Annotated in this window: 31 protein-coding genes; 12 read left to right on the forward strand and 19 right to left on the reverse strand. The window is 66.1% G+C overall.

The window, feature by feature from the left end; translation table 11 throughout:
- Positions 1 to 5: 5 nt before the first annotated feature.
- Positions 6 to 4,826, forward strand: coding sequence for a VCBS domain-containing protein (locus ACY0MJ_RS21040; protein WP_462640537.1), 4,821 nt, complete (start codon positions 6 to 8; stop codon positions 4,824 to 4,826).
- 10 nt (positions 4,827 to 4,836) lie between these two features.
- A complete protein-coding gene (locus ACY0MJ_RS21045) occupies positions 4,837 to 6,177 on the forward strand; it encodes an HlyD family type I secretion periplasmic adaptor subunit (RefSeq protein ID WP_462640509.1) in 1,341 nt (446 codons plus the stop codon).
- Between the two features lie 351 nt (positions 6,178 to 6,528).
- Here the strand turns inward: ACY0MJ_RS21045 and ACY0MJ_RS21050 are convergent, their stop codons facing one another.
- Positions 6,529 to 6,735 carry a hypothetical protein gene (locus ACY0MJ_RS21050; RefSeq protein WP_462640510.1) on the reverse strand — a complete coding sequence of 69 codons (207 nt, stop codon included), beginning with the start codon at positions 6,733 to 6,735 and terminating at the stop codon, positions 6,529 to 6,531.
- On the opposite strand from ACY0MJ_RS21050, the gene ACY0MJ_RS21055 reads away from it, so the two are divergent.
- On the forward strand, positions 6,722 to 7,207 hold the full coding sequence (locus ACY0MJ_RS21055; RefSeq protein WP_462640511.1) for a hypothetical protein: 486 nt from the start codon (positions 6,722 to 6,724) through the stop codon (positions 7,205 to 7,207). The genes ACY0MJ_RS21050 and ACY0MJ_RS21055 overlap by 14 nt on opposite strands.
- A 453-nt stretch (positions 7,208 to 7,660) precedes the next feature.
- Here ACY0MJ_RS21055 and ACY0MJ_RS21060 read toward each other — a convergent pair whose 3' ends face one another.
- Entirely contained in the window at positions 7,661 to 7,897 is a 237-nt protein-coding gene (locus ACY0MJ_RS21060; RefSeq protein WP_462640538.1) for a hypothetical protein, read from the reverse strand.
- Positions 7,898 to 8,286: 389 nt separating this feature from the next.
- On the opposite strand from ACY0MJ_RS21060, the gene ACY0MJ_RS21065 reads away from it, so the two are divergent.
- Together ACY0MJ_RS21065 and ACY0MJ_RS21070 are read left to right on the forward strand one after the other, a co-directional pair.
- On the forward strand, positions 8,287 to 8,412 hold the full coding sequence (locus ACY0MJ_RS21065) for a hypothetical protein (protein WP_462640512.1): 126 nt from the start codon (positions 8,287 to 8,289) through the stop codon (positions 8,410 to 8,412).
- Positions 8,413 to 8,558: 146 nt separating this feature from the next.
- Positions 8,559 to 9,038 carry a hypothetical protein gene (locus ACY0MJ_RS21070; RefSeq protein ID WP_462640513.1) on the forward strand — a complete coding sequence of 160 codons (480 nt, stop codon included), beginning with the start codon at positions 8,559 to 8,561 and terminating at the stop codon, positions 9,036 to 9,038.
- A gap of 1,183 nt (positions 9,039 to 10,221) precedes the next feature.
- Here ACY0MJ_RS21070 and ACY0MJ_RS21075 read toward each other — a convergent pair.
- From ACY0MJ_RS21075 to ACY0MJ_RS21130, 12 genes are all read right to left on the reverse strand, one after another.
- A complete protein-coding gene (locus tag ACY0MJ_RS21075; protein ID WP_462640514.1) occupies positions 10,222 to 11,799 on the reverse strand; it encodes a glycerol-3-phosphate dehydrogenase/oxidase in 1,578 nt (525 codons plus the stop codon).
- 32 nt (positions 11,800 to 11,831) lie between these two features.
- Entirely contained in the window at positions 11,832 to 12,743 is a 912-nt protein-coding gene (locus tag ACY0MJ_RS21080; protein WP_462640515.1) for a LysR substrate-binding domain-containing protein, read from the reverse strand.
- Positions 12,740 to 13,561 carry an alpha/beta hydrolase gene (locus ACY0MJ_RS21085; RefSeq protein ID WP_462640516.1) on the reverse strand — a complete coding sequence of 274 codons (822 nt, stop codon included), beginning with the start codon at positions 13,559 to 13,561 and terminating at the stop codon, positions 12,740 to 12,742. Before ACY0MJ_RS21085 ends, ACY0MJ_RS21080 begins: the two co-directional genes overlap by 4 nt.
- 37 nt (positions 13,562 to 13,598) lie before the next feature.
- Positions 13,599 to 14,705 (reverse strand): zinc-binding dehydrogenase, encoded by a 1,107-nt coding sequence (locus ACY0MJ_RS21090; RefSeq protein ID WP_462640539.1) that lies wholly within the window; start codon positions 14,703 to 14,705, stop codon positions 13,599 to 13,601.
- On the reverse strand, positions 14,705 to 15,955 hold the full coding sequence (locus ACY0MJ_RS21095) for an NAD(P)/FAD-dependent oxidoreductase (protein ID WP_462640517.1): 1,251 nt from the start codon (positions 15,953 to 15,955) through the stop codon (positions 14,705 to 14,707). Before ACY0MJ_RS21095 ends, ACY0MJ_RS21090 begins: the two co-directional genes overlap by 1 nt.
- Positions 15,955 to 16,932: a fatty acid desaturase gene (locus ACY0MJ_RS21100; RefSeq protein ID WP_462640518.1), complete on the reverse strand. Its 978-nt coding sequence runs from the start codon at positions 16,930 to 16,932 to the stop codon at positions 15,955 to 15,957. Before ACY0MJ_RS21100 ends, ACY0MJ_RS21095 begins: the two co-directional genes overlap by 1 nt.
- A gap of 140 nt (positions 16,933 to 17,072) precedes the next feature.
- The gene (locus ACY0MJ_RS21105) at positions 17,073 to 18,569 is read right to left on the reverse strand and encodes a sugar ABC transporter ATP-binding protein (RefSeq protein ID WP_462640519.1); all 1,497 of its coding nucleotides are present in this window, start codon (positions 18,567 to 18,569) and stop codon (positions 17,073 to 17,075) included.
- Positions 18,570 to 18,571: 2 nt separating this feature from the next.
- A complete protein-coding gene (locus ACY0MJ_RS21110) occupies positions 18,572 to 20,131 on the reverse strand; it encodes a xylulokinase (RefSeq protein ID WP_462640520.1) in 1,560 nt (519 codons plus the stop codon).
- Positions 20,132 to 20,162: 31 nt separating this feature from the next.
- A complete protein-coding gene (locus ACY0MJ_RS21115; protein WP_462640521.1) occupies positions 20,163 to 21,212 on the reverse strand; it encodes an ABC transporter permease in 1,050 nt (349 codons plus the stop codon).
- 11 nt (positions 21,213 to 21,223) lie between these two features.
- Positions 21,224 to 22,219 (reverse strand): ABC transporter permease, encoded by a 996-nt coding sequence (locus ACY0MJ_RS21120; protein WP_462640522.1) that lies wholly within the window; start codon positions 22,217 to 22,219, stop codon positions 21,224 to 21,226.
- A 60-nt stretch (positions 22,220 to 22,279) separates the two neighbouring features.
- Positions 22,280 to 23,575 carry a sugar ABC transporter substrate-binding protein gene (locus tag ACY0MJ_RS21125; protein WP_462640523.1) on the reverse strand — a complete coding sequence of 432 codons (1,296 nt, stop codon included), beginning with the start codon at positions 23,573 to 23,575 and terminating at the stop codon, positions 22,280 to 22,282.
- A gap of 62 nt (positions 23,576 to 23,637) precedes the next feature.
- Positions 23,638 to 23,982: a non-heme iron oxygenase ferredoxin subunit gene (locus ACY0MJ_RS21130; RefSeq protein WP_462640524.1), complete on the reverse strand. Its 345-nt coding sequence runs from the start codon at positions 23,980 to 23,982 to the stop codon at positions 23,638 to 23,640.
- Positions 23,983 to 24,966: 984 nt separating this feature from the next.
- Here ACY0MJ_RS21130 and ACY0MJ_RS21135 point away from each other — a divergent pair.
- Positions 24,967 to 25,404 carry a hypothetical protein gene (locus ACY0MJ_RS21135; protein ID WP_462640525.1) on the forward strand — a complete coding sequence of 146 codons (438 nt, stop codon included), beginning with the start codon at positions 24,967 to 24,969 and terminating at the stop codon, positions 25,402 to 25,404.
- Between the two features lie 37 nt (positions 25,405 to 25,441).
- On the opposite strand, the gene ACY0MJ_RS21140 is transcribed toward ACY0MJ_RS21135, so the two are convergent.
- Positions 25,442 to 26,083, reverse strand: coding sequence for a response regulator transcription factor (locus tag ACY0MJ_RS21140; protein WP_462640526.1), 642 nt, complete (start codon positions 26,081 to 26,083; stop codon positions 25,442 to 25,444).
- Between the two features lie 339 nt (positions 26,084 to 26,422).
- A complete protein-coding gene (locus ACY0MJ_RS21145) occupies positions 26,423 to 29,140 on the reverse strand; it encodes a hybrid sensor histidine kinase/response regulator (RefSeq protein WP_462640527.1) in 2,718 nt (905 codons plus the stop codon).
- A 532-nt stretch (positions 29,141 to 29,672) separates the two neighbouring features.
- On the opposite strand from ACY0MJ_RS21145, the gene ACY0MJ_RS21150 reads away from it, so the two are divergent.
- The 4 genes from ACY0MJ_RS21150 to ACY0MJ_RS21165 all read left to right on the forward strand — a co-directional run bounded on the left by ACY0MJ_RS21150 (position 29,673) and on the right by ACY0MJ_RS21165 (position 34,476).
- Positions 29,673 to 30,197 (forward strand): spore coat protein U domain-containing protein, encoded by a 525-nt coding sequence (locus ACY0MJ_RS21150; protein WP_462640528.1) that lies wholly within the window; start codon positions 29,673 to 29,675, stop codon positions 30,195 to 30,197.
- A gap of 117 nt (positions 30,198 to 30,314) precedes the next feature.
- On the forward strand, positions 30,315 to 30,995 hold the full coding sequence (locus tag ACY0MJ_RS21155) for a fimbrial biogenesis chaperone (RefSeq protein ID WP_462640529.1): 681 nt from the start codon (positions 30,315 to 30,317) through the stop codon (positions 30,993 to 30,995).
- Positions 30,996 to 31,111: 116 nt separating this feature from the next.
- Positions 31,112 to 33,970, forward strand: coding sequence for a fimbria/pilus outer membrane usher protein (locus tag ACY0MJ_RS21160; protein WP_462640530.1), 2,859 nt, complete (start codon positions 31,112 to 31,114; stop codon positions 33,968 to 33,970).
- 11 nt (positions 33,971 to 33,981) lie between these two features.
- Positions 33,982 to 34,476 (forward strand): Csu type fimbrial protein, encoded by a 495-nt coding sequence (locus ACY0MJ_RS21165; protein ID WP_462640531.1) that lies wholly within the window; start codon positions 33,982 to 33,984, stop codon positions 34,474 to 34,476.
- A gap of 30 nt (positions 34,477 to 34,506) precedes the next feature.
- Here ACY0MJ_RS21165 and ACY0MJ_RS21170 read toward each other — a convergent pair whose 3' ends face one another.
- The 3 genes from ACY0MJ_RS21170 to ACY0MJ_RS21180 all read right to left on the reverse strand — a co-directional run bounded on the left by ACY0MJ_RS21170 (position 34,507) and on the right by ACY0MJ_RS21180 (position 38,403).
- Positions 34,507 to 34,737 (reverse strand): hypothetical protein, encoded by a 231-nt coding sequence (locus ACY0MJ_RS21170; RefSeq protein WP_462640532.1) that lies wholly within the window; start codon positions 34,735 to 34,737, stop codon positions 34,507 to 34,509.
- A 289-nt stretch (positions 34,738 to 35,026) separates the two neighbouring features.
- Positions 35,027 to 36,529, reverse strand: a complete 1,503-nt coding sequence (locus ACY0MJ_RS21175) for a sensor histidine kinase (RefSeq protein WP_462640533.1) — start codon at positions 36,527 to 36,529, stop codon at positions 35,027 to 35,029.
- A 374-nt stretch (positions 36,530 to 36,903) separates the two neighbouring features.
- The gene (locus ACY0MJ_RS21180; RefSeq protein WP_462640534.1) at positions 36,904 to 38,403 is read right to left on the reverse strand and encodes a hypothetical protein; all 1,500 of its coding nucleotides are present in this window, start codon (positions 38,401 to 38,403) and stop codon (positions 36,904 to 36,906) included.
- 294 nt (positions 38,404 to 38,697) lie between these two features.
- Between ACY0MJ_RS21180 and ACY0MJ_RS21185 the strand changes: the two genes are divergently transcribed.
- Together ACY0MJ_RS21185 and ACY0MJ_RS21190 are read left to right on the forward strand one after the other, a co-directional pair.
- Entirely contained in the window at positions 38,698 to 39,126 is a 429-nt protein-coding gene (locus ACY0MJ_RS21185) for a hypothetical protein (protein WP_462640535.1), read from the forward strand.
- Positions 39,127 to 39,672: 546 nt separating this feature from the next.
- Positions 39,673 to 40,509 (forward strand): hypothetical protein, encoded by an 837-nt coding sequence (locus ACY0MJ_RS21190; RefSeq protein WP_462640536.1) that lies wholly within the window; start codon positions 39,673 to 39,675, stop codon positions 40,507 to 40,509.
- The last annotated feature ends 38 nt before the right edge of the window (positions 40,510 to 40,547 follow it).

A 40,547-nucleotide genomic window follows, 5' to 3' on the forward strand; every position in this document is an offset into this window, starting at 1 on the left:
ACACTATCTACGCCTCAGGTGGCAACGACACGGTCGATGGCGGCACGGGCAACGACCAGTTGTATGGCGAAGTCGGCAACGACGTGCTGGACGGCGGAGCCGGCGACGACCTGCTGCAGGGCGGCACGGGCAGCGACGTGTACCTGTTCGGCCGCGGTGACGGCTACGACACCGTGCGCAACGCGCCCTATGCCAACAGCAGCGACCCCGCGAACGGGGTGTACACGGACTGGTCTCATCGCGAGAGCGATTCGGACAACACCACGGACGTGCTTCGCTTCAAGGAAGGCATCAGCGCGTCGGACCTCTTGGTGAGCCGCAACGGTGCACACTTGGTCATCGGTCTGCGCAACAGCAGCGACGTGGTGACTGTAGAGGGCTTCTTCGGTCGCAACGACATCAACCATACCTATGGCGTGGACCGCATCGAGTTCGCCGATGGCAGCGTACTCACGGATGCGGCGTTGCGCGCCTTGCTCACAACCGGCGGAGACGGCGACGATACCCTGGTCGGGCTGGGGTCTGCCGATACGTTCGATGGCGGGGCCGGCGCGGACACGCTGATTGGGGACGCCGGCAACGACACCTATGTCTTCAACCGCCTGTCAGGCGCCGACCGGATCAGCGAATCCATCTATAGCAACGGCGGCACCGATGAAATCATGCTCGGAGCGGACATCGGGACCAGCGACATGGTGCTGTATCGCAACGGAAGCGATCTGGTGGTCGGCCTCACCAACGGCTCGGCCACGCTCGAAATCGACTCCTTTTTCAGCACTGCCTCCGGCGCCGTAGGGCCGATCGAGCAGATGCGGTTTGCCGATGGCACCGTGTGGAACCGCTCCGACATGCTGGCGCGGGTGCAGATTCCGGGCACCGGTAATGACATGCTCGTCGCGGGCGCTGGTGCGGACACGGTCGCCGCAGGGGCCGGCAATGACACGATCTCGGGTCAGTCCGGAAATGACCTCCTGCTCGGGGAGGCGGGCAACGATCGCCTGATTGGCGGTTTGGACAACGACACACTGGTGGGTGGGACGGGTTCGGACACTTATGTCTTGCAGGCTGGTGACGGGCGCGACACCATCGACAACTCCGCGACGGACGCACCAACAACCACCGACACAATCGAGTTTTTGGATGTCAACCGCCTCGAGCTTCGTTTCGTGCAGCGCCAGGGCGACGACCTGACCATCCACTACGCCGAGTCGGACTCCGTGACCATCACGGGCTGGTTCGCCGGCAACCGGATGGATCAGGTGCAGTTCGCTGACGGCAGCCGCATGACGGCGGCGGAAGTGGAGCTGAGCTTCCCCATCGAATTGTCGGACGGCGCGGACACGATGAGCTTTGGCTCGGGCGCCCAGCAGGTGGACGGCCGCGCCGGCAACGACGTGATCGACGCCGGCGACGGCGATGACGTCGTGCACGGCGGCGAGGGAGACGATCAACTCTTCGGCGGCGCAGGCAACGATGTGCTGGCTGGCGGCGATGACGTGAACTCGCTGCAGGGCGGCGCAGGGCACGATGTGCTGCTCAGCACGGGTGGCGAAGACGTCCTGCGCGGCAACACAGGCAGCGATACCTACCGCATTACCGGCTCCTTCTCCTCTGTCACCATCGACAACCTCGAAGCCGACAACGCCACGGCCCTTGACGTGGTGGATCTACAGGGCATTCTTCCAGAGGATGTGCTGGGCCTGGTGCGCCAGGGAGAGGACCTATCGATCCTGTACGGTGCTGGCGCGGCGATCACCGTCCGCGCCTTCTACCGCGACGGTGGCACCAACACCATCGACGAACTCCGTTTCGCGGATGGCACGGTGCTCACTCCACAGCAACTCGTGGCGCGTTTCCCGGTCGCTCTCACGACAGCCAGCGAGACCGTGCAGCTCTGGGACGTGGCGGAAACCGTCTACGCCGACGAAGGTGACGACCAACTCTCGGGGAATGGCGGCGACGACAGCCTGTGGGGCGAAGGCGGCAATGACCTCGTTCGAGGCGGTGATGGCAATGACATGGTGGACGGCTGCGTCGGAAACGATCTGCTGTTCGGAGATGCCGGCGCCGATACCGTGTACGGTCAAGAGGGCGACGACGTGCTCGACGGTGGTACGGGCGCCGATCTTCTTTTTGGGGGCATCGGCAGCGACAGCTACGTACTGACGTTTGGCGGCGGGATCGACGAAGTGGTGGACAGCGAGGGGGAGCTCGACGAAGTGCTCGCGACCGGCGTCGCAGCCGGCGACCTGCGTTTCGCCCGCAATGGCCAGGACCTCACTGTCAGCGTCGCCGGCACGCAGGATGCGCTGGTGCTGCGCGACTGGTTCGGTGCAGGCCGCATCGAGCGCATCGTGGTGGATGGCGGCGTCGTCGAGGCCGCCACGATCGAGGCGCTTTTCAGCAACCGAACTCCTGAAGCGCACGATGACGCAGGCACGGCGGCCGAAGACGGTCCGGCTGTCACCGGAAACGTGCTGGCCAACGACACGGATCCCGACGATGGCCAGACGCTGACGGTCTCGACGGCCGGCAGCTACACTGGTCTGTACGGCACTTTGGTGCTCGCGGCCGACGGTAGCTACAGCTATGTGCTCGATGGTTCGCTGCCCGAGGTCCAGGCGCTTGGTCGAAATGCCACGCTGTCCGAACAATTCTCCTACGAGGTTACGGACGACAGCCCAACGCCCAAGTCAGCTCAGGCTGTGCTGCGGCTGGTGATCCAGGGCACCAACGATGCGCCGATCATTTCTCCTGCCTTCGGGCTCGCCATCGAGGATGGCGCCGCGATCAGTGGTGACTTGCTGCAAGTCGTAAACGACATCGACGCCGGCGACGTGCTGGCGGTGTCCAGCATCGGCAGCTTCGAAGGCGCCTATGGCACGCTGCAGATTAATGCCGATGGGACCTACGGCTACGCCTTGCGCAAGGACGCTGTCGATGTACAGAAGCTGCGCGCCGGCGAAGTGGTGCAGGAGACGTTCAGCTTCATGGTCACGGACGGTGCGGAAAGCCGCCAGTCTGTGCTGACTGTGGACGTGGTCGGCACCAATGACGGCCCCCAGGCCGCAGCGGACAGCGCATCGGTCACCGAGGACATGCAGCCTGTCGTGATGGGCAACGTGCTGGCGAATGACAGCGACATCGACCACGATACCGTGCTGCGCGTCCTGCAGCCTGGCACCCTCACTGGCCGCTTCGGCACGCTGGAGATCGCTGCTGACGGCAATTACACCTACACTCTGTCCGGGGACCCTGCCATTCAGGCGTTGGGCCGGAACGCGAGCTTCACGGAGACCTTCTCGTACGCCGTGCAGGACGATGCGAGCGAGCCAGCGACGGCGACCAGCGAGCTCACCGTGACCGTGCAAGGCACCAACGATGGTCCTGTGGCGCAGAGCGACGCTGTCGGCGTGACGGCGAGCGACGCCAGCGTGTCCGGCAACGTGCTGGCCAATGACGGCGACGTGGATGAAGGCGACCAGCTCGCCGTGGCGAACGCAGGCGTGCAAACCGGACAGTATGGCCGGCTCGAGCTGGCGGCTGACGGCAGCTACCAATACGTGGTCGATACCGCCTCTGCCGCTGTGCGCGGATTGGCAGCGGGCCAGACTGGCTTGGACAACTTCACATACGTGGCAAGCGACGGTCTCGCGCAAGACCCATCCACCCTGGCCGTGGCGGTGATGGGGATCAACGATGCGCCGATCCTGGTGCAGCCGCTGGCGGGCCAAACTGCTCGTGAAACACAAGCGTTCGCCTTCACTCTGCCTAGCGACAGCTTTGTCGACGTGGACCAGGGCGACAGCCTGACGTACACAGCGTGGCTGGTGGACGAGAACGGTCAGACGCAGGCGCTGCCCAGCTGGATCACGTTTGATGCGGCCACACGCGGCTTCAGCGGCACGCCCAATTTCGTTCAGGGCGGTGATTACCGCTTGCGCGTGGTGGCTTCCGATGGCGGTGGTCTCTCCGCCTCGGGGGACTTCGTGCTGAGCATAGCGGACTCCGGGACCACCGCGTCAGGCGATATTGCTGGCACCAACGGTGCCGACATCATCAATGCAGGATCCAACGGGCAAACGCTCGCCGCTGGCAACGGCCTCGATCTGCTGTTCGGCGGCGGCGGGGCCGACCTGCTGGCCGGCGGCAACGGCTTCGATCTGCTGTATGGTGGCCGAGGCGAGGATGTCCTGTCTTCGGGCACGGCAGAGGACTGGCTGGCCGGCGGCAAGGGAAACGACGTGTACGACACCGGCAACGGTCGCGACCTCGTCGCATTCAATCGCGGGGACGGCAACGACGTCCTGAGCTCCTTGGGCAACGGTCGCGACACCATCAGCCTAGGCGCGGGGATCCGCTACCAAGACCTGACGCTTGCGCGCAGTGGCGCTGATCTGGTGCTCGGCGTTGGCGATGGCGAAAGCCTGACGCTGAAAGACTGGTACGCGGGGACTGCAAAGCCGGTGGATCGCCTCCAGGTCGTCACAGTCGGTGGCGACTACGACCCGACCTCGGCGGACCCGACCCGCAACTCACAGGTGGAAGTATTTGACTTCGCCAAACTGGTCCGAAGCTATGACGCGGCTGCTCGCATCGGCAATGCAGGCAGCTGGTCGCTGATGAACAGCTTGCTTGACGCCCACCTGCAGGGAGGCAACACCGCGGCTCTAGGCGGCGACCTGAGCTACCAATACGCAGTCACCGGCAGCTTGAGTGGCATCAGCCTGAGCGCAGCGCAATCCGCCCTGGCTTCTGGCAGTACTGAATGGCAGACACTGAAGCCGCGCAGTGAGCTGGAGCAAGGCGCGATCAGGCTGGTGTGAGGCCGTCGGCATGGGCATCCTTGCAACCCAGGCGGTAGACTTCGCTCCGGAGCTGCTGACGATCCAGGAACAGCCGCCCGCGCGGCTCCCGCGCACCGTTGGCTACGTCACGGGCGGCCTGTTTGTCGTTCTGCTTGCATGGGCAGCCTTCGGCAAGCTGGATATCGTCGCCGGCGCCGAAGGCCGACTGGTGCCGCGCAATTACAGCCGCGTCGTGCAGCCGGCGGAGGCCGGTGTGGTGCGTGAGGTGCTGGTGCGCGACGGCGATACGGTAAAGGCCGGTCAGGTGCTGCTGCGTATGGATGCCACGACGGCCAGCGCCGACATGCGAACGCTCAAGGCCGACGCCGCGCTCAAGGCGCTCAGCCTGCGCCGCATCGACGCGGAGCTGAACGGGCAGCCCTTCCTGGTGCAGTCCGGCGATCCTCCGGACTTGGCCTCCCAAGTGTTGGCGCAGTACCGGGCTCGGCACCAGAGTTACCTCGACGCGCTCGCGCAGGAGCAAGCTACGCTCAATCGCGCGCAGCACGATCTCGCGGCAGCGCGCCAGGAGTTGGCCAAGCTGCAGGCCACTGTGCCGCTCTATCAGCAGTCTGCCAGCTCTTACCAGAAGCTTGTAAAGGAGGGATTTGTGTCCGAGCTTGGCGCGAACGACAAGCTTCGCGAGAAAATCGAAAAGGAGCAGGAGCTCAAAGTTCAGAATGCAACCGTGGCTGCGCTTGCCGCGGCTGTGGAGCAGTCGCGCAAGAAGCTGGCGCAGTTTAAATCCGACTACGAGAGCCAATTGCTCAATGAGCGGCTGGAACTGCAGGGCCAGCAGCAGCGCACCGAAGGTGAGCTGCGCAAGCAGGTGTACCGATCCGGCCTGCTGGAGCTGCACGCAACCGAAGATGGCATCGTGAAGGACATGGTGACCTACACACCGGGCGCAGTGGTCCAGCCAGGTGCGGTGTTGATGAATCTGGTTCCGAAGAATGAGCCCCTATTCGCCGAAGTCGCGATCCACAACGAAGATGTTGGCTTCGTCGCACCAGGCCAAGACGTGAAGGTAAAGCTACAAGCCTATCCGTTCCAGAAGTACGGGATGCTGCAAGGCAAGGTCGAGCTGGTAAGTGCCGACTCGTTGGCGAACGATCCAGAGAAGGCGGCGGCACGGGGTCAGAATCCGCAAAGCTACAAGGCACTTGTACGTCTGGACAGCCAGGAGCTCAGGGCAGCTAACGGCGAGGTGCTGAAGCTAGCGCCGGGCATGGTGGTGCAGGCTGAGATTAACCAAGGCAGCCGCACGGTGCTGGAATACTTAATGTCACCTGTGCAAAAGGTGGCACAGGAGGCGGCGCGGGAGCGCTGAACTCGGCCTTGCCTACCCAGGCGAGGTCGGGATTGCCGACTAGCGGCCAGTTGACCCTAGCCGTCCGCCGCAAGCCGCTGCCAATGACGGGGGCGGCAGTCAAGTTGGACCACGTAAGCCAAGCGGCCCCTGTTGGCCAGCAGCTGCGGCTGGCGGGCAGCGCACAACTTGAAACGACACGGGCTCTCGCAGACATGGATGGTGAGACCCGGAATGCGCTCGCAGAGCTCTAACTGTGCGGTGGTCCCGTGTTGACCCGTACAGCCGGGATTGCGTTGGCGACGCTTCTGGCCTGAACTGCGCCTCGTCGGCTTGCCTAGAGGTCGGACTAAACTGCGGTGAAAGGAACTGCTACATCGACACTGGATTGAGCGCCACTTCAGCAATAACATTCAAGCGCAGACGACGATCGCGATCTGCGCGAGTTCGATTGAGTCTGTTGGAGTTGTTCTCTTCGCAATCGCAGTCTTCCTCCTTAAGCGCGGCGGCTGAGAGAATCTGTTGATCCCTTACATGGCGGTCATAAAAAAAACGGGGGATACGGATGGCAAGCGTCATTCCGGGCTCAAGCGGCAGGCAGGCAGCGCTGTCGGACGCGGTACGCGCGCCAGGTGCGCATCTCGATCCGGCCGGGGCCCTGACCGCCTCGGCTTTAGCAGGCCTACTGCAGGTCTCCGAAGAGACGGTGCGCGAGCGCGAACAGGCCGGCGAACTGTTTTCCATACTTCGGCGTCCCGATCAGGAGCGCAGGCGCGAGTACCCGGCATTCCAAACGTGGGAGGGGATCGTCGGCGAGCCGCTAAGGCAGGTTTCGATTGCACTAGAACGGCCGGGTGGACCCGTCTTGTATGGCTTCTTCACGTCGGCTCTTGACATGCTCGAAGGCCTGAGCCCGACCGAGGTCCTGGTGGGCCTCACTGCCCGAGAGGTGAGCCCGGAGGCCCGTCAATTTCTAGCCGCAACTGCAGCTCAGCGGCTCGTCATGGTGTTGCAGGCCGCGAAAACTTACGCGTGCTCGCTTCGGGCATGAGCGCTGCATCGCTTCAGCGCTGATCGCGGCGGACGCGCGGCGCTCGAGTGTCGAGTCGTGATCTATAGTCCCCACGATCCTCTATCGTGAGGCGATCCTCGATCCCGGCGATCGTTTCGGGGGGCGGCCCGGCCAGCCGCTTGCGGGACCCGCGCCCCACGTGGCCAGCAACTTTGCGTTCACACGGCGCGTAGCTACCGCTCAATATGTATGGCCGGAGTTGTAGAGGCGCCACTGAATACCAAGGGACGAATGTGCTGGACCAGTCACTTATTGGGCAACCCCTACCTCTTCGCGCGTCAGTTTGATCAGCGGATTTAGCGTCCGCGGGGTAAGCGGTCGGCCACGGCTTCTTGACTCCAAGGACTCGCCCGACCGGCCAGTGCCAAGCGCATTGCTGACGCTGCACTTCCGAGGCTGTTGGACCGCTCCTGTTCCATCAGCAAGACGGTTTCAGGTGCCCACCTTCGCTATTCCGGTTCGCGTGCCGACGATAAAGCTCGCGATCTCACGGAGATCGACACCGTCCGGGTGTGCATCAGCCAGCGTCTGAGAAGCAGCGTGCCAAGATGTGGGCGACTTAACAGATCGCGCATACCGCTTTTGATTCTGACGTACCCGCTCGACATCAAAGCCTCTGCGCTCCAGGCCAATCATATTGACGATGCGTATAACCGACGGATTCGCGATTCACACCATCCTTTCGGATCAGGCGCCATTCCTCAAGGATGCCATGCCCGGACGGTTACGCAGGGCTGCACCGTGCTGACGCGTCACCCGAAGGACTAGTTGTGAATCGTCAAGAGGTAATATCTGGGTACGGGAAGCCGTGACATGGGGGCGACACGGTCGATGCCGTGCAGTACGCTCGAGTCCATGGGCTCCACGAGCCCACGCTCGAAGAGGTGAAGGCGGCGGAGCGGTGTGCGATGGGAAGTGTCAACCACGGTGCGAAATGGGCTTTCGGCGTGGAACGATCCATGCACACCGCGGCGCCGGCCGAGCTAGCCGTTCCTGTCACGCACGATGCGGCGCGTGTGGGTCGCCTTCGCGGCACGGTGATCCGAATGCGCCGGGCCTTGCGCCCTCGGGGCGACTACCGCGCGGAGGACGACAACCACCTGGAACTCGGCGGCGACTTCCGTCCGGCTGCCGCGTGGCGGCGCGCGCACCTGGACTTCCTCGAGCGCTTCTACGGCCGCTGAATCCGACACTGCACGGCGTGCACCCGCTGTTGCAGCGATGCCGCGCTGCTGCCGTTCTGCCGTGCCTGCGGCGTGCAATACCCCACATTGACTTTTATCATGGAAAAACATGAGGAGGGTTGCAAGTGAGACGAACCAAAGTTTTCTTGGCTGCAGTGACCATTGCGCTTGGGGGATGCGCAACACAGTACACGCTGCCGAAGGACTACACCGGTGCGACGGCGGACTTGTCGGACTCCGTCATGCGGGAGAGCCCGGGCGTGCTGCGCGCCTATGCGGCGACGCATGTGGATGGGAAGATCGTCCCCAACGGGATCGATGCGTCGGCCCGGCGTTCTATGGGGAACACATTCGGCCTCATGGAGGCTTCGGTGACCCGCAAGGTCGAAATCAAGCCGATGAAGGTTCGACTCAAGGCCCAACACATGGCAGCGCCGTTCGCGGGGTTTGCATTGCTGGCGCAGGGAAAGTTCTACTACGACCACAGCGGGATCGTCGACTTCTCCCCGAAGGCGGGCCACCACTACCAGGTCAAGGGGGACATGGGGCCGGATGAGATCGCCGTCTGGATCGAGGACGCGGACACGGGAGAGCGGGTCTCCGACAAGGTGGCGAAGAAGCCGTAGGCCAGGAGTCTCAAGCCCCGGGCATGCCAGCGCGGCTGCGCTGAAGCAGCCCGCCGCGAACAGCGGTTCGACCCCGTGCTGGTCCCGGTCCTCTCCACGGCGCCACCGAACGTCAAGCCACGCAGCGAAATGAGCCGTTCCGGTCCGCCCCCTGGGGGCTAGGTTAATCGAGCGGCTGAGGAGGAAAGAATGCGCGGGTATCGGCCCACTGCGCATAGGGCTGCGCCATCACGTATTCCGCTTGAGCACGGTGGCATCCGCGTACGGAACCTTCGGCTCCATGCCCGGACGCAGCTCGTAGAGCCGAGCGTCAACGTCCAAATTTGCCTGCGTTCGACGAGCCAGCGGACGAAGCTGGTAGATCGAAAAGGCTCCGCCGCGCAAGAACGGACAGGGACTCGAATAGCGATCCGTGAGCACCGGCGTGCCAGGCAGACGAACTTCCCCGTCTAGGGCCTCGGAAGTCCCTGGTGCGTCCGCGACGGCCGCCGGCGCGTGCCCGTTCTTCTCCCCAATCAGGCGCGCTTCGCGGTCGTCACGAACCGAACTCGTTGGGCGCTCCGACGCGCCTCTGGGAACACGACGACTACCTGCTTCAGGTGAGCCTGGAATGGTGGGACCGAATCGCCGCCGACCCGCGCTGCAGCGAACCCGACCGCAGAGCGGCGCGTGGGGCGCTCGAGCAACTCCACCTGGACGCCGCAGTGGTATGCACTAGGGCTGCGACATCAGTCGTCCTGTCGGCGTGATACGACTCGCTTCCGAAATTGCGCTTCCGCCTTGAATATCCCGGGTATGAATATGTCGCCGACGACTGCTGTGGCAACCCCAGCCGATAATCGTGAGCCTACCCTCCGCGAAGAGTTGAAACGTCGCGGAATTGAGCCGACGGGCGAGGAGCGGATGCGCAAGCGCAGGCAATCGCGCGAGCGTAGGGAGCAGGAGAAGGGTGCCCGGATCCTAGTGTTCAGGAAGCCTGAAGCGACCAGCAGCCTGGCGTTCTCTATCACCCGTTGCGCCGGCCCCATCGCCTGGCCAAGTGTTCGCGCGTGACGAGAGTATCCGCCGGTACTGTCCCATCCAGAATGGCCGCTGCCACCGCGCTGCCCGGCTTGCCGGTCGGAAACTCGGCGGCTCCAGAGCCCGCCTTTGAACTCAGTCACGCGCCCTGCAAAAGCTGAACTCAGGTCGGCGCCACCGTGCGGACCTGGAACTTCGCTGCCTCGACGGTGAAGGCATCCACCTGGCGTGCGGCCCAGGCGCCGTCCCGGCCTCGCTCCGCGGCGACGATCCTGGCCACCCACGGCGCCAGGTCCAGCGCACCCCCGGCATCGAGGAACAGGTGTCGGTGCCGGCGTGCCAGCACGTCCTCCACAGTCAGCGCGCCCTCGAAGCGCACCGCGGCACGCACGCTGGCTTCGTCGGGATGCGGCTCCTGCTCTCGGACGACGGGTGCGTTCGCGCATTCGAGCGCGAGATGCGCCGTAATTCCCGGACGCGCGGGCAGCAGGCCGTGGTCGGCGGCGGCATCCAGGGCGGATTCCGCCATGCGACGGTAGGTGGTCCATTTGCCGCCGGTCACCGTCACTAGGCGGGACGGAGCGACGAGCACCGTGTGCTCGCGCGACACCCTGGCGGTGCGCTCTCCGCCATCGGGCGGCGCCACCAGGGGCCGCAGTCCCGCCCAGACCGAACGCACGTCCTGCAGCCGCGGAGCGCGCGCCAGGTACGGCCTGGCCGCCTCCAGGATGAATGACACCTCCTCGGCCAGCGGCACCGGCGTATGGGCGGCCGAATGCCGCTCCGGCGCCGGCGAGCCGAGCGCGATGCCGGGCATGGGCGTGTCGGTCGTGCCGACGAGGGTGTGGCCGAGCCAGGGGACCATGAACAACAGCCGGCCGTCCGAGGTTTTCGGCACCAGCATCGCGCTGCGCCCGGGCAGGAAACTGCGGTCGAGGACGAGGTGGGCGCCCTGGCTGGGCGAGATCATCGCCGCTTGGCCGGGGCGGTCACAGCGCCTCAGGCCGTCGGCCCAGACGCCGGTGGCATTGACCACGCAGCCGGCTTCGAAACGAAACGCCTCGCGGCTCTCCTGTTCGACCGCATGGACGCCGACGATGCGTCCGTCCGCGTCCTTGACCAGGCCGTGGACCGCTACGTAGTTCGCGATCAACGCCCCTTCCCGGCTCGCGGTTCGCGCCAGCGCGAGCGCCAGCCGCGCATCGTCGAACTGGCCGTCGGAGTACTGCACGCCGCCTTTCAGGCCCTGGGCTTGCAGCGTGGGCAACGCTGCCAGCGTTTCCCCGGCATCGAGCAGCCTGCTGCGCGCCAGCGACAACCGGCCCGCGAGCGCGTCGTACAGCTTCAGGCCGGCGCCGTAGTAGTAGCGCGCCGCGCGGGTGTAGGCGGGAATGACGAAATCCAGCGGCGCGGTCAGTCCGGGCGCGTTGCGCAACAGGATGTCGCGCTCGTGCAAGGCTTCCCGCACGAGCGCCACGTTCCCCTGCGCGAGGTAGCGCACGCCCCCGTGCAGCAGCTTGGTCGCCTTGCTGGAAGTCCCGCTCGCGAAATCGTGCGCCTCGAGCAGCAGCGTGCGCAGGCCGCGGCTGGCGGCGTCCACCGCCGTGCCCAGGCCCGTGGCGCCGCCGCCCACCACGATCACGTCCCAACGGGTCGACTGGCCCGCCCGGAGCCGTTCCAGGAGCACGTCGCGCGCAGGAAGGTCGGGTGACGGCGCGCGCCCCCCAAGGTTCGCTTTCAAGATTCGCCCTTTCGGAACTGTGGCCGCCGGCCTCAGCGGGAGGCACGGGCCTGCGCCTCGGCCAGCTCGAGGAAGGCCGCAATGGGCCGGGAGAAGCGCCGCGCGCGCAGGCAGATGACGTAGGACTGCGTGAAGCTCGGGTGATCGGAGATCCGCAGCGCGTGGAGGTCGGCGTGGGCCCGGAACTCGGCTTCCGACACGATGCCGACACCCAGGCCTTCGAGCACGGCCTCGCGCACCGCCTCGCGCGGCACGTCCATGACGGCCGCCGGCCGCACGCCGTGCTGCGCCATCGTCGCCTCGATCGCGTTGCGCGTCATCGAGCCGACCTCGCGCATGATCATCGGCTGGCCATCGAGCTGGCGCAGCTTGATGGACTCCAGCTGGGCCCACGGGTGCTGGCGGTTCACGAACACCTGGACCTCGTGCGAACCCAGCCGGCAGGCGTACAGCCGCGGGTCCTCGATGCAGTTCCCGGTGATGGCCACGTCGGTCACCGAATCGAGGATCTTGCGCATCACGCCTTCGGAGTTGTCGCTGTCCAGCCGCACCTGCACGAGCGGGAACTTGTGGCGGAACTGCGCCAGCAGCTTCATCACGAAGGAGGGCCCGACGGTGCCGACCCGCAGCTGCCCGGCCACCTGGCCATTGGTGGAGCGCAGCAGCTCCACCGCCTGCTCCTCGTGCAGGAAGATCTGCCTGGCGATGGCGAACAAGGCCTCGCCCGTGCTGCTCAGCTGCAGGCCGCGCGCCGAACGCAGGAACAGCTCGACGCCGTAGCGCTCCTCGAGCGCGCGCACCTGCACCGTCAGCGTCGGCTGGCCCACGTGCAGCAGCCGCGCCGCCTTGGTGAAGCTCATCTCCTGCGCGACGGCGTAGAACGAACGCAGCTGGTTGAAATTCACGAAAGGCAGGCTCTTCTCGATGCTGCGATCCCCGCTCATGTGACCTGGCCCTCGGTTGCGAGTCGTTGCCTCAAGGCTTGCAGGACCAGCCCGTCCGGATGGGCCAGCTCCCTGAGGATGGAGTAGTGGTCCGCGCCCGGCACCTCGATCCGGCGCGAGCCGGCCCAGTGCGCGGCGTAGCGCCGGGTCTGCTGCCGGAAGCCCTCGGTTTCCGCAGCCCCCACCGCGGCGATGAGCCAGCCGGCACCGGGCGCCCGGTCGATCGGGCTGCAAGCCGCAGCCGCGGCTTCGTCCAGCCCCATGCCCTGGCCGATGCTGGTCTGCAGCAGCGGACGCAGGTCGAAGATCCCGCTCAGCGCGACGCAGCCGATCACGCCAGCGCCGCTGCCGGCGTCACAGGCCAGGCTGGCTGCCAGGTGCGCGCCGGCCGAGTGACCGGCCAGCACGATGCCGGTGACCTCCGGAAGCTGCGTCCGGCCGGGGCCGCGCAGCCAGCGCAGCGCGTCGCGGCAACTGCCCACGATCCGCTCCAAGGCCCATGGGGGCGACAGCGGATAGCCGACCACGGCCACGGACATCCCCTCCCGGCGCAAGGCGGTGGCCACGAAGCCATAGGCGTCCTTGTGCTGGCTGCGCCAGTAGCCGCCATGGAAGAAGACCACCAGGGGGCGGCCGTCGCGGCCGGGAAACAGGTCGAGGCGCTGCCGTTCGTGGCCGCCGTAGGCGAGGTCGAGCGACACGGGCCCGCACCGGCGCGCGGCGGCGCTGCCCTCGGCGATCTCCCGGTAGACGGCCGTCCGCGAGGGATGGTCGGGCGGGAAGACATAGTGCGACTCGACGCGCGGGTCGATGGCCATGCCGGTGGATCCTTCCATTGCGTGTCTCGGCGGCCCGCTACTCGAAGGTGACCACGCTGCGCAGCGAGGTGCCGTCGATCATCATCCGGAAGCCCTCGTCGATCTGGTCCAGGCGCAGCCGGTGCGTGATGAGCGGATCGAGTTCCAGCTTGCCGTCCATGTAGAGGTCGACGAAGCGGCCGAGGCCGGTGCGCCCCTTCACGCCCCCGAAGTAGCTGCCCTTGAGGGTGCGGCCGTAGCGGACCGCCACCGGCGGTACCTTCATCTCCGCGCCGCTCGGCTCGACGCCCAGCAGCACGCAGGTTCCCCAGCCGACGTGGCAGACGTCCAGCGCCTGGCGCATCACGCCCACGTGGCCCGTGCATTCGAACGCCACGTCGACGCCGCCGCCGCTCAGGTCGCGCACCTGCTGCACCACGCGCTCGGGTTCGCGCGAGGCGTCGATGAAGTCGGACAGGCCGAAGCGCCTTGCGAGCTCCGCCTTGGCCGGCTGGAGGTCGACCCCGATGATGCGGGATGCCCCGGCGATGCGCGCCCCCTGGACGATGTTGGTTCCGATGCCGCCCAGGCCGAAGATCACCACGGTGTCGTCTTCGCGCACGTCGTCGAGGGCCGCGCCGACGCCGGTGGTGACGCCGCAGCCCAGGAGGCAGGCGCGATCAAGCGGTGCATCCTGCCGGATCTTCGCCAGTGCGATCTCGGGCACGACCGTGTAGCGCGAGAAGGTGGACGTGCCCATGAAGTGATGCAGGGGCTCCCCTTGCCAGCGGAAGCGGGAGGTGCCGTCCGGCATCACGCCGCGGTCGCGTGTCGGCTTGATCGACCAGCAGAGATTCGTGCGGCGGCTGCGGCACATGCGGCAGGTGCCGCATTCCGGGCCGTACAGCGGGATCACGTGGTCGCCCACCGCCAGGCCGCGCACTTCGGGGCCGACCTCCACCACCCGGCCGGCGCCTTCGTGGCCCAGCACGGCGGGATAGACGCAGCTGCTGTTGCTGCCCTCGATCGCGGTGAGGTCCGTGTGGCACAGGCCCGTCGCCGCGATCTCGACCAGCACCTCGCCGGGCCGCGGCGGCGCCACCTCGATCGTATCGAGCAGGAAGGGACGGTGGGGCGCCGTCAGGATGGCTGCCTGGCTCCGGATCATGGCGCAGTGGATTGGAAAACGGACGGGGCCGCCGGCGGGCGCGAAGCCTGCAGCGCAGGCGCCCGCTCGCGGGGCCGGGGAAGGTCGGTCGGTTTCACGGTTCCGCCGGAACCGACCAGTTTAATGGCAGCACGCATCTCGCGGCCGCAGTCGATGCCGACGACGCCGCGGACGAAGCCCCCATCGAGGAAATAAGTCAGGGCTGGGCCGGAAGCGGGATCGCCGAAGGCTATGCGTTCGTGCGCGTCCTCGGGCCGGCCCGCCAGCTGGATGTTGCGCCCGTACTGGTCGGTCCAGAACCAGGGGACCGGACGGTGCGGCGCGGGCGCATCGCAGATGGCGGCGGCCACGGCCTGGGCGCTGTCCTCGGCGTTGCGCCAGGATTCCAGCCGCTGGTCGAGGCCTTCGGCCGGGTCCTGCTGCCGCGCCACGTCGCCCACGGCAAAGATCGCGGGGTCGCTGCTGCGGCCGCAGGCGTTCACGAGCACACCGTCGCGCACGGCGAGCCCCGCGGCGGCCGCCAGTTCGTCGTTGGGCCGCGCGCCGATGCCCGCCACCACGGTGTCGGCGACTATGCTGCGCCCATCGGTCAGCAGGACGCGGCCGGGCGTCACCCGGTCGACGCCGCAGCCCAGGTGCAGGGCGACGCCCTGCGCGCGGTGCATCGCCACCAGCCATCCGGCCACGACGGCCGGCAGCAGGCGCGCCAGCGGCCGGGCCGCTGCCTCGAGCAGGGTCACCTCGACGCCGAGCTGCCGCGCGCTGGCGGCGAGCTCCATGCCGATGAAGCCGGCGCCGATCACCGCAAGGCGGCTGCGCGGCACGAGGCGGGCACGCAGCCGCTCGGCGTCGTCCAGGCTGCGCAGCCGCAGCACCTCGGCGCCGCCCTCCACCGGGCCGGGAAAGGCCCGGGCCCGGGCGCCGGCGGCGAGCACGAGGACGTCGTAGCCGATGCTGCTGCCGTCTTCGAGCCGGACACGGCGGCCCTCGCGGTCGATGGCGGCCACCTTGCAGCCGCAGCGCAGTGCCACGTCGAGCGCACGCCACTTCTCCTCGGCCAGCAGCAGCAGCGAGTCCGGCTGCGCGCGACCCAGCAGGATGTCCTTGGACAGCGGCGGCCTCTCGTAGGGCCCGTGTGCTTCCTCACCCAGCAGGGTGATCCGCCCCGCATGTCCGAGCCGCCGCAGCGCCTGCGCCGTGCGGCCGCCCGCCTGGCCGGCCCCGATGATCACGACCTGCGCGTCCATCACCGGCGCACCGCCTCGCGTTGGAGCCGCCGGCCGCTGAGCACCTGCCTCACGATGTCGCGATGCACCTGCCAGTAGCTCGTGGCGACGCAGCCGAGGTGCGGCTTCAGCTCGCGATGCATCCGGGCCAGGGCATGGAACGGCACCGACGAGGAGAGGTGGTGTTCCGCGTGATAGGGCATGTTCCAGTACAGCGTGCGGAACACCGGGTTGGCGAGCGTGGTCCGGGTGTTGGCCAGCAGGTTGGGCGTCTCCTCGGCGCCCGTGTGTTCGGCCATGCGGATCGCGCGCAACACCGGCTCGCCGATGAAGCGGGGGAACAGCCAATACAGCACGGCGGCCCAGGACTGGGTGGCCACCGACACGGCGGCAACCAGCAGGTAGATCGCCACGGCGGCGCGGATTTCCCAGCTGACGCGGCGCGTGTCGCTGGCCGGGATGAAGCTCCGCTCGAGCGCGTTGAAGCGGCCCGTGACGCCGCGCCACAGGGTGCCCAGCATCTTCGGCCAGAACGAGGCGCCCGCGATCATCGCGACATAGCCGCGGATCGAGGACGGGAAGGCCACGATGTCGGGGTCCAGCGTGGCGTGCTGGGTGTAGGTGTGGTGGGCCGTGTGCCGGTACTTGAAGTACAGGAAGGGCCGCATGCTCACCAAGCCGGCCAGCATGCCGACCGCCGTGTTCAGCCAGCGCGCGCGGAAAGCCGTGCCGTGCGAGCACTCGTGCAGCGGCGCGAACAGCAGCACGATCACGGTGCCGTGCACGAACGAGGCGAGCAGCCAGGCCCACCAGGTCTCCAGCGTGGCGGCGACCAGCGCGCCCGTGGCCACCAGCGTCGCGCAGTGGACGGCCAGGTGCAGCAGGCCCGGCCCGTTGCTGCGCTCGCGCAGCTCCTTCAGCAGCTGGCGGGGAATCCTCTCCGGGCCCGTGAGAGCCCAGCCCTCCGTCCCCATGCCTCCGTAGTTCGTGTCGCTCATTGATCGTCTTTCTCGGTGCTTGCGGATGTCAGTCGCAGCTCGGATGCGCGCGGCGCAATCCCCACTGCGGCTGCCATGCTAGGAAGCACGCCGCCTCGGCGCCAATTCATTGTTTGAACGGCACCATTGATGCATGGACGTCAGGCGGCCACGGCGCAGCGTGCGATCGCATCCGCGTCGAATGCCGCGCGCTCGAACTCGCCGGTGACGCGGCCGCGGCTCATCACCGCGATGCGGTCGCAGATGCCCATCAGCTCGGGCAGCTCGCTGGAGACCACGATGATCGCCTTGCCCTCGCGGGAGACGCGGTGCAGCGCCTCCCAGATCTGGGTCTTGCCGCCGACGTCCACGCCGCGGGTCGGCTCCTCGACGATCCACACGTCGGCGCCGCGCGAGAGCCATTTGCCGAGGACCACCTTCTGCTGGTTGCCGCCGGAGAGGTTTACCACGCCGCGGTCCGGCTCCGGCGCCTTGATCTGCAGCCGCTCGATCAGCGTGTCTCCATGGCGTCGCTGGCGGCGGCGGGACAGCAGGCCGAAGCGGCTGAGCGACGGCAGCATGCCCAGCGACAGGTTGTCGTACACCGACATGCCGAGCACCAGGCCTTCGGCCTTGCGGTCGGCCGGCAGGTAGGCGATGCCTGCTTCGATCGCGTCGGCGGCCTGCGCCAGGCGCACCGTCTCGCCGCGAACGCGGATCTCACCCCGGTCCGGCACGTGCAGGCCGAACAGCGTGCGGATCACGCTCTCGCGCTCGCAGCCCATCAGGCCGGCGATGCCGACGATCTCGCCGGCGTGCACGGAAAGGTTGACATCCCGGAACCGGCCGTGCAGCCCCAGGCCCACGGCTTCGATCATCCTGGGGCCGGGAGCAGGCGCATGGCGTTCCGGAAAGCGATGCCCGAGGTCGCGGCCGACCATGGCGCGGATCAGCTTCTCCTCGTCCGCCTCGCCCGGCTCGAAGCGCGCGGCCACCCGGCCGTCACGCAGCACCGTGATGCGGTCGGCGATCCCCAGCACCTCTTCCAGCCGATGCGAGACATAGACGATCCCGAGTCCATCGGCGCGCAGGCTGCGGATGGTCTCCAGCAGCACGCTGACGTGTTCGTCGGTCAGCGAGGCGGTCGGCTCGTCCAGCACCAGCACGCGCGGCCGGCCGACCAGCGCCTTGCAGATCTCGACGAGCTGGCGCTCACTGAGGCTCAGGTCGCCCACCTTGCGCTCCGGCGCGATCTCCGTGCGCATGCGCTGCAGCAGCACGAGGCTGTCGCGCCGCATGGCCGCGCGGTCGATGCGGCCGGACCAGGTGCGCGGCTCCTGGCCGAGGAACAGGTTTTCGGCCACCGTCAGGTTCGGGCATAGGGCCAGTTCCTGGTGCACCAGAGCGAGGCCGCTGCGTCGCGCCTGCAGCGGCCCGGTGAGCATCGTCCGCTCCCCGAGCACCAGCAGCTCGCCTTCGTCGGGCGGCTGCAGGCCGTTCATGATCGACAGCAGCGTGGACTTGCCGGCGCCGTTCTCGCCGACCAGCGCGTGGACTTCGCCCGGCCGCACGTCGAAGCTGACGTCGTGCAGCGCCGTGACCGCGCCGAAGCGCTTGCCGACGCCGCGCACTTCCAGCAGCGGCATGGGAGCCGGCACGGTCACGCTCCCTGGCCGAGGTGGTAGCGCTCCAGCAGCGCGTGCTGCCGGTCCATCGAATCCCGCAGCTGCTCCAGCACCTGCTGCCACAGCGCGAAGAACTCGCCGTAGCGCTGGTGCATGGCCGGATCGGGTTCGATGGTCTGCTTGATGGTGGCGATCGCGCCGACCGGTTCCACCGGGCTCGCGTAGACGCCGGCGCCCACGCCCGCCAGGATGGCGTCGCCCAGCGGCGCCGCCTCGTTGACATCGGGGATGTCCAGCGGCAGGTTCACGACGTTGGCCGTGATCTGGTTCCAGAAGCGGCTCTTGGTCGGGCCGCCGTTGAGGATCAGGCAGTCCAGCTTGACGCCGGCGGCCTGCGCGATCTTCACGTTGGAGTACAGGTCGAACGCCACCCCCTCGATCAGCGCCCGGATGAAGTGGGCGCGCGTGGTGCTCGGGCGCACGCCGAAGAAGGTGCCGCAGGCGCTGGAGTTCCAGTGGGGCGACAGCGAGTTGCCCAGGTAGGGGAGGTACAGCAGGCCGTCGGCGTTCGGCGCGACCCGTTCGGCCTCCGCCGTGAACAGGTCGAAGACGTTCTGGCCGATCCGCTCCGCCACCTGCAATTCGACATGGCCGAAGTTGTCGCGGAACCACTTGAGCGATGCACCGGTGAAGGCCATCGGCGCATCGAACATGGTGATGCCGGGCAGCACGTGGGGCCACTTCAGGATGCGGAACTCGTCCACGGGCTGGTCCGTCGGGATCATGATGCCCAGGTTGGAGCCGGTGCCCATCGAGTAGTAGGCCTGGCCCACCTGGGTGACGCCGGCGCCCAGCGCCGCCGAACTGATGTCGGTGCCGCCGGCCACCACCGGGATGCCCACCGGCAGCCCCGTCTCCTCGGCCGCCGCCCGCGTGACCTCGCCGACCACCTCGTGCGATTCGTAGATGCGCGGGTACTTGTCGATCGGCACGCCGATCGCCTCGGCGATGGCCGGGTTCCACTTCGCCTTGCGGTACTCGTAGGGATAGAACAGGCCCGCGTCGCCGGTGTTGATCGAGAACGTGCCGGTCATGCGGAAGGTGCAGAAGCCGGCCGGCGAGAGGAACTTGTGCGTGGCGTTGAAGATGTGCGGCTGGTGGTTCTTGATCCACAGCGCCTTGGGTTCGATGAACCAGGGCGCCACGCGGTTGCCGTTGATGCGGTTGATCGTCTCTTCGCCGACGCGCTCGCGGATCTCGGCGCATTCGCGCTCCGATCGGGCGTCCATCCAGATCATCGCGTCGCGCAGCGGCCGGCCCGCCACGTCCACCGGGAGCGTGACGCCGACCAGCCCGGAGATCGCGACGCCGCCGATCGCATCGGCCAGGTTGCCCTGCTCCAGGCACTGGCGGATCGAGGCGACCACGGCCTTCCAGTAGTTGTCCGGGGCCTGCTCCGCCCAGCCCGGCTTCGGGTGGAACAGCGGGTGCTCGCGCGAACCCGTCGCGACGACCTTGTGGGTCTGGGTGTCGAGGACGACCGCCTTGACGTTGGTCGTCCCGATGTCGATGCCGAGCATGAGGCTGCGGGCCATGTTGTCTCCTTGTCGTCGTGAGAATGAAGGGTCAGCGCGCCGCGCGCGGATGCCGCGCCCGCTGCTGCAGCCATTGGGTCAGCGCCACGGCCGCGATCAGCACGAAGCCGATGATCAGGTCCTGGTACCAGGCGCTGACGTTGTGCAGCGTCAGCAGGTTCAGGCCGACGGCGAACACGAGCGCGGCGCACAGGGTGCGGTAGGGCGAGCCGTGGCCACCGGCCAGGCTGGTGCCGCCGAGCACCGCGATCGCGATGGCGCTCAGCTCGTAGCCGGAGCACATCGGTGCGTCCACGGAGGTCAGGCGGGAGGTGAAGACCAGTCCGGCCAGCGCGGCGCACAGGCCGCTGGCCGCGTAGACCAGCACGATCCACCGGCGCACCTGCACTCCGGCGAATCCGGCCGTCTTCTCGTCGCCGCCGATCGCGTAGATGCGACTGCCGGCCACGTGGGCATGCAGCAGCCACGCCATCGCCGCGAAGACGGCGGCGAACAGGAAGGCGACCACCGGGATGCCCCAGGCCGTGGCCTCGCCCAGCCACCGGTACTCCTCGCTGCGCAGGTAGTAGGGACGGCCGTTCGACAGCACGTAACTCAGTCCGCGCAGCGCGCTGAGGCTCACCAGCGTCATGATGAAGGGCGTGACCCGGCCGTAGGCCACGCCGAGCCCGTTGACGACGCCGACGAGGGCGCCGATCGCGAGCGTCAGCACGATCAGCGGCCAGGTCGGACCGACGTAGGTGTGGCCCCGGCCCATGATGCGGATGTCCATGAAACCGCAGATGACGGCCATCACCTCGATCGCCGCGACCACGCTGAAGACCATCGTCGCGCCGACCGAAAGGTCGATGCGCCCCGTCAGCAGGACCAGCGTCATGCCCAGGGCGATCAGGCCGAAGACGGTGAGCTGGCGCAGCAGGTTGGCCAGGTTGTCGGCGCCGAGGAAATACGGGGAGCTCTGCGCCCCGATCACCAGCAGCGCCAGGAACAGCCAGAGCAGCGGCTGCTTCAGGACCAGCGCCGCGGAACGCAGGCCGGCGCCACCGGGACCGGCGGCGTCGATGGTTTGCGCGTTGTTCATGGAAATCCCGTTCATGCGTGCCGTTCGCGGCGCTGCAGGCCGTCGGGCAGCACCACCAGCAGGATCACCGCCGCGGTGACGATCTGCTGCACGTAGCTGCTCACGCCGGCGATGTTGAGCACGTTGTTGACGACGCCGAGGATCAGCGCCGCCAGGATCGTCCCTTCGACCGTTCCGCGGCCGCCGGCGAGCGACACTCCGCCCAGCGTGACCACCGCGATGACGGTCAGTTCGATGCCGCCGAAGCCGGCCGGACCGATGTAGGCGAGGCGCGCGGTTTCCAGCAGGCCGGCCAGCGCGGCGGCGGCGCCGCTGGCCAGGAACACGAGGACGCGCACCCGGTCGACACGGATGCCCGAGAGCGCAGCGGCGGCGGCATTGCCGCCCACCGCATAGACGGCGCGGCCGAAGCGGCTGTGGCGGGCCAGCACGGCTGCGGCCGCCGCGGCCGCCACGAAGACGAGGACCGGCACCGGAATGCCCAACACGGCGCCGCGGCCGAACCAGACATAGGCCTCCAGCGAATCCGGGTGGATCGCCTGGCCTCCCGACAGGATGTTCGCCAGGGAGCGCAGGACGCCGAGCATGCCGAGCGTGACGATCAGCGACGGAACCCGCAGCTTCGTCACCAGCAAGCCGTTGACGAGGCCGCAGAGCGCGCCGCTCGCGAGGACGCCGCCCACGACCAGCACGATGGAACCGGACGGCAGCAGCATGCCGCCCACGATGCCCGAGAGCACGGCCACGCCGCCGACCGACAGGTCGATCTCACCGGCCAGCAGGACGAGCGTCATGCCGACAGCCATCACGCCGACGGTCGACACGGCCAGCAGCACGGTGCGCATGTTCTCGGCAGTGCCGAAGGCGGGCTCCAGGGCCATGGCGGCACCCACCAGGGCGAGCAGCAGCAGCAGCCGGCCTGCGACCGCATCGAGGGCGAGCCGCCGGCCCCGCGCCTTGGGTGAAGTAGCGGCCTCCATCCGGTCGGCCTGCAAGGTGCTTTCCATCCAAACTCCTGTGGCCTGGCGGACTTGCGGGCCCGCCAGGCCGTCTCCGACGAGGCTGGCTTACTTGTTCGGGCCGAAGGCGTAGGGCCATTCGTCCGGCGTCAGGGTCTGGATGCCTTCGATGGTCATCCTGGTCTTCGTGATCATCGGCAGGTTGGGCGTGAGGATCAGCTTCGGCGGGGCCTGCTTCACCAGCCCTTCCTTGAAGCCGATGTGGCGCAGCACCGCCCGCACGCCGACGTCGCCGATCAGGGGCGTGTAGGGCGCAACCATGTCGATGTTGCCGGCCTTGATCTCGTTGAGCACTTCCTTCGAGTCGTCGTCGGCGACGATCACGATCTTCTTGCCGCCGGGGGCGCTGCGCAGGCGCTTGGCTTCGCGGATCGCGTCGAGGGCGCCCATCGCCTCCTCGCCGCCGGCCGTGTACACCGCGCTCACCTCCTTGAAGGCCTGCATGGCGTCGGCGGTCGTCTTGAAGGTCAGCGTGCGGTCGCTGTTGACGTGGTACGAGCCGAGGATCTTGTAGCCGGGACTGCGGCCGATCACCTGCATGAAGCCGCCGGCGCGGATCGAGTCGGCCGTGCTGCCCAGGTCCTTGCGCGTGAGGACCAGCGAGCCCTGCCCCTTGAGCATTTCCTGCATGAACAGGCCTTGCTGGATGCCGTTGGCGTAGAAGTTGCCCGTGACCTCGGACGAAATCTTGTCGGACGAAGTGCGGCGGTCCACGCTGACCACCGGGATGCCGGCCGCGACGGCGCGGTCGACCGGGGGCCCCATCGGCGCCTCGCGCATCGGCCACAGCACGATGCCGTCGTACTTCTTGGTCACCCAGGTGTCGATCACCTGCGCCATCTTGTTGTCGTCGAACTGGGCGTCGATCACGTCGATCTGCACGTTCGGGTGGCGCGCGGCCTCCCATGCAGCGGTGTCGGCCAGGCTGACCAGCCAGGAATGGTTGAAGCCATGGAAGACGAAGCCGATGCGGTAGGTCTTCTTGGGGTTCAGCACGGGGCCGGCGGGCAGCGGCAGGTAATCGGTGAAGGGCGCCTTGATCTTGAGCTTGCTGTACGGGCCCGTGAAGGTGGCGCCCATGCCCGGCTTCCAGACGAAGCCGTCCGCCAGCTTGCCGACCGGGTAGGCCGCCAGCTCTTCGGACAGGCCGTCCTTCGTGAAGATCTCCTTCACGCCCGGGTTGGTCATGGACTTGCCGTCGACCTTGCCGTACTTCGCGATCAGTCCATTGAGCTGGTCGTGCACGGACGTCTCGGCGAGGGCCGCCGTGCCGGAGGCCGCCAGCGCGATCGCCGGCAGCACCCGCACGAGCGGGGCGAGTCTTGCTTTCAGGTGGAACCCCATCTTGTCTCCTTCGGTTGGTGGGCCGCCCATCGCTGCGGCGGCAGGGCGCGGGGAGCGCCGGTTCAGTCGGCTTCGCCCGTGCCGGCCAGGTCGACCAGCACGTCCTCCCCCTCGATCCGTACGGGGTAGGTCGCCAAGTTTTCGGTGACGGGGGGCGCCATCGCCCGGCCGGTGGGAATGTGGAACAGGCCCTGGTGGAGCGGGCATTCCACCGTGTCCCCGTCCACGTAGCCGTCCGAGAGGTGGGCGTGGGCATGGGTGCAGATGTCGTCGGTGGCGTACAGCCGTCCGCTCAGGTTGAACAGCGCAATGCAGCGGTCCTGGACCTCGCAGCGCCGTACATCGGACGGTGCGACGTCCCCCACCTTGGCGATCGCGATCCAGCGTTGGCTTTTCTCTGTGAGCATCAATCGGTTCTACGAGTCTTGATCTGAATCACACGGAGTGATCGCGAAACTTGGTCTGGATCGTAGAAAGCGTGCGCTGGGCGGCCAAGTTCATTGTTTCAATGCGCCCATTGATGCTGTCATGAGTCTCTGAGGGTTTCTGCGGATGGTTTGCGGTGAGGGCGCGCGCTAGACGAATACATTCGTGATCAGCTAGCGGACCACGAACGTAGATCGCAGACGCTCTGTTGGCGAACGCAACTAGCCCAAGAGCGACTAATCGTGCTCAAGTCGGACGACCTTCACTGAAACGAACCGGTGGCAGGCGTCCCGGGTGGCCAGCACTGCGGCGTCACCCCAGACGGCCCTTTTTGGAGTGCGAGATCTCGCCGCGCGTGAACGTCACCATCACGTGCGCGAGCGTCCTGTTCCCGTAGCGCTTCACGCAAGTCGGGCCCGCGGCGGCAGCGACCGCAGTTCGACCCCAAATCGCATGCGGGAGACGGTCTCTGAGAATCTGCACTCGGCTTAGGCGCGAATCGCAGCCGACTCGACACGCGAGTTGCTCGTGTCCCGAGGGACGCCCGACTAGGTAGGCAGCAATGGCCAGGCGTTGTGCACTCTCTGAGTTTCGAGGTCGAACGGAGGCCATGAGGCGGCACCACGTACAACCGGCGACTTAAAGGAATCGGCTTATGACCGCTCTTTCTTTTCACTCAAGTTACATAGAACCGGAAAGCGGTCCAATCCAAGCGAGAGGTAGGAGCCGTACACCGCGACGCCACTCGCCGAGTTTTCCAGGGATTACAGAAGAGGCGCCGACGCCCCGCCGCTCCACCGAGGCCCGTTGGCCCGAAGAGTGAGAAAGAGAAGAGAGAGAGGATCATGGGATGGATTTCGCGTTTCCTGGGCCGACAGGCGAGGAATACTGATGATGCTAGTGAACGCGGCGTGTCGCGTCTGCAGTCTTCCACGCGTGATCGCACCAGGCGAGAATTGATCACCATGGCCTTGCGAGACACTCTGAAAAAACATGATCTCTCCGCCGGATGCATTACCGTGGAGGCCCTGCCTAGCGTCACAGCCAACAAGCACCGTGGCATGCACATCCAACTGGTGTTTCGCGATTGGCAGCCGAGCCTGTTGGCCTATGTGGTCGCGCTGGAAGCGGCTGTGAAGGGCAGGCTGCAGCGGCTGGATCCCCTGTCATCCATGTGGATCACCGGACTGTCCTGGCGCTTCGAACCGCAGGATCGCACGGTCTGGCCACAATTGCCCGTTCCTGGGCCGAAGAGCGTCAGAGTCTCGGTTGTGCGCAAACCAGATCCGGCCGCCACTGCAGAAAGACTTGGAAGGCTCCTGCGATCCGGCGACGCCTCGTTCACACCCGGGCGGCACGCCACAGTGCACGATTTCAGTCCGACCCTACCCATGCACAAATAGAGGGGCGTGGTGGGAGGCGCGATGCGCCCGCTTTCCATCAAGCTTTGATCAACCCTTCGCGCACCGCGTACACGACCAGGCTGGCTATATCGCGCACTCCAAGTCGCTCCATGATGCGCGACCGGTGCACATCCACAGTCTTGGGGCTCAAGCCCAGAGCGAACCCGATTTCCTTCGAGGACTGTCCCTGAGCAATCATCGTAAGGATCTGGATTTGTCGCTCCGTCAGCAGGTCTTGCGCCGACGGTTCCGTGGGCTCCATGAGGGTCTTGGCAATGTCCGCGCCGATATAACTGCCGGTGGTCATCACACTGCGCAGCGCCGATGCAAGTTCGAAGTCGCTCGAATCCTTGCGCAAGTAGGCCGACGCCCCCGCGCCGATGGCGTCCTTTACCACGTTCGGCTCGTCGTGCATGGACAGCACGACCACTCGCACGCTCGGATAACGGAACTGAATCTCGCGAAGGGCTTGTAGACCATCCATTCCTGGCATTGAAATGTCGGTGATCACGACGTCCGGCTGGACGCTATTGAGCAGCTGAAGCAACTCGACGCCGTTCGCGACTTCGGCAAGTATGTCGACCTCCGGAATGGTCTTGAGCAAAGAGCGGATTCCTGCGCGCACTAGCGGGTGGTCATCTGCGATGACCACATGGATGGAGGAGGGGAGAGGCTGCATCTTCTTCTTTGGGGTGGTATGCCCGGCCGCACCCGCCTATCGCATACATGAGGAGCGACGAGCCACGACGATCCGGTTCCAGACAACGCTCTTGCCGCTCGAGAATGGCGGGCCCCGAGGCGCTGGCGATTATCTTGACGAAGATGTATCGAACAGCGTGCACAGTGCACACAAATTGAAAGAACCAGCGGAGCGGCGAAGCAGACGAGCGAGCTTTCTGCGCCTGGGAGCTATTCCGGTTAAATAGAACTGCTCGTCACCGCTTAGGGAAAAGTCGCCGGCTTTGCGCCGCGTCCGTCGAGCACACGATCAGACCAGCGAAGTCCCAAATTCCGGGATCTAGCGGCGGCCGCGGACCGCAATGCGCTTTGGGTCGACACCCGTCTGAGCCAGCAATTGCGCGTTGGCGAGGCCGCGGCCGGCGTTCTCTTGCACGGCCGACTCCAGCACCGCGATGGTTTGTTCGCGGACCTGCGCGCATTGCTGCAGCAGCAAGGCAGTGCCTTTGACGCTGCCGGCGCGTGCGATCTTCTGCAGCCGCCCCAGCACTTCCGTCAGATGCTGCGCTCCGACCACCGCGCACATGCCGGCGTACTCGTGCACCGTCGTGCGCACTTGCGCCACATCCTCGGACCGTACGCTGGCGTTCAGTCGTCCCTCCAGATCGGCGGACGTCTGGATGAAGTCGCGGCAAAGCTCCTTCAAAAAACGTCCGGTGGGATCGCTTACCAGATGACAGCGCAGGCGATGGGGTGCGAGGAGCTGGGGTGCATCGCCATCAGCGGTCTGCGAGGCCGCAGTCCTGCGCAGCGCGGCCTGCTGAAGCGCGGCGCGGACTTGCGCAGGAGGAAACGGCTTGGCGATGTAATGATCCGCGCCGGCAGCCAGCGCCGCCGCCACGTCTTCGCTCATGACATTGGCGCTCATCGCCACAACACGCGGCCGGCGCGCCGGCGGGAGGTTCCTCATGATGAACCTCGTCGCCTCGATCCCGTCGACCTTGGGCATTTGAATGTCCATGAGTACCAGGTCGTAGTTGCGCGCTCGAACGGCCTCGATGACTTCGGCACCATTTTTTGCGATATCTGCTTGGTAACCGAAGCCTGCTAGCATCCGCAACACGACCTTCCGATTGATCTCGTTGTCCTCCGCCACGAGGATGTCCAGCGGAGCGGCGTGCCCCAGTGAGTCATCGAACTGCGGCGTATGCGGATTCGAGAACGCAGAGTCGCCGTCTTCCTGAAGCGCGTCCGCGAATGCGTCGTAGAGGTCCGCTTCAGTGGACGCTCGGCTGATGGTGCGTGCACCCAGCGTAGCGTCGCAGGCAGCCAAAGCTCCGTTTCGGGACAACAGAACGGCCGGCACATCGACGCCATGGTCACGCAGGTTACGAACAAACTCGGACCAGCGTGCCTCGCTCATGTGGTTTGCCGCAACCACCAGATCAAAGCCATTGCGTCTTGCAAGTTTCGAGGGTGCATCACTAGGCCTTGCGCAGAGCTCCACCTCCATTCCCCAACGCCCGAGTTGCCTGTGCAGCACCTCGACATCCGCGCGAGTACCGGTCACCAGCAGCACTCGCCTTTGGTACAAGGGAATTTGGTGTTGCGCGGTCGTACGCGCGCGCGGAACGGAGGCTTCCGCCATGAAGGTGAAGCAGACGCTGGTTCCGATCCCGACCTCACTTTCCAGCGAGAGCGTTCCGCCCATGGCATGAACCAGCCGCCGGGCGATCGCGAGTCCCAGTCCAGTGCCGCCGAACACCCGGGCGGTGCTGGAGTCTGCCTGCACGAACGGTTCGAAGATCGCCTCGAGCTTGTCCTGCGGAATACCGATGCCACTGTCCGCGATGCAAACCCTGATCTCGAACGGATCGCCTGTGTTCAGGGGGCCATCCATTACCTCGCGGGACGAGTTGGCCAGCGTGATCCGGACTTCACCGTCGCTGGTGAACTTCACCGCGTTCGAGATCAAGTTCACTAGAACCTGCTGGAGTCGGGTTCGATCGCCCAGGATCAGTCCGGGAATCTGCGGGTCGACGTCGACCGCCAGGCTGACGCCTTTTTCCTGCGCCTTGGGCGAGAGAAGCAACAGACAGTTGTCCACTACCTCTTGGAGCCGCAGTGGCGACCACTCCAATTCCATCTGCCCCGATTCGATCTTGGAGTAATCCAGGATGTCGTTGATCACCACCAGCAGCGATTCGCCGCTTTGACGGATCACCTCCACGACTTCCCGCTGATCCGGGGAGAGGCGCGACTCCAGCAGGATATTGGTCATCCCGATGACACCGTTCATGGGGGTGCGGATCTCGTGGCTCATTGTGGCCAGAAAGGCCGCCTTTGCCTTGAGCGCTTGTTCTGCCGCGGATTTGGCTTGTTCCAGTGTGTCGATGTATTGTTTTTGCTGGGTCACGTCTGTGTATGTCGTCACGAGCCCGCCCGTGGGCATGGGCGCGTCCCTAACCTCGAACACGCGCCCGTCTGGCTGGATCTCTTCGCGCAGGCGTGGTTCGGTCTCCAGCCCGCGGTCCATCGAGCCGGTGTTCGCCTGATCATGCGGGCCCCCAGAAAGATGCAGCGAGGATCGGACTCTCTTGTTTTCAAGGACAAGTCGGCCTTCCGCGTCGAAGGCGGTGATTCCACAAGGAATGCTTTCGAGCACGGCGTTCAGGAGTTCATTGTTCTGTCGCAGGCGCTGCTCTGCGATCACCTGGTCGGTGAGGTCCAGCAGGACGGCCATATAGTCCGTTGCTGCCCCTTCTTCAACGAGTGCTCTGCTCCTCAAGCGCAGGAACCGGCAAGATCCGTCAGGGGTCAGCAACCGGAACTTGACGTCCAGGGGGAGCTCGGCGCCACAGGCCATCCGCCATGCCTGCAGAACCTCTTGCCGGTCGGCAACATGGATCGCGTCGGCCCATCCCAACCCCAGGATCTGCGGCACATCGCGGCCAGTGATCTCGCCCCAGGCCCGATTGGCGTACGTGGCGCATCCAGCCGCGTCGGCACGCATGAGCCCGAAAGGCGAGTCATCGTAGAAGAACTTGAAGTCGCGCACGGCTTTTCTTGTTCGTTTGGTGCCAAAGCGAGGCCCGCTGCCGGGAGAGTGGCCGCGGAATCCATTCCCGGCGGGGCGGCCATGAATCCTGTTTTTCGGCGCCTTCCGCAACGCGAGACGTGTTCTCCGTCGTACGCGTTGTTCTCCGGTTCGGTCGCGCAGCCTATCCGTAGGCGCGCTCCGCGTGCTAAGGAAGTTCGGCGCTCGGCGGTGGGAGAGTTACGTAATCCGGGGCCCCGCGGATCGGACACCACCGCCCACCAGTGCTGCGGCTTGCAAACAGCTTACGAGAGGTCCGCGCTCGCTCACACGCGACGGTCCATCCTCAATTGCAACCGACGCTTAGCGCTTAAGTATCTCTTCCATTCAACAAAATGCGGTCGCTACGCATTTGAGATCACATTACTTAAAGAAACTACTACTCAAGCCCTGGAGGCGGCAATGGTCCACTCCTTTTCGCCACCCGAACCGCGTGCGGGTGTCACCAGTAATGGTTCCACTTAACCCAATTGAATTCAGTAAGAGGACAAGTATGAAAACCAAGTTCAACAAGCTCGCCGCCGCGATCGCCGCCACCATGCTGTCGGTGAGTGCCTTCGCAACCGACAGCGGCTCCGGCACCATGGGGGTGACTGCCTCCATCGCCGACGAGTGCTCTGTCGGCAACACCGCTGTGCTCGCCTTCGGCCAGCTGAGCATGCTGGACAACGGCGCGCCTTCCAGCACCGCAAGCGACTCCGTGTCCGGCGGCACGTTCGATGCCATCTGCACCTCCGGCACGACGACGCCCAAGCTGAAGTTCACGTCGGCCAACACGAGCGGCGCCGATTTCCGCCTCGTGGGTGCCGACACCACCACCTACATCGTGTACACGCTGGCAGAATCCGGCGGCACCGCGATCACCTACGACACCGCGGCTGCGTTCACCGGCTTCAGCGCCGACGGCACGACCAAGAGCCTGGCCATCACCGGCTCCATTGCCGCCAGCGCGAAGTCCGGCAAGGCGAAGCAGGCGTACAGCGACACCATCACCATCACCAGCACCTACGGCATCTAAGAGGGAGACCGAACCATGAAGTGCACGCCACCTGCTATGGCTGTATCGAGGGCGCGCACTTCCTGGTTAGGTCGGGCCGCTGTTCTTGCGTTGGCTGCGTGCGGCGCCGCCGCAGCCATGGCGCAGGCACTCATCAGCCCCGTGCTCGTCGAGTTCGGACCGAAGCAGAAGATCGCGACGGTTCGAATCACCCTCAGCGAACGGGCGATCAAGCCGATGCGCCTGCAGGCGCAGCTGCTGGAATGGCACCAGGATCTGCACGGCGCTCCCGTGACGAAGCCGAGCGAGGAATTGATCGTGACGCCGCGGATCGCCGAGCTCAAGCCCGGCCAGCAGCAAGTCCTGCGGCTGGCGCTGCGTGGCGCCTTGCCCGCCGACATCGAGCGAGCCTATCGCCTGGTTCTTGAAGACATTGCGCAGCCGTCGTCGATGGATTTGGGCGGGGGCGCTGCCGTCAATTTCCGCATGGCTTATGACCTCCCTGTCATGGTTGCTCCGCGTGGCGCGAGCGTCACGGCACTGCGCTGGCGCAACTGCCCGGCGGATGCGGCCCCCCGTGTTGCCAAGGGCGTGTGCGTGCGCGTCGTCAATGCCGGCAACCGTCGGGTGAAGGTGCAATCCGTGTCCATCAGCGGAGTCGGTTGGCAGCACAGCCTCGAATTGAAGGAAGCTGACGCCGTGCTGGCAGGGGCCGAGCGCGAATGGGTCGTGCCTGCCACTGCGGCTGGCCCCTTGCGAGGCGTGGAAGTGCGCACCGCCACAGGCGAACGCGTGCGTGCCGACCCCGCCAGCAGCTGAGCGTCGCTGGTTTCATCTTGTTCTTGATGCGCGGTCCGCACCTGTGCGCCCTGCGGCCAATAGGAATCTTGATCAGGACGCGTCGAGCACTTTTGCTACGCCTGCACACACGTACCGTGCTGCTGGCAGCGATCGCTGCGGCAGCCGCGGGATGGAGCGGTCCGGTCGCGGCCACGCCGATGTCGGTGCAGGTGGTCCAAGCCTCTGGCGGCTCCGTGCAACTGCGCATCCACGTGGCCACCGGCAGCGAGCCGGTTCTGGCCTGGAGCGGCACCGCCGGACAGGGCCCGTACCCGCTCGCGCTCATCTGGCAGGACGCTTCGCTGCGTCTGAGCGCGCCGCTTCCGGCCATGCCGCACGTCGCCTCAGGGCCACTGCAATCGATCGCGCTGCGCAGCGTGGGAACGAGCGATCGCCTGGAGGTGCTGCTGCGCGAGCCCGTCTATCCGAAGTTGCGTCGTATCGGCGGTACCTGGGTTCTAGAGCTGGAGCCGGCGCCGGCGCTGACCGCGGCCGCGCCGATCCGCCCGGCACCATCGGCGCCGGCCCCATCGGCTCCGGTCCCTGCAGCGCAGGTAGCTAGTGCCCTCGCGTCGCAGCCGCCAGCGGTGCTCCCACCCAAGGGCTCCGCCCCCGTTGCCCCGGGACCCGTAGCCCTCGCGCCTGCGCCGCCCGCGCCGGCTCCGCAAGCCATAGCCGCGCAGCGAACGGGCGAACCCGAGCCGCTCCTCGTGGACTTGACCGTCAACGGGCTGCGGCAAGCGGAGATCGCCCGTGCGGAGCAATCGTCGGATGGGCGGGTGCTGGTCGCCAGCGAGAACTGGGAGGCGGCGCGGCTCGTGGCCCCTGGCGCGCCCGTGTCCATGTCCGACGGCACGCCGGCGTTCGCGCTCGACGCGGTGCCGGGGCTGCATTACCGCGTGGACAAGCAGCGCATGAGCATCGACGTCGAGGCGCCCGCGAGCGCCTTCGCGGCGTCCACCATGGACACGGGGCAGGCGCTCGCCGCCGCACCGCCGCGGCCGCCGCTGGGTGCGCTGCTCAATTACGACCTCACTGCAAGCCACCTGGCTGGCGCTCCATCCACTGCGGCGGGCACGATCGAGGCAGTGGGCTTCGGCCCCTTCGGTACCGCCGTTACGTCGGCGCTGGCCCGCGACGACGGACATCGACGCGACTTCATGCGCCTGGACAGCTACTGGCAATACGACATGCCGGGATCGATGCAGACCCTGGTTGTCGGCGACACGGTGGGCGTGGGCGGCGGCTGGAGCCGTCCCGTGCGGTACGGCGGCTTGCGCTGGGGCAGCAACTTCGGCCTGCGTCCGGGCTTCGTGACCATGCCGCTGCCTTCGGTGTCCGGCCAGGCGGCGCTTCCGTCCACCGTGGACCTGCTGGTCAACGAGTCGCGCCGGCTCAGCCAGTCCGTTCGCCCGGGACCCTTCGACCTCACTAACGTGCCGGTGATCAACGGTGCAGGCGAACTCAGTTTGCTCGTCACAGACTTGCTGGGTCGCCAGACGGTGATCCGGCAAAGCTACTACGCCTCGCCGCGCCTGCTGGCGCCGGGCCTGAACGACTTCTCGCTCGAGGCAGGCTGGATGCGCACCGGCTTTGGAACCGACAGCGAGTATGGGCAGGCCTTCGGTGCCGGGACGCTGCGGCGCGGCCTGACAGCGCGGCTGACGGGCGAAGGCAGGCTGGAGGTGCAGCGCGACCGCCAGGCCGCCGGCGTCGAACTCGCGGGCCTGCTCGGAGCCTGGGGCGTGGCGCGGGTTGCGGCGGCTGCTTCCCGGGACCACATGCACGCAAGCCGGGAGCAGGGCGCTCTCGTGCAGCTCGGATTCGAGCGCAGCACCCCGCTGGGCGGCGGGGCCATCCAGTACGAGTACGCGACGCGCGGCTTCGCTCCGTTCGGGGAATCGCGTGACCCGGCCGCACCGGCGAGCCGCTCGCGCGAACAGGTGCTAGCCACGGTCGGGGGGCGCCTGTGGGGCGCGCTCAATGGTGGCGTGAGCTACGTGCGCCGCCTGCAGTGGGACGGCGAGCGAACGAGTTCGCTGGGCCTATCGCTGAACGTCCCGGTGGGGCCGGCCACGGTCACGATCGCCGCGGCGCGCAGGCTGGATGAAAGCCGCGCCTGGACCGGCAGCATCAACCTGAACCTGCCTCTTGGCGGCGATCGATATGTTGGCGCGCGCGTGGAGCGCCAGGACGACGGGCACACGTCGGCCAGCGCGCTCGCCGTGCGCAATGCGCCGGCCGGGCCCGGGCTGGGATGGCGCCTGGAGACGTCGACCGATGCACGTCAGCGCGCACGGGGCGGCTTGCAGTACAACACGAACCATGGCGACCTGAGCGCGGACGTGGTGACCGATGCCGACGGCCGGGCGAGCAGCCGCGCCGGCGCGCGCGGCACCTTGGGCGTGATGGCGGGCATGCCTTTCGCGTCGCGGCCCGTGGGACAGGGCAGCTTCGCGGTCGTCCAGATCGAGGGCATCCCTGGTGTTCCGATCAAGCGCAGCAACCAGGTGGTGGCGACCACCGACGACAGGGGCCTCGCCTTCGTGCCCGGCCTCGTGCCGTGGAACAGGAACGCCATCGAAGTGGACCCGGCCGACCTTCCGCTGGACGCCGAAATCCAGGACGTGAAGAGGCAGGTAGTCCCCTATGCGCGCAGCGGCGCGCTGGTGCAATTCGCCATTCGTCGAACCCGGCAGGCGCTCCTGGTGCTGCACCGGCGGGATGGCCAGCCCGTGCCGGTGGGCACCCGTGTCAGGCTGCTGCCCGCAGGCACCGAGTTCGAAGCGGGATTGCGGGGCGAGGTGTGGCTCACCGACATCGAGGCCGACGTGCAGCGTGCGGAGGTGACCTGGGAGGGCGGCGGTTGCGCGCTCACCCTGAAGATGCCGCCGAGCCCCAACGGCGAGCCAGTCACACTCGGTCCACTCGTCTGCGGCGCGGCAGCTCAGTGAAAGGAGAACGCATGGTTCAAGGGATCCGGGCCACGGCAGTCGCACTCCTCGCAGGGCTGGCGGCCAGCGCCAGCGTGGCGGGCGCGTGCAGCGTCAGCGCCACCACGATGGCCTTCGGACGGTACCAACCCCTGACGTTTGCCGGCAAGCTGGTATCCGCCGACCGCACCTCCGATGCGACCGTATCCGTCGTGTGCACGGCGATTTCCAGCGGCGGCAGCTACACCATCAGCCTAGGGCCCAGTGCGCAGGGAAACAGCATCATTCCGCGGTACCTCGCCCATGACGGCGGCGGACCAGGCATGGCATTCAACGTGTACCTGGACGGCGCGTACACCTCGGTGTGGGGTGATGGATTCACCGGCGCCGTGATCAGCGGAAGCATCCCGAGCGGCGACAGCACGAGCAGCCATACGGTATTCGGCAAGGTCCCCGCCGGTCAGACCACGCTGCGCGCAGGCAGCTATTCCGGCTTCCTGACTATGACCATCGTCTACAACCCCTGAGGCATCGATCGATTACAGGGCCATGCCGCCTTAATCTTCCCGCAGCCATGCCAGTGCATCGGCCTCGCTGGTGAACACCCGGGCGTTCAGAGCCAGCTTTCTGGCGACGCCCTCCGACACACCTGACCTGGTTCCAGCTGCTACCACCGACGCTAGCTTTTTCAGGTGGCCGAGCTGGCGCGCCGCATGCTCGCCCACCAGCAGCTGTTCGGTGAAACCTGGGGGCGTGGTGACCGCCGACAGATCGAAGAGCACGGACATTCCAGCTCGCCGTGCCGTCAGCGAATGCAATTCGTCGATTGCCGCCAGAAGCCACCGTAGGTCCACAGCGGCCGGACATGAAAGCCTCAAAAGCCCAGGTGAAATGTCTGCGACTGCGAGGGCCTGTCGCTTGGCGCCGCCCGGCTCTGGTTGCGTCCGCGAGTTTTCCATCGTTCTCTCCCCGTCCCGCGAGGCGCCCCATCGTGCGCGCTCTCGCCCACTACTTCATCCTGGCTGTCACATCAGCACTGGGGCGCTCCAGCATTGCGCCCCGCTCGGGCGCGGCCCACTAACTAGTCTGCTCCGGCCTTTCGACTGCTTTAGAGGCCGGCGGCTCCTGACTCGAGGTCAGCGTGAAGTAGAAGCAGGCACCTTGGCCAGGGGCGGCGTCCGCCCAAATGCTCCCTTCGTGCCGTGCGACGATCTTCCTGACTGTGGCGAGGCCGATGCCGGTTCCCTCGATACTCTCGTCCGTGTGTAGCCGCGCGAACGGCGCGAAAAGCCGGCTGGCCTGCTTCATGTCGAAGCCGGGCCCATTGTCCCTGACGAAGAGTACGCGTTGGCCCGCCGGGTCGATTGTTGCGCCGAATTCGATGCGGGCAGAGCAGGTGTTGCGGGTGAACTTCCACGCGTTAGAGAGCAGATTCTGCAGCACCTGTGTGATCAAGACACGGTCAGCAGCAACAGCAACGCCGTCTTCGACCTCGACACAAACCGCGCGTTCCGGCTCTTCGACCCTGAAGACTTCAAGGAGGCGCCGAGCAACGGCCGAGAGATCAACGACCTCTCGCCGGATAGGGGACTCCGACAGCTTCGCCAGGCCCAGCAGCTTCTGGATCATGCCGTCCGCGTACTGGAGCGACGCATGGATGCGTTGCAGGTTCTCCAGGCCATCCGCGCCGAGCCTGCTCCCTTCGGTGGCCTGCAGCGCATAGGCGAACGATCGGCCCGCGCACAAGGGCGTACGCAAGTCGTGGGCGACGGCGTGGGCGAACAGTTCCAGCTCCTGATTTGCCGCTTGCAATGCGGCTGTTCGTTCCAGCACGCGTTCTTCCAGCTCGGCGTTCAGGCGTCGGGCCTCTTCCTCCGCCTGCCTGCGCCCGGTGACGTCGGTGAACGCGACTGCCAGGCCGAAGCTGGACGGATAGGCGCGGATGAAAACCCACAGATCGTGCGGCGGGTAGTACTCCTCGAACTGCACGGGGCGGCCCGTCCGAGCGGCCCGTTCAAACTCGACCTGAAAGCGCGAACCAACTGCTTCGGGGAAAATATCCTTCCAGAGGTGCTTGCCGACCGCGTCCTTGCGCGCCATGCGCATCACTCGCGCTGCCTCGGAGTTCGCGTAGGTGACGTTCCAGTCCTGGTCGACGACGTACAGGCCCTCGGTCATGCTTTCGAGCGTCACACTCAAACGCTCTGCCAGCAGGCTCTTTTCCTCCTGGGCCTGCATCAGCATCGAAATGTCCTGATAGGCCCCATGCAGACGCACAATGGACCCGGCCTGATCGTAGACAGCATGGCCGATTAAACGAACCCATACTCGGCGGCCGCGCGCGGTGACGGCCTGCACTTGCAGGTCATATGGAAATCCGTGCTGGGCACAGCGTTCGACTGCCGCTTTCACGATAGCCAGGTGCTCCGGCGCGACGAGCGTCAGCCCAAATTCCAGCGTCAGCGGCGTTCCAGGAGGTACTTCCAGCAGCGAATACAGTTGCTCGGACCAGATCTGCGTGTTATCGCGCAGGTCGAGGCTCCACGCCCCCAGCTTTCCCAGGCTGGCAGCCACCTCCACGGAAGAATCAGCGGGTGGGCGACAGCTCACACCCTTCTCGGTAACTTCAACGACGACATCCATAAGTCTTGTGCAGCTCTCGTGAAGCAACAAACCCATGGCCTTGTGAAGCCTGGGGACCAAGGTACTGCCAGGATGCTACCTATCGTTGCAACTCCCTCTTAGGTCATTTGCGTACGTCGCAACGGGAGATTCAGTTGGGCGCCGAGCGCCGGCGATGCGCCTGGCGACTAAGCCGCGCAAGGAAAACGCCCGTTGAAAGCGCGGCGCGCAGGCACAACTCGCAGAACATCTTGGAGGTGGCGCGTGAACGCCGCAGGGCGCGCTGGCGGCTGCTCGGCGCGCAAGATCGACGCGCGCCTGCATCCACCCCCTTAGGTCTGCACCTGGCGCGGAGCCTTCTTGGGCAACCGCAGATACGGAAAATCCTTGCGGATTGATTTCTCTGTCACGAGCCCGTCCGATAGCAGCTGCGCAATCTGGTCTTCGCGGCGCACCACACGCGCTGCATCGAACATTTCCTCGACGTCGAGCGGTCGCTTGCGCCTGGAGTTCTCCGCCGCAAGGTTCTCCACTCGCACGTACATGTCCCAGGTCAACGGCTTGGACGCCTTTCCCCTGACCGTGCCCGTGCAGATGGCGGCCGTCACGACATCGTTCATGTTCCCGGACCTGTCAAGGCTCGCGAGCGCGTTCGTAATCCCGCGCCCGACACTTAGAGCCTTGACGCCAATGACAAACAAACCGCGATGGAGGCCTGCCTGGATCTCCTGGAGTTCATCGTAAAACGCCATGTCGAACACAATTACGGCACACCCCGCGGCAAGAGCGCTCTCGACAGAGGCAAAGACGGGGAGTATGGCGACTGCTTCCGGTACAGGGTGGGGGCCGTCGTACCCATTGTGCCGAGGAATGCGCCCGATGGGCCCGACCTGCAGGAGTCTGGGCAACATGGCGGCCACCACTTCCAGCGGGCGGGTCTCGCCGGCTTCCGCAAGCATCCCGGCGACTACGATGCCCGTCGGTCGGGCTTTCAGCGCTCGATCCAGATGCTCCGCGGCATTCGCCGGCAGGGTCAACCTGGAGGACGGAAGTTCGATGACTGTTCGAAGTTTTGGGCGTTCCGGCGCGAAGGGGATTCGTTCGCGCAGTTCGCCGCCCTCACTGACGACGCCGAACAACCAGTTCGATTCATCCGGGCCAGGTTCACCTTCGGTATGGGTGAGGAGACTGACATCACTGAACAAGCTGTCCGGCGTTGGAGTCGTACAGAACACGATTACGCGCATGCCACTACTTGCTGCATTCCATGCGGCCGTCATGCGCCCCTTGAGGTCTTCCCAAGGGTCGCTCCCGATGGCCAGGTTGATCGCCAATAGGGTCCCCGACGGAGCACGACCGAGGCCGGCTGAAAAGATGCCTGTTTCGCCGAGCTCGATCGCATTCCCCTCGTAGTAGTCGATCCCGCTTGTGAAGAACATGGAGTCGTCGGACGCCTCCGAGTACCGCCGAATCGCCAAAGTCGTTGCCTTGAAGTCGACGGACACATAGATGCCCGGGGCGGGCCCATCGGGCCATACGGCCAAGTCGCGTGGCGTCGCGGATCGACCGCCGAGTAGCAAGCGCAGAATGTCTCCTTCGCCAAGTTCCGGCCCGCCTTTTTTGGCAATTCTCCGTGTGAGCCGTGCGGCAGCCTGGGGGTTCAGTTCCGCTGCAGCCACCTTCGCCGGAAACGCCATCACCTCAGGCCAATTCCTTAGGCCCGGAGCCGCGGCCAGCAGATCCAGTGTCTGGTTATAGGAAAGTGGGAAGTTCCGCTCGGCGAGGAACTCACGTAGCGACCCGGCGCTCCGCCGGAGTTGCTCTAACTCCATGGTCAATCTCCAAGGGCGCTTATCCGGTGCACGCTTTGCGGGCCGCCCAAGAGATTGCTATGGGTGGGGTGAATTCGTCCGTCTTCGTCATGCCAACAGGCGCGTGCGACTGGCGACGGGAGCCGGGGTTGAAGTTACCACAGACCTGGCTTCCATGAAAGCGTCCAGCGCCTTATGCGTCGGCACCAGCCGCATCGACACTCCGCGCGCTAAACCGGCTCGCCGGTGGCATCCTCCCGACACGTCGGAAAACGCGTTGTTGGCGAGAACACTTCCCAGCGCGACAATGGCCCAATGAAGATGCAATTGACCGCGCTCGCCACCGTTGTCGTACTTTCCGCGTGCGGTACCGTGCCTTCCGATAAGGGCGGTCACAAATTGACTCTCGCGGACGCGGGCCCACCACCAATTGATCAGAGGGCAGTTGTCGCAGAGGTGCTGCGCTATCGGCTAAAGGACTTCGACTCGGCCAAGGTCGAGTACCCGTTGCGCCCGCGCCCGGTGGTATTTGCCCGGACCCTTCTGAACGCGGGCGGTGCTGGCTGGGAAATTTGCCCACTCGTGAATGCGAAGAATACCTTCGGCGCATACACGGGCTACCGCCCCGTGTTCATTCTTTGGAAGGCGGGTGAGGTGCTTGATTTCAAGGCTGACGAGACGTCTGAGTTTTGGTGCAGGGACAAGAACGATGCCAGACTTGAAGCGGGGCCGCGTCTAAAGTGAATAGTGTCGAACCGCACTCATCCCGAGCTCGCAGCGGCCTGGACAGTGGTCGCCGGCACTAGCTCTGACCAGCCGAGGAAACCCACGTCGTACGAGGGTGCCACGGTAGGGCTGGCCAACCTGACTGACGCAGCCCACGCAGGACTTATGGCCAGCACGACGCCATTGGGTCGCAAGTTGAGCACCTCCCGCTTGAGGGCCTGTAGCCCCGGCCACCCCTTCGGCAAGCGCGGAGGAAAGGTGACCACCTGTGGGTCGAGCTCCAGGCGGTCTCCACAAGCTGCAGCCAGCAGGAAGGTTGACCAAGAGCAGAAACCGGTACCCCCTGCGAGTTGCGGGAGCGTTTTCACACAGCCTCGGCGGGGGTGGAAATCGCTGCTCCTGCTGTGAGACACGTTCATTCGTGCCCGCATTGACCATTGGGGCGCGGCCCGCGTCTTTTTGTCCCGGGTACCTGAAAGCGCCGAGGCCTCACGAATAATGGGTACCGACAGCCGCCGCGCGCCTGCGTACGCTACCGTCCATTCACATGTCCGGCCCCGCACCATGCCACTCACACCGCCTGTTGACCCGACGCTCCGTTGCGAACAGATCCTCCATGAGGACATCAGCTACAACATCGAGCACGCCATCCTGCCTAGCGAAATCGCCGTAGCACGTAGGATGCTTGCCCGCCGAGCGGAGCTGCGCGAGGGGTACGTGGAGCTGTACACGAAGCTCCAAAACGCGCCACGCGCGCTCCAAGCATTCTTGGGGCTGGTGCTGAGCACCGCTGCATTCTGGAATCCCCGGGAGATCGCACAAGCTCGCTCTGCGCGCGAGGAACTGGTCAAAGTCAACCGAGCCATTTCCGAGCACGCCAGCGAGCTGGCGCAGCTGCTGCAGCAACGCTCGAACCTTCAAAACACGTCCGGCTTTTCCACTGAAACGCACTATCACGTGCTCGGCGTCGCAATCGCAGCTGCTGCCGACAACTACCTGTTCGACTCCTACGTTCGGCCCAAACTAGACATCCTGCGTTCTCAGTTCGACTTGAAGTACTGGCCCGACCTCAGTAGCTGCCTTCAGGTCATCGCCGATGACGCCGCGAATGCTGCGCCGCAAGCACTGGACCCCCAGACCGCGGCAGCAACTTCCGCCGCTCGCGCATCGTTGGCCGACTTCGTGAAGGTCTTGTTCGCGGCGATCGACGAGCACGGCGCACACAACCATGGACCGCTGCCACCCGGGTTTCGCGTGACCGACAGCACCGTCGCCACGCTTGTGAATTGCGCACTCGACTTGGACGCTGACAATCTAGTGGACAGCGGCTACGTCAAGCGGTTGCGCCAGCGCGAGCGGGAGGTGAACCGCGCCGGGAATCTCGGAGACTCGTTGGTGTGAGTCAGACGATTATTTCTGACTCGGCGAGTTGGCGATAG

The organism is Ramlibacter sp. bp-362, from assembly GCF_054956735.1.

Bases quoted from the DNA above. Each gene is read 5' to 3' on its own strand.
- ACY0MJ_RS21110 (WP_462640520.1), bottom strand. From the start codon at position 20,131: ATGGCCCGCAGCCTCATGCTCGGCATCGACATCGGGACGACCAACGTC.
- ACY0MJ_RS21100 (WP_462640518.1), bottom strand. From the start codon at position 16,932: ATGAGCGACACGAACTACGGAGGCATGGGGACGGAGGGCTGGGCTCTC.
- ACY0MJ_RS21095 (WP_462640517.1), bottom strand. From the start codon at position 15,955: ATGGACGCGCAGGTCGTGATCATCGGGGCCGGCCAGGCGGGCGGCCGC.
- ACY0MJ_RS21130 (WP_462640524.1), bottom strand. From the start codon at position 23,982: ATGCTCACAGAGAAAAGCCAACGCTGGATCGCGATCGCCAAGGTGGGG.
- ACY0MJ_RS21140 (WP_462640526.1), bottom strand. From the start codon at position 26,083: ATGCAGCCTCTCCCCTCCTCCATCCATGTGGTCATCGCAGATGACCAC.
- ACY0MJ_RS21115 (WP_462640521.1), bottom strand. From the start codon at position 21,212: ATGAACAACGCGCAAACCATCGACGCCGCCGGTCCCGGTGGCGCCGGC.
- ACY0MJ_RS21055 (WP_462640511.1), top strand. From the start codon at position 6,722: ATGGCAAGCGTCATTCCGGGCTCAAGCGGCAGGCAGGCAGCGCTGTCG.
- ACY0MJ_RS21185 (WP_462640535.1), top strand. From the start codon at position 38,698: ATGAAGATGCAATTGACCGCGCTCGCCACCGTTGTCGTACTTTCCGCG.
- ACY0MJ_RS21190 (WP_462640536.1), top strand. From the start codon at position 39,673: ATGCCACTCACACCGCCTGTTGACCCGACGCTCCGTTGCGAACAGATC.
- ACY0MJ_RS21080 (WP_462640515.1), bottom strand. From the start codon at position 12,743: ATGAGCGGGGATCGCAGCATCGAGAAGAGCCTGCCTTTCGTGAATTTC.
- ACY0MJ_RS21155 (WP_462640529.1), top strand. From the start codon at position 30,315: ATGGCGCAGGCACTCATCAGCCCCGTGCTCGTCGAGTTCGGACCGAAG.
- ACY0MJ_RS21120 (WP_462640522.1), bottom strand. From the start codon at position 22,219: ATGGAAAGCACCTTGCAGGCCGACCGGATGGAGGCCGCTACTTCACCC.
- ACY0MJ_RS21180 (WP_462640534.1), bottom strand. From the start codon at position 38,403: ATGGAGTTAGAGCAACTCCGGCGGAGCGCCGGGTCGCTACGTGAGTTC.
- ACY0MJ_RS21045 (WP_462640509.1), top strand. From the start codon at position 4,837: ATGGGCATCCTTGCAACCCAGGCGGTAGACTTCGCTCCGGAGCTGCTG.
- ACY0MJ_RS21050 (WP_462640510.1), bottom strand. From the start codon at position 6,735: ATGACGCTTGCCATCCGTATCCCCCGTTTTTTTTATGACCGCCATGTA.
- ACY0MJ_RS21165 (WP_462640531.1), top strand. From the start codon at position 33,982: ATGGTTCAAGGGATCCGGGCCACGGCAGTCGCACTCCTCGCAGGGCTG.
- ACY0MJ_RS21170 (WP_462640532.1), bottom strand. From the start codon at position 34,737: ATGTCCGTGCTCTTCGATCTGTCGGCGGTCACCACGCCCCCAGGTTTC.
- ACY0MJ_RS21135 (WP_462640525.1), top strand. From the start codon at position 24,967: ATGGCCTTGCGAGACACTCTGAAAAAACATGATCTCTCCGCCGGATGC.
- ACY0MJ_RS21085 (WP_462640516.1), bottom strand. From the start codon at position 13,561: ATGGCCATCGACCCGCGCGTCGAGTCGCACTATGTCTTCCCGCCCGAC.
- ACY0MJ_RS21125 (WP_462640523.1), bottom strand. From the start codon at position 23,575: ATGGGGTTCCACCTGAAAGCAAGACTCGCCCCGCTCGTGCGGGTGCTG.
- ACY0MJ_RS21150 (WP_462640528.1), top strand. From the start codon at position 29,673: ATGAAAACCAAGTTCAACAAGCTCGCCGCCGCGATCGCCGCCACCATG.